Annotated in this window: 51 protein-coding genes (2 of these 51 cut by a window edge); 23 read left to right on the top strand and 28 right to left on the bottom strand. The window is 72.6% G+C overall.

The genetic code is table 11. The features are described 5' to 3' along the window. From AB0I15_RS41310 to AB0I15_RS41300, 3 genes are all read right to left on the bottom strand, one after another. Positions 1–202: the 5' portion of an STAS domain-containing protein gene (locus AB0I15_RS41310; RefSeq protein WP_358108678.1), read on the bottom strand. It extends 122 nt beyond the left edge of the window; 202 of the gene's 324 nt are visible here — the first part of the coding sequence; it begins with the start codon at positions 200–202; its stop codon lies off the left edge, out of view. Between the two features lie 418 nt (positions 203–620). Further along, on the bottom strand, positions 621–4,223 hold the full coding sequence (locus AB0I15_RS41305; RefSeq protein ID WP_358108674.1) for a BTAD domain-containing putative transcriptional regulator: 3,603 nt from the start codon (positions 4,221–4,223) through the stop codon (positions 621–623). Positions 4,224–4,315: 92 nt separating this feature from the next. Continuing rightward, complete coding sequence (locus AB0I15_RS41300; RefSeq protein WP_358108671.1) at positions 4,316–5,845, bottom strand: BTAD domain-containing putative transcriptional regulator; 1,530 nt, start codon at positions 5,843–5,845, stop codon at positions 4,316–4,318. Positions 5,846–6,095: 250 nt separating this feature from the next. Here AB0I15_RS41300 and AB0I15_RS41295 point away from each other — a divergent pair, with 250 nt between their 5' ends. The 3 genes from AB0I15_RS41295 to AB0I15_RS41285 are packed head-to-tail and all read left to right on the top strand — an operon-like array spanning position 6,096 to position 8,164. Continuing rightward, positions 6,096–6,512 (top strand): helix-turn-helix domain-containing protein, encoded by a 417-nt coding sequence (locus tag AB0I15_RS41295; protein ID WP_358108667.1) that lies wholly within the window; start codon positions 6,096–6,098, stop codon positions 6,510–6,512. An 11-nt stretch (positions 6,513–6,523) separates the two neighbouring features. Continuing rightward, entirely contained in the window at positions 6,524–7,015 is a 492-nt protein-coding gene (locus tag AB0I15_RS41290) for a hypothetical protein (protein ID WP_358108664.1), read from the top strand. Positions 7,016–7,033: 18 nt separating this feature from the next. Next, positions 7,034–8,164 carry an MAB_1171c family putative transporter gene (locus AB0I15_RS41285; RefSeq protein ID WP_358108661.1) on the top strand — a complete coding sequence of 377 codons (1,131 nt, stop codon included), beginning with the start codon at positions 7,034–7,036 and terminating at the stop codon, positions 8,162–8,164. 8 nt (positions 8,165–8,172) lie between these two features. Here the strand turns inward: AB0I15_RS41285 and AB0I15_RS41280 are convergent, their stop codons facing one another. The 3 genes from AB0I15_RS41280 to AB0I15_RS41270 all read right to left on the bottom strand — a co-directional run bounded on the left by AB0I15_RS41280 (position 8,173) and on the right by AB0I15_RS41270 (position 9,473). After that, entirely contained in the window at positions 8,173–8,610 is a 438-nt protein-coding gene (locus tag AB0I15_RS41280) for a S26 family signal peptidase (protein WP_358108658.1), read from the bottom strand. Positions 8,611–8,704: 94 nt separating this feature from the next. Continuing rightward, positions 8,705–9,265 carry a MauE/DoxX family redox-associated membrane protein gene (locus tag AB0I15_RS41275; RefSeq protein ID WP_358108656.1) on the bottom strand — a complete coding sequence of 187 codons (561 nt, stop codon included), beginning with the start codon at positions 9,263–9,265 and terminating at the stop codon, positions 8,705–8,707. A gap of 1 nt (position 9,266) precedes the next feature. Beyond that, on the bottom strand, positions 9,267–9,473 hold the full coding sequence (locus tag AB0I15_RS41270; protein WP_358108653.1) for a hypothetical protein: 207 nt from the start codon (positions 9,471–9,473) through the stop codon (positions 9,267–9,269). Between the two features lie 230 nt (positions 9,474–9,703). Between AB0I15_RS41270 and AB0I15_RS41265 the strand changes: the two genes are divergently transcribed. Genes AB0I15_RS41265 through AB0I15_RS41255 form a run of 3 tightly spaced genes read left to right on the top strand, consistent with a single transcriptional unit; the run spans position 9,704 to position 13,189 of the window. Continuing rightward, on the top strand, positions 9,704–10,249 hold the full coding sequence (locus AB0I15_RS41265) for a hypothetical protein (RefSeq protein ID WP_358108650.1): 546 nt from the start codon (positions 9,704–9,706) through the stop codon (positions 10,247–10,249). Next, positions 10,246–12,066, top strand: a complete 1,821-nt coding sequence (locus AB0I15_RS41260) for an ABC transporter ATP-binding protein (protein WP_358108647.1) — start codon at positions 10,246–10,248, stop codon at positions 12,064–12,066. Before AB0I15_RS41265 ends, AB0I15_RS41260 begins: the two co-directional genes overlap by 4 nt. A gap of 28 nt (positions 12,067–12,094) precedes the next feature. After that, positions 12,095–13,189 (top strand): hypothetical protein, encoded by a 1,095-nt coding sequence (locus AB0I15_RS41255; RefSeq protein WP_358108644.1) that lies wholly within the window; start codon positions 12,095–12,097, stop codon positions 13,187–13,189. A gap of 4 nt (positions 13,190–13,193) precedes the next feature. Here the strand turns inward: AB0I15_RS41255 and AB0I15_RS41250 are convergent, their stop codons facing one another. Continuing rightward, on the bottom strand, positions 13,194–14,096 hold the full coding sequence (locus AB0I15_RS41250) for a helix-turn-helix transcriptional regulator (protein WP_358108641.1): 903 nt from the start codon (positions 14,094–14,096) through the stop codon (positions 13,194–13,196). A gap of 112 nt (positions 14,097–14,208) precedes the next feature. Here AB0I15_RS41250 and AB0I15_RS41245 point away from each other — a divergent pair, with 112 nt between their 5' ends. From AB0I15_RS41245 to AB0I15_RS41235, 3 genes are all read left to right on the top strand, one after another. Further along, positions 14,209–14,862 (top strand): flavodoxin, encoded by a 654-nt coding sequence (locus AB0I15_RS41245; RefSeq protein WP_358108638.1) that lies wholly within the window; start codon positions 14,209–14,211, stop codon positions 14,860–14,862. Between the two features lie 339 nt (positions 14,863–15,201). Then, a complete protein-coding gene (locus AB0I15_RS41240) occupies positions 15,202–15,744 on the top strand; it encodes a hypothetical protein (protein WP_358108636.1) in 543 nt (180 codons plus the stop codon). Positions 15,745–15,909: 165 nt separating this feature from the next. Then, positions 15,910–16,692 (top strand): DUF4239 domain-containing protein, encoded by a 783-nt coding sequence (locus AB0I15_RS41235; RefSeq protein ID WP_358108633.1) that lies wholly within the window; start codon positions 15,910–15,912, stop codon positions 16,690–16,692. 53 nt (positions 16,693–16,745) lie between these two features. Here AB0I15_RS41235 and AB0I15_RS41230 read toward each other — a convergent pair whose 3' ends face one another. Further along, on the bottom strand, positions 16,746–17,666 hold the full coding sequence (locus tag AB0I15_RS41230) for a family 16 glycosylhydrolase (protein WP_358108630.1): 921 nt from the start codon (positions 17,664–17,666) through the stop codon (positions 16,746–16,748). A 164-nt stretch (positions 17,667–17,830) separates the two neighbouring features. Further along, the gene (locus tag AB0I15_RS41225) at positions 17,831–19,033 is read right to left on the bottom strand and encodes a cytochrome P450 (protein ID WP_358108627.1); all 1,203 of its coding nucleotides are present in this window, start codon (positions 19,031–19,033) and stop codon (positions 17,831–17,833) included. Positions 19,034–19,124: 91 nt separating this feature from the next. Here AB0I15_RS41225 and AB0I15_RS41220 point away from each other — a divergent pair, with 91 nt between their 5' ends. Beyond that, on the top strand, positions 19,125–19,748 hold the full coding sequence (locus AB0I15_RS41220) for a TetR/AcrR family transcriptional regulator (protein ID WP_358108624.1): 624 nt from the start codon (positions 19,125–19,127) through the stop codon (positions 19,746–19,748). Between the two features lie 65 nt (positions 19,749–19,813). Here the strand turns inward: AB0I15_RS41220 and AB0I15_RS41215 are convergent, their stop codons facing one another. Next, a complete protein-coding gene (locus AB0I15_RS41215; protein WP_358108621.1) occupies positions 19,814–20,200 on the bottom strand; it encodes a hypothetical protein in 387 nt (128 codons plus the stop codon). A 147-nt stretch (positions 20,201–20,347) separates the two neighbouring features. After that, positions 20,348–21,181 (bottom strand): SDR family NAD(P)-dependent oxidoreductase, encoded by an 834-nt coding sequence (locus tag AB0I15_RS41210; protein WP_358108619.1) that lies wholly within the window; start codon positions 21,179–21,181, stop codon positions 20,348–20,350. Between the two features lie 101 nt (positions 21,182–21,282). Between AB0I15_RS41210 and AB0I15_RS41205 the strand changes: the two genes are divergently transcribed. Then, positions 21,283–21,864 carry a helix-turn-helix domain-containing protein gene (locus AB0I15_RS41205; RefSeq protein ID WP_358108616.1) on the top strand — a complete coding sequence of 194 codons (582 nt, stop codon included), beginning with the start codon at positions 21,283–21,285 and terminating at the stop codon, positions 21,862–21,864. Positions 21,865–21,896: 32 nt separating this feature from the next. Here AB0I15_RS41205 and AB0I15_RS41200 read toward each other — a convergent pair whose 3' ends face one another. The 6 genes from AB0I15_RS41200 to AB0I15_RS41175 all read right to left on the bottom strand — a co-directional run bounded on the left by AB0I15_RS41200 (position 21,897) and on the right by AB0I15_RS41175 (position 27,934). Next, positions 21,897–22,655, bottom strand: a complete 759-nt coding sequence (locus AB0I15_RS41200; RefSeq protein ID WP_358108613.1) for a hypothetical protein — start codon at positions 22,653–22,655, stop codon at positions 21,897–21,899. Positions 22,656–22,979: 324 nt separating this feature from the next. Next, on the bottom strand, positions 22,980–23,759 hold the full coding sequence (locus AB0I15_RS41195; protein WP_358108610.1) for a methyltransferase domain-containing protein: 780 nt from the start codon (positions 23,757–23,759) through the stop codon (positions 22,980–22,982). Positions 23,760–23,942: 183 nt separating this feature from the next. Continuing rightward, on the bottom strand, positions 23,943–25,304 hold the full coding sequence (locus AB0I15_RS41190) for a cytochrome P450 (protein WP_358108607.1): 1,362 nt from the start codon (positions 25,302–25,304) through the stop codon (positions 23,943–23,945). 169 nt (positions 25,305–25,473) lie between these two features. Then, positions 25,474–26,817 (bottom strand): family 43 glycosylhydrolase, encoded by a 1,344-nt coding sequence (locus tag AB0I15_RS41185; protein ID WP_358108604.1) that lies wholly within the window; start codon positions 26,815–26,817, stop codon positions 25,474–25,476. Positions 26,818–27,068: 251 nt separating this feature from the next. Then, positions 27,069–27,527, bottom strand: a complete 459-nt coding sequence (locus AB0I15_RS41180) for an enolase C-terminal domain-like protein (RefSeq protein ID WP_358108601.1) — start codon at positions 27,525–27,527, stop codon at positions 27,069–27,071. Between the two features lie 110 nt (positions 27,528–27,637). After that, positions 27,638–27,934, bottom strand: coding sequence for a DUF3817 domain-containing protein (locus tag AB0I15_RS41175; protein WP_358108598.1), 297 nt, complete (start codon positions 27,932–27,934; stop codon positions 27,638–27,640). Between the two features lie 231 nt (positions 27,935–28,165). Between AB0I15_RS41175 and AB0I15_RS41170 the strand changes: the two genes are divergently transcribed. From AB0I15_RS41170 to AB0I15_RS41130, 9 genes are all read left to right on the top strand, one after another. Next, entirely contained in the window at positions 28,166–29,077 is a 912-nt protein-coding gene (locus AB0I15_RS41170) for an AAA family ATPase (RefSeq protein ID WP_358108596.1), read from the top strand. A gap of 121 nt (positions 29,078–29,198) precedes the next feature. Then, positions 29,199–30,086, top strand: coding sequence for a thiopeptide-type bacteriocin biosynthesis protein (locus AB0I15_RS41165; RefSeq protein ID WP_358108593.1), 888 nt, complete (start codon positions 29,199–29,201; stop codon positions 30,084–30,086). Further along, positions 30,083–32,551, top strand: coding sequence for a lantibiotic dehydratase (locus tag AB0I15_RS41160; protein ID WP_358108590.1), 2,469 nt, complete (start codon positions 30,083–30,085; stop codon positions 32,549–32,551). Before AB0I15_RS41165 ends, AB0I15_RS41160 begins: the two co-directional genes overlap by 4 nt. 76 nt (positions 32,552–32,627) lie before the next feature. Beyond that, the gene (locus AB0I15_RS41155) at positions 32,628–32,792 is read left to right on the top strand and encodes a hypothetical protein (RefSeq protein ID WP_358108587.1); all 165 of its coding nucleotides are present in this window, start codon (positions 32,628–32,630) and stop codon (positions 32,790–32,792) included. A 143-nt stretch (positions 32,793–32,935) separates the two neighbouring features. Then, a complete protein-coding gene (locus tag AB0I15_RS41150; RefSeq protein WP_358108584.1) occupies positions 32,936–33,100 on the top strand; it encodes a hypothetical protein in 165 nt (54 codons plus the stop codon). Between the two features lie 32 nt (positions 33,101–33,132). After that, positions 33,133–33,306, top strand: coding sequence for a hypothetical protein (locus AB0I15_RS41145; RefSeq protein ID WP_358108581.1), 174 nt, complete (start codon positions 33,133–33,135; stop codon positions 33,304–33,306). 86 nt (positions 33,307–33,392) lie between these two features. Further along, the gene (locus AB0I15_RS41140; protein WP_358108578.1) at positions 33,393–34,607 is read left to right on the top strand and encodes a lanthionine synthetase LanC family protein; all 1,215 of its coding nucleotides are present in this window, start codon (positions 33,393–33,395) and stop codon (positions 34,605–34,607) included. After that, the gene (locus AB0I15_RS41135; RefSeq protein ID WP_358108574.1) at positions 34,580–36,523 is read left to right on the top strand and encodes an ABC transporter ATP-binding protein; all 1,944 of its coding nucleotides are present in this window, start codon (positions 34,580–34,582) and stop codon (positions 36,521–36,523) included. The genes AB0I15_RS41140 and AB0I15_RS41135 overlap by 28 nt, the downstream gene beginning before the upstream one ends. Continuing rightward, complete coding sequence (locus tag AB0I15_RS41130; protein WP_358108571.1) at positions 36,516–38,372, top strand: ABC transporter ATP-binding protein; 1,857 nt, start codon at positions 36,516–36,518, stop codon at positions 38,370–38,372. Before AB0I15_RS41135 ends, AB0I15_RS41130 begins: the two co-directional genes overlap by 8 nt. A gap of 10 nt (positions 38,373–38,382) precedes the next feature. Here the strand turns inward: AB0I15_RS41130 and AB0I15_RS41125 are convergent, their stop codons facing one another. The 8 genes from AB0I15_RS41125 to AB0I15_RS41090 all read right to left on the bottom strand — a co-directional run bounded on the left by AB0I15_RS41125 (position 38,383) and on the right by AB0I15_RS41090 (position 48,669). Continuing rightward, positions 38,383–40,923 (bottom strand): AAA family ATPase, encoded by a 2,541-nt coding sequence (locus AB0I15_RS41125; protein WP_358108568.1) that lies wholly within the window; start codon positions 40,921–40,923, stop codon positions 38,383–38,385. 291 nt (positions 40,924–41,214) lie between these two features. Next, the gene (locus tag AB0I15_RS41120) at positions 41,215–44,226 is read right to left on the bottom strand and encodes an AAA family ATPase (protein WP_358108565.1); all 3,012 of its coding nucleotides are present in this window, start codon (positions 44,224–44,226) and stop codon (positions 41,215–41,217) included. 6 nt (positions 44,227–44,232) lie between these two features. Then, complete coding sequence (locus tag AB0I15_RS41115) at positions 44,233–44,418, bottom strand: aroma-sacti cluster domain-containing protein (protein WP_358108562.1); 186 nt, start codon at positions 44,416–44,418, stop codon at positions 44,233–44,235. Further along, a complete protein-coding gene (locus tag AB0I15_RS41110; RefSeq protein WP_358108559.1) occupies positions 44,376–45,074 on the bottom strand; it encodes an iron-containing redox enzyme family protein in 699 nt (232 codons plus the stop codon). The genes AB0I15_RS41115 and AB0I15_RS41110 overlap by 43 nt, the downstream gene beginning before the upstream one ends. A gap of 29 nt (positions 45,075–45,103) precedes the next feature. After that, positions 45,104–46,093: a radical SAM protein gene (locus AB0I15_RS41105; RefSeq protein ID WP_358108556.1), complete on the bottom strand. Its 990-nt coding sequence runs from the start codon at positions 46,091–46,093 to the stop codon at positions 45,104–45,106. After that, the gene (locus AB0I15_RS41100) at positions 46,081–47,175 is read right to left on the bottom strand and encodes a hypothetical protein (RefSeq protein WP_358108553.1); all 1,095 of its coding nucleotides are present in this window, start codon (positions 47,173–47,175) and stop codon (positions 46,081–46,083) included. Before AB0I15_RS41100 ends, AB0I15_RS41105 begins: the two co-directional genes overlap by 13 nt. Further along, a complete protein-coding gene (locus tag AB0I15_RS41095; RefSeq protein ID WP_358108550.1) occupies positions 47,175–47,828 on the bottom strand; it encodes a GAF domain-containing protein in 654 nt (217 codons plus the stop codon). Before AB0I15_RS41095 ends, AB0I15_RS41100 begins: the two co-directional genes overlap by 1 nt. Before the next feature lie 10 nt (positions 47,829–47,838). Then, positions 47,839–48,669 (bottom strand): S8 family serine peptidase, encoded by an 831-nt coding sequence (locus tag AB0I15_RS41090; RefSeq protein ID WP_358108547.1) that lies wholly within the window; start codon positions 48,667–48,669, stop codon positions 47,839–47,841. 167 nt (positions 48,670–48,836) lie between these two features. Here AB0I15_RS41090 and AB0I15_RS41085 point away from each other — a divergent pair, with 167 nt between their 5' ends. Beyond that, entirely contained in the window at positions 48,837–51,908 is a 3,072-nt protein-coding gene (locus AB0I15_RS41085) for a tetratricopeptide repeat protein (protein WP_358108544.1), read from the top strand. Positions 51,909–52,699: 791 nt separating this feature from the next. After that, a complete protein-coding gene (locus tag AB0I15_RS41080; protein WP_358108541.1) occupies positions 52,700–52,846 on the top strand; it encodes a hypothetical protein in 147 nt (48 codons plus the stop codon). 733 nt (positions 52,847–53,579) lie between these two features. On the opposite strand, the gene AB0I15_RS41075 is transcribed toward AB0I15_RS41080, so the two are convergent. Then, positions 53,580–53,795, bottom strand: a complete 216-nt coding sequence (locus AB0I15_RS41075) for a hypothetical protein (RefSeq protein ID WP_358108538.1) — start codon at positions 53,793–53,795, stop codon at positions 53,580–53,582. A gap of 594 nt (positions 53,796–54,389) precedes the next feature. Here AB0I15_RS41075 and AB0I15_RS41070 point away from each other — a divergent pair. Then, complete coding sequence (locus AB0I15_RS41070) at positions 54,390–54,647, top strand: hypothetical protein (protein WP_358108535.1); 258 nt, start codon at positions 54,390–54,392, stop codon at positions 54,645–54,647. A 37-nt stretch (positions 54,648–54,684) separates the two neighbouring features. On the opposite strand, the gene AB0I15_RS41065 is transcribed toward AB0I15_RS41070, so the two are convergent. Together AB0I15_RS41065 and AB0I15_RS41060 are read right to left on the bottom strand one after the other, a co-directional pair. Then, the gene (locus AB0I15_RS41065; protein ID WP_358108532.1) at positions 54,685–56,199 is read right to left on the bottom strand and encodes an alpha/beta fold hydrolase; all 1,515 of its coding nucleotides are present in this window, start codon (positions 56,197–56,199) and stop codon (positions 54,685–54,687) included. Between the two features lie 359 nt (positions 56,200–56,558). After that, positions 56,559–57,032, bottom strand: partial view of an FCD domain-containing protein gene (locus AB0I15_RS41060; RefSeq protein ID WP_358108529.1) — the 3' portion only. Its footprint extends 207 nt past the window's final position; only the last 474 of its 681 coding nucleotides appear in the window; its start codon lies beyond the right edge, outside the window — the gene reads right to left on this strand; it ends in the stop codon at positions 56,559–56,561.

The following is a 57,032-nucleotide window of genomic DNA, read 5'->3' as shown; positions in this document are numbered from 1 at the left end:
CCAGAACGCTCAGCCCGCCGGCGCCGCAGAAGGTGACCTGGGACAGGTCGAGGACGAGCAGGCTGGTACTGGAGGCGAGGGCGTTCAGCAGCCGCTGACGCAGGGGCGTCGTGGTGTGGATGTCGATGTCCCCGGACAGGTGCAGCAGAGTAGGTGCCGAGGCGGTCGTCCCGCCGGGCGGGGCCACGTCGATGACGGGCATGGAAGTCTCCTGTTCGGAGCGGTCGGATGAGAAGGGGACGCCTGCCGGCGGGAGATCGGTCGGCCGCCAGAGCGGGCGGTGCCAGAACCGCTCAATCCGGCCGGCAGGCGGCATGTGGGTCACCCCAGGGGCGACGGTGGTGCGACGGAGGACGGTGCCCGCTGACCGGCGACCGATGCGGCCTCGTTCTCTGGGCGGGACGAGCGGTCGGCGGCCGTGTCACGGGGGCTGAACGGTGTGCCTCGATGAGAAAGAACCGGGCTCATTGGTCGCTTGACCTGTCCAGGCCCCTCCGAACAGGGCCGATAGCGGTGGTTCGCCGCGGGCGACGCAGACCTGAATGCCAACGCTCGAAAAGTCCTCGGTGTCGTGAGCTTACCTCACGACCTCTGGAATCGGGCATCTCCGGCCCGCGTGCTCAAGGAGCGCCCATCTCGCCGGACAGCTCCACGGCCCGCCTCCGGTACGACTCCGCCGCCGCCGTGCCGCCCAGGGCGTCGGCGAACATGCGCAGCGTACGGGCCTCGCCTGGGCGATGACCGGTCTCGCGATGGATCTCCAGCGCCGCCTCGAACTCCCGCACCGCACGGCCGCGATCTCCGGCCATCCCCGCGATGCCGGCGCACGCGGTCAGCGCCAGCCCCTCCTGCAGGCGGAAGGACCGTTCGCGGGAGATCCGGAGCGCCTGCTCGGCGTACGTGCCCGCCTCGGCCAGCCCGAGCCCGGTGGCCGCGTACGCCAGCCGGACGAGACCGGAGACCTTCGTGTACGGATTGGCGTCGCCGACCCGCTCCACCGCTTCGTGAAAGCGTTCGATGGCCTGCTCGGGCCGCCCGGTCCCGTCGAGGACCAGGCCCAGCGAGAACAGCGCGCCCGCCTCGGCGAGGTGGTCCTCGAGGTCGCGGCTGCCGGCCAGGGCGCGGTTCGCGAGGTCGCGCGCCTCGTCGTACCGGCCGAGGTCGCACAGGATGTCGGCGAGCGCCGCGGCGCAGTAGGGCTCCAGCAGGTGGTCGGGAGCCCGTTCGAGATGGGCTCTCACCTGGGTGAGGAGCTGGTGCGCCTCGTCGTAGCGCCCCATCAGGTGACAGACGATGCCGAGGTTGGTACGCGCGTTGGCGTGGCGGCCCGTGGAGAACCGCAGGGCGCGGCTGAGATGGTCGTACGCGGGGCCGAGACGGCCGAGCTGGGCGTACACGACGCCGAGATTGCTGTGCTTGACCCCCAGCCCGGCCTCCCTGCCGAGGTGCCGGTCCAGCCGCATGCCCTCTTCGAAACAGCGGGCCGCCTCGGGCAGCCGCCCGTGACGCAGGTAGTTGCCGGCCAGGTTGCCCCGGATGGACGACTGGCCCTCGGCCCACCCGGCCGCGTCGGCGTGGGACAGGGCGCGGGCGTACAGGGACTCCGCGTCGAGTCGTTCGCCGAACGCGTGCGCGTCCGCGAGCACCAGCACGGCCGCGGCCAGACCCGAGACGTCGCCCTCCTCCTCCGCCACGGCCACCGCCACCCGCGCGCACGACAACCAGTCCCTCATGTGTCCGCTCGACCAGAAGTGGCTGCGCAGCGCGTCGGTGAGCAGCCACACCGAGGGCCGGGGGCCGGCCGAGACCGCCTGGTGGACGGCGTCGACGAGGTTGCCGTGCTCGGTGGTCAGCCAGGACAGGGCGGCCGTGGGGTCGTCGAAGACGGCGGGCGTCACGTCGGCGGGGGCGGGGGAGAGCGGCAGGCGGGCCCGGTTGGGGTGCAGGCATTCGACGGCGGCGCGGGCGCTGCGCAGGTACCAGTCGTAGAGCCGGTGCCTGGCCGCCTCCAGGCTCGGCGGGCCCTGCTCGGCGTGGACGCGTTCGGCGGCGTACAGGCGGAGCAGGTCGTGGAGGCGGTAGCGGCCGGGGGCGTAGTGGTGGATCAGGTGGGCGGTGGCCAGCCGGGTGAGCTGCCGACGGGCCTCCTCGGCGGTGGAGCCGCTCAGGGCGGCGGCGGCCTCGACGGTGAAGTCCGCGCCGGGCACCAGGCCGAGCAGCCGGAAGCTCGCCCGCGTCGGCTCGGGCAGGGCCGTGTAGGACAGGTCCAGCGTCCCCCGGACGGCGCTCCGCTCGTCGCCGTCGATGCGCAGCGCGGCGAGCCGGTTGCCCTCGCGCAGCTCGGCGACGTAGTCGGCGACGCTCTGGTACTGGTCGAGCGTCAGGTTCGCCACGGCGATCCGCAGCGCCAGCGGGAGGTGGGCGCACAGCCGGCCGAGCTCGGCGGTGGCCTCCGGCTCCGCCCGCGCGCGGTCGGAACCGAGGATCGAGGCGAGCAACTCGGCGGACTCCTGCGGGGAGAAGACGCCGAGCGTCACGTGGGAGGTGTCGCCGTGCACGGACAGGGCGCGGAGCTGGTCGCGGCTGGTGATCAGCACGACGCCGGCCGAGCCGGGCAGCAGCGGGCGCACCTGCGCCGCGTCGCGGGCGTTGTCCAGCACCATCAGCACGTGACGGGTGGCCAGCACGCTGCGCAGCAGCGCCGAGCGGGCGTCGAGGTCGGCTGGGATGCGCTGGGCGGGCACGTCGAGGCCCTGGAGCAGCACCTCCAGCGCGGTGGCCGGCTCCATCGGGCCGTCCGGGCCGAAACCGCGCAGATTCACGTAGAGCTGACCGTCGGGGAAGTGCCGGCGCGTCCGGTGGCCCCAGTGCACGGCCAGCGCGGTCTTGCCCACACCCGCCGTGCCGGTGATGACAGCGATCCGCACCGGCCGAGCCGACCCACCGGGCCCCGCCAGGCCCGTCCGATCACGGCCTGCCTGGTCCCGGTCCGGCTGGTCACGGTCCTGCTGGTCACGGACTGCCTGGTAGTGGACCGGCCGGTAGTGGGTCGGCTGGTCGCGGGCCGGTTCCAGCAGGCGGTCCAGCGCCATCAGGGCTTCGGCGCGGCCCGTGAACGCGGCGATGTCCGAGGGCAGTTGCCACGGCCGCACATCGGCGGGCACCTGCTGCTCGGCGACCGACCCCAAGACGGCCGCCCCTCCGCCCGCCACGGCGACTGCCTCTCCGGCCGCCGCTATGGCCGCCTCCGCGGCTGCCCTCGCAGGTCCTCCTGCGGGTGACACGACGGGCGGCCCACCAGGCGAAGCACGTGGCACGGTCGCGGGCGGCGTGATGGGCGGCGCTGCGGAGGCTCCTCCGGGTGGCGCGGGGGGCACCGCCGTGGGTGGTGCACCGGGTGTCGTTGTGGGTGGCACGAGGGAGGTCGGGGATGGGAGCAGGAGCCTGGGGTCTCCGGCGAGGATGGACTGGTGCAGGTCGCGGAGCTCGTCGCCCGGATCGATGCCCAGCTCCTCCCGCAGCAGCCCCGCCACCGACCGGTACGCGACCAGGGCCTCGGCCTGGCGGCCGCACCGGTACAGGGCCAGCATGAGCTGGGCCCAGAGCCGTTCCCGCAAGGGGTGCGCGGCGGTCGCCGCCTGCAGTTCGGCGACCACCTGCTCATGCCCGCCGCCCCGCAGACGGAGCTCCAGCCACCGCTCCAGTGTCCGCACCCGCTCTTCCTCCAGGCGGACGGCGTGGTCACGGCGCAGCGCGTCCGACGGCACGTCCGCCAGCGCGGGCCCGCGCCACAGGGCGAGCGCGTCGTGCAGCAGGGCGGCCTCGGCGTCAGGCTCCGCCGTCCGCTCGGCGCGGCGGACGAGCCGGTGGAACCGGGCGACGTCGAGCCCGGCGTCGCCGACCTGGATGAGGTAACCGAACTCCCTGGTGTGGATCAGCCGCCGCCCGTCCCCGCCGTCGTCGAGCGCCTGCCGCAACCGGGCGATGTGGGTGTAGACGGTGGCCCGCGCGTCGTTCGGGGTGTCGCGGTGCCACATGTACGCGATGAGCTGATCGACGGACACGTGCTGGTCGGCGTGCAGGAGCAGCGTGGCCAGCGCGATCCGCTGCTTGGCGGCGGGGATGAGGACGGGCCGGGACGCCCGCACCACGTCGAGGGCGCCCAGGAGGCGGAACCCGACGACGGGGCGCTGCTCGGTCTCTGGGTGCTCGCGGTGCGACAAGCCCGGCTCCTGTCGTAGACGACGTAAGGACTATTTCTCGACCGGCCGGGACGACCTTGTCAAGGAGCCCCGAGGCCGGTTCCGGAAGGCGGTCAGCGGGCCGCGGACGCGGTCAACCGGCCCTGCTCCATCGCCAGCCGCTCCCGCGTCACGCCGAAGGTCTCCGCCGGACGCGCGGCGAGGCGGGCGGCGACCACGGACAACCGCAGCGGCAGGCCGCCGCACAGCAGCAGCACGTCCCGTACGGCCTCCGGCTCGGCGTCGACGCGCTCCGGCCCCACCAGGCGCGACAGCAGCAGGCGCGCCTCGTCTTCCGGCAGCGCACCGAGCCGGCTCTGATGGGCGCCGGCCAGGGGGACGAGCGAGCGGCGGCACGTGACGATGACGCCGCAGCCGGTCCCGCCGGGGATGAGGGGCCGCACCTGGGCGGCGTCGGAGGCGTTGTCCAGGACGACGAGCATCCGGCTGTCGTAGGTGGCCGACCGGAAACGCGCCGCCGCCTCGTCGACCGAGGCGGGGACGGCCGTCGCGGCGAAGCCGCACGAGCGCAGGAAACGGCCGAGCACCTCCAGGGGGCTCAGCGGCCGGAGGCCGGGCGTGGCGCCGTAGAGGTCCACGTAGAGCTGCCCGTCGGGGAAGTGGCCGGCGACCTGGTGGGCGGCGTGGACGGCCAGCGCGGACTTGCCGACGCCGCCGGTACCGACGATCGCGGCGAACGGGCGGGGCCGGCCGGAGGTCAGGTGCGTGCGCAGGTGCGCCAGCTCGGCCGTGCGCCCGGTGAAGGCGCCGGTGCCGGCGGGCAGCTCGGCGGGTGTCGGGACGCCGCCGCCCGTCCGCGACGGCGCGGAGGGCACGTCCTTGCGCGGGATGCGCTGGCGGGCCTGCCGGAGCTCCGGTCCGGGATCGACGCCGAGCTCCGTGGACAGCGCCCGGCGGGCCGTCGCGTACGTCTCCAGCGCCTCGGCCGGACGTCCCGCCTGGGTGTGCGCGCGGACCAACTGGGCCCAGAAGCGCTCGTGCGTCGGGTGCGCCAGCACGGCCGTCTCGAGGTCGGTGATGACCTCGGCGGGCTCGCCCCGGCCGATCTCCACCTCGAACCAGCGCTCCTGCGTACGCATGCGCTCCCGCTCCAGGACCGGCGCCACGTCGCGCTGCAGGGACTCGGAGCCGACGTCGGCCAGCGCGGGCCCCCGCCACAGCGTCAGCGCCTCGCGCAGCAGCCGGGCCTCGCCCACGGCGTCACCCCGTGCCCGGGTCGCGGCGGCCAGCGTGGTGAGGTGGCGGAAGCGCAGGAGGTCGAGCGTCTCCTCGGTGGCCGGCACCGTGTAGCCGGAGTCGCGCCTGGTGATCATCCCGGCCTCGCCCCCGAGAGTCCGGCGGAGCCGGGACATGTGCGTGTGCAGGGAGGCGAGCACGTCCAGCGGGAGCTCGCTCTCCCAGATCCGGTCCATCAGCTCGTCCTTCGTCACGAGCTGGTTGGCCCGCAGCAGCAAGGTGGCCAGCGCGATGCGCTGCTTGCGCGACGCGATGGTGACCGGAGCGGCGTCCCTGGTGATCTCCAGGTGGCCGAGCACCCCGAAACGTAGGCCACGCCCGATGGTCATGCCGTCAATGCCCCCCATCTCGCTGAACTCCTCGTCGATCCCCCGTGATCGCGTCGGTCCCCGGCCGGGCGGCGGAGGGCGAGGCGCGCTTTCCCCCGTGCGTCGCCGTTCCGCGCATGAATCCCCAATCGCGTCAGGGCGGGTGGTACGCCCGCCGGCGCGTGCCTGTGGACGGCAGCAGGGGGAGCATAGACTTGCGTAGGCGGTATGTGTCAACCCATGTTTGAGAAGAAGGCGATCTACTCAAACAACAGTTGGGAGGTGTGGAGTGGCCGAAGAACGGTCCCGAACGCTGGCGGACAAGCTCAACCACCTGTTCGCGACGATCCATCCGGGCGGGCGCGGGCCGTATTCGAACACCGAGGTCGCGGCCGGGATCAGCGCGACGGGCGGCTCGATCACGGACGCCTACATCGGGCTCCTGCGCAGCGGCAAGCGCAGCAACCCGACCTACAACCACCTCAAAGGGCTGGCCGAGTTCTTCGGCGTCAGCGTCAACTACTTCTTCGACGACGAGGTCGCCGCGAAGATCGACTCAGAGCTCGAACTCGTGGTCGCGATGAGGGACAATGACGTGATGCAGATCGCCCTGCGCAGCAAGGACCTGACCCCGCAGAACCGCAGCGCGATCCTCACGATCATCGACCAGATCCGGCAGATGCAGGGCCTGCCTCCCGCGAAATAGAGGGTGAGCCGTTGGGGAGGAGCCTGCGCAGGGCCTGCTCGGCCCGGTTACGAAGCCTGGGTCTGCCGTCACCGCTGACCATGCCGGGCCTCCGCGCGCACCTGGAGGAGGTCAGGGGGCGGCCGATCACCCTGACGCCCCTGCGCGGGCTCGAACCGGGCGGCCCCTGCGGCCTCTGGATCGCGACCCCCGCCACCGACTTCATCCTCTACCGCGACAACACCTCGCCGCTGCACCAGTCCCACATCATCCTGCACGAGTTCTCGCATCTCATCTTCGAGCACGAGCACGGCCTCGAAGGCGACTACCTCCGCCTGCTGCTGCCGAACCTCGGCAGCACCGCCGTCCAGCGGATCCTGGGCCGCTCCGCCTACGCGGTACGCGAGGAGCGGGAAGCGGAGACGCTGGCCTCCCTGCTCGCCCAGCAGATCACCAGTACGCCACCGGACACCGACGACGACCGGTCCGCGCGCGATCGCCGGCTGCGGGAGCTCCTCGAGTGACCCGGACCGGGTGAGCCCATGCTCCTGCGTCTCCTGCACATCGGGATCGCGGCGCTGTGCTGGATCATCCTGGCCGTGAAGGCGGCCGACCTGGTCAGGCGGCCACGGAACCGGGGCCTGCGCAGCCTGGTCGTGATCTGCCTCGGCCTGAGCGTCGCGCTGACGGTGGGGATCCCGCCCGTCTACGCGGCGATCGACCGGCTGACCCACGTCCCCAACGTGGCCAAGCTGATCCAGCACCTGGCCACGCTCGGCGCCGCCGGAGCGATCAGCGTCATGCTCGTGGGCCTCGACCGCGAGCGCCCCGGGGGCGGCGGACGGGCCCGGCGGCGCATCGCCCTCGCCTGCGCCGCCGCGGGCGCGATGACGGTCCTGTTCGTGCTCGCGCCCGTCGACGTCTCCGAGCCGATCCTCTTCGCGGACCGCTATTCGACGGCCGCCCTCGTCCCCGAGTACATGCTGGTGTTCATCGCGATGACGGCCCTCGCCTGCGTGGACATCGCGATCTCCACCTGGCGCTACGGACGGCAGCGGCGGCACACCGCGAGCCGCGCCCTGCGCCTGAGCGTGCGGCTGGTCTCCGCCGCCGCGCTGTTCGGCCTGGCCTACTGCCTTTATAAGGCGCTCTACGTCGCGATCCGGCTCCTGGGTCTCTCGCCGCCGGGCGGGGAGAACGCCGTCTCCACGCCGCTGGCGCTGACCGCCGTCATCCTCGGCGCCACCGGCCTGGCGCTGCCCAAACTGGGCGCGGCGGCCGAGGCGCTCCACAGGCGGCTCGGCTGCCTGCGCGCCTACCGCCGCCTGCGTCCCCTGTGGGCCGACCTGCACGCCGCCATGCCCGAGATCGCCCTGCACCGGCCGCGAACGCGGGAACCCCTGGTCATCCTCGACATCGAATACCGGCTGTACCGCCGCGTCATCGAGATCAACGACGGCATGCTCGCCCTCGACGTCGCCGGGCTGGTCCCGCACGGCGAACCCGACCCTCGCGCGGCCGCCGCCGCTGCCTCGGCCCTGGCGCACGCGCTCCAAAAACGCGACGGACGGCCGGCGGCCGGCGACGCCGCCCAGCCGGCCGGGCAGCCGGAACGTTCCCTGGACGACGAGGTCAGATGGCTGGTCATGGTCGCCGACGCCTACCGTCCCTGAGAGCCCGCTCACGCCGGACGCGGGCGGCGGGGCAGCCGCCGTACGACGACGCCGACGAATCGCCCCGCCGGGACGTATCCGTGGTGCCGCGAGTCATAGGAGAGCGGGAGGTTGTCGCCCACGACCACCAGCTTCGCGGGCGGGACCGCCGTCCCCGCCAGCAGGGGGAAGCCGACCCGCGGCACCGGATCGCCGGGCACCGCCACGGCCCGCTTGATGACGAGGTCCGGGTCCTCCGGCAGGCCGTGGACGGGGTCCCGCCTGATCAGCACCACCTGGCCCGGCCGTACGCGGGCGATCGGGACCCGCCGCACCAGCACCTGGTCGCCGGGCGCGTACGCCGGCTCCATGCTCGGCCCCGCCACCGTCACGAGCAGGTGCCGCCCGCGCGCCCACAGCAGGCAAACGCCCCCGGACAGGGCGAGCACGACGATCACGACGACCACGGGCGGAGTCCCTTCCCTGTCACAGGCCCGTCCGGCCCTCGCTCCCGAAAAACCTGGAAAACCTGACAAGTCTGGCAAGTCCGGCTCACTTGGCTCACCCGGCGAAGACCTCGACGAGGTCGTCGAGCCGGATGACGAGAACCGCGATCACCACGGCCACCGTCGCGGCGATCGCCACTCCGGCGGCATGAAGCGGCCCGGCGTTCCCCGGCCCGGCGAGCAGACCGGTGATCGCCGCCCCCAGCAGCACCGCGTTCCGGACGAGATGCGGCCTGCCGACCGGCGCGGAGGAGGAGCCGAAACACCGGCACGGGGTCCGCACTCCGGCGCGGAGCACCATCGCGATGCCCGCCGAGAAGGCGATCAACAGCCCGGCCGCCACGACCAGCCCCGCCCCGGCGGCCTCCGGCACGACCGTCGACGGCACGACCAGCGACACCGCCACGAAAGCCTCGGCGCCGGCGACCACATAGGCGACGCGCGCCGCCGTGGCGTGACTCACCGCCCGCCACGGCGGCACCGCCGACAGCATCCGCCGCGTCGCCCGCCCGAACTCCGCGAACGCCGCCCGGCCCCGCAGCTTGCCGATCAGGGAGACGCCGAAGACCACGGCGATGAGGCACCGGCAGGCGACGGCCAGATAGTCGGCGATCACGTTACGGGCAGTCCGTCCAGTAGGTCGCGCACCCGCACAGATGCCCGCTGATGCAGTCGTAACAGAGCTTGCCCCGGTAGTTGTGGCCGTTGATCCAGATGCAGCAGGGAATGCATTGGCAGTTGCACCGGTCGATCGCGGACGCCGTGGTGTTCGGCACGAAGGTCTCGAGCAGCCGATCGCTCCACTGTTCCAGCAGTGCTTTCACGGTCACCTCCACAGTAAGGGGAATCGCTGCGCGTATTGTCGCGGCCTCGCCTTTCCCGAAGCTGTCACCTGCCTGTCGCCGCGCATCCGGAGGTCGTGAACCGTCCTGGCCGGCATCGGCGACAGGTTCATGACAGGCCGCGGAAAGCGCCGGACGCCATCGTCGTGTCGTACGCGACCGCTGCTCTGCTCACGGCGATACGGGCAGGCGAACGAAGGGAAGAGGCGCCCATGGTGTTCATCTCGGTGGCAGTGATCCTCGTCGGGGTGCTGTGCCTGCTGGACCTGGTGCTGACGTTCGGCGTCATCCGCCGCCTCCGCGCGCACACCGCCCAGTTGGAGAGCCTGGGCCAGGGCGGCTCCTGGACGAGTGACCTCATCCCCTCCCCGGGATTCGAGGTCGGCGAGGTCACCGCGGCGACGGTCGACGGGGAGACGGTCTCCGCCGAGACGTTCGCCGAGCGGACGCTCGTGGCCTTCTTCGCCCAAGGGTGCACGGCGTGCGAGGAGAAGCTCCCCGAGTTCGTGAGCCACGCCGGCGCCGTGCCCGGCGGCCGGGACCGGGTGCTCGCCGTCGTCTCGGGAGAGCCCGGCCCCATGGCCGAGACGATCGCCGCCCTGGCCTCCGTGGCGCGCGTGGTCACCGGTACGCAGGCCGACCCCGTCGTCGCGGCCTTCGCGGTACGGGCGTTCCCCACGTTCGGCGTGGTCGAGGGCGGTACGGTGCGCGCCATGGACAACGACCTGGCCCGTCTTCCGGCGCCGGTCAGGGCATGAGCGAGGGCACACCCCCCGCTCGCCGTACCGCCCTCGCCCATGTGCTGTCCCTGGCCTGGCGCTCGGCGCCCTGGCACCTGCTGGGTCATCTCCTGCTGACGGCCGCCGGCGTCGCGGTCCCGATCGTGACCGTGTGGCTGACCAAGCTGACCGTGGACGGGCTGGCGTCGCGGGCGTCCTGGGACCTCCTGTGGCCGCCGGCCGCGGGACTGGCCGGGGCCGGGCTGCTGGGCGCGGCCCTTCCGCAGGCCGGCCGGTACCTCATGGCCGAGGCCGGCCGCCGGACGGCGCTGCGGGCCCAGGACCGGCTCTTCGCCGCGCTCGAACGCCTCACCGGGCTGACGCGGTTCGAGGACCCGCCCTTCCTGGACCGGCTGCGGCTCGCCCAGCAGAGCGCCGGCTCGCCCGTACAGATCGTGGAGTCCGGGCTGGGCCTGGGCCGCAACGTCCTGACGGGCCTCGGCATGCTCGGCTCGGTGACCGTGATCAGCCCGCTCGTCACGGTCGTCGTCCTGGTGTCCGGCCTGCCCATGCTCCTCGTGGAGCTGCGCCTGGCGCGGCGGCGGGCGCGGATGATGCGGGACATCACCCCGGCCCAGCGGCGCGAGATGTTCTACGGAGAGCTGCTGGGCAGCGGGCACGCCGCCAAGGAGATCCGCCTGCTCGGGCTCGGCGGATTCCTGCGCGGACGGATGCGCGCCGAGCTGGCGTTGTCCCACACCGCCCAGCGCGCCATGGACCGGCGCGAGCTCACCATGCAGGGCGCCCTGGTGCTGCTGGCGGCCCTGGTCTCCGGGTTCGGCCTGATGTGGGTGATCGCCATGGTGGCGGGCGGCCGGGGCACGGCCGGGGACGTGGCCCTGCTCATCGGGGCGCTCGGCGGCGTACAGGGGGCCCTCGCGGGCGCGGTGGCCGCCACCGCCGACACGCACTACGGGCTCCTGACGTTCGGTCACTACCTGGCCGTGGTCCACGCCGGGCCGGACCTGCCCGCGCCCGCCGCCCCGCGGACCCTGACCCGGCTGCGCCGCGGCATCGAGCTGCGCGACGTGTGGTTCCGCTACAGCGACGAGCACCCGTGGATCCTGCGCGGTGTGAACCTGACCATCCCGCACGGCAGGTCCGTGGCCCTCGTCGGGCTCAACGGATCGGGCAAGAGCACCCTGGTCAAGCTGCTGTGCCGGTTCTACGACCCCGTACGCGGAACGATCTCGTGGGACGGGACCGACCTGCGCGACGTGCCGCCCGACCGGCTCAGGGCCAGGATCGGCGCGGTGTTCCAGGACTTCATGACCTACGACTTCAGCGCAGCCGACAACATCGCCGTCGGCGACCTCACCGCGCGTGGCGACACGCACCGCGTCGAGGCCGCCGGCCGTCAGGCCGGTGTCCACGACACGCTACGGAGCCTGCCCCTCGGCTACGACACGCCGCTGACCAGGATCTACCTGGGCCTGGCCGACCGCGACGACCACAGCACCGGCGTCGTGCCGTCCGGCGGCCAGTGGCAGCGGATCGCGCTGGCCCGGGCCTTCCTGCGGGCCGACCGCGACCTGATGATCCTCGACGAGCCGAGCGCCGGGCTGGACGCCGAGGCCGAGCACGACGTGCACGCGCGGCTGCGGAAGATCCGGGCCGGGCGGACGAGCCTGCTCATTTCCCACCGGCTCGGCGCCGTACGCGACGCGGACCTCATCGCGGTGCTGTCCGGCGGCGTGATCGCCGAATGCGGACGGCACGCGGACCTGATCGCGGCCGGCGGCGCCTACGACCGCCTGTTCACCCTCCAGGCGTCCGGCTACACGCCGGTGCCGTGACACCGGCCGGCGACGGAAGGAGACCCCCTTGCCCACACCGCCCGAGACCGATTCGCCCTTGCGCGCCCCGCACGTCCTGCACCACGCCGTCGACCGGATGGGACGGGCCCGCGCCTACCTGACGGAACCCGTCGGCCTCGACGAGTACCTCCGGATCTGCCGGGCCCTGGAGACGTACGCGTGCGGCGCCGGCGGCAGCAGATGGTCGGTCCGCGGCCTCGTCACCGGCGGCCCGGTCTCACCGCGCGACGTGGCCGCGACGCTCGCCCGCGACACGGCGATCGAGGTCAGCCAGGCCCCCTCCGTCGCCGGCGGCCGGCGCCTCACCTGCCTGTGGACCGCCCGCAACCTCCAGGACCGCCTGCCTCCCCGCCCCGTCCGCGACGCGGTCTTCCGGGAGATCCAGGACGTACGGGCCCGGCAGCGCGAACTCGGCCCCGTCTTCCACGAGCGGGCCCTGCCGATGTTGTCCCGGGCCCGGGACCACGGCCTGAGCCTGGTGTGCAACGACCCGTTCGGCGACTGGGGGTCCGGGGCCGTCGACACCGAGATGTTCGTCCGGCTGGTGACCCACTTCTTCTACGTGGAGCCGGAGACCGCCCACCGCATGGCCCACGGCCACGGCTACTCGACCGGCGGCAACTACGTCTTCGGCATGAACGGCCCCGACGGGCGGCTGATGTGCGTGTTCGTGATGGCCGCCTGGCCGTGGGGGCTCGAACCCACCTACACCATCATCGACCGCGCCCAGCTCAAGGACATCATCGACCTGAGCGTGGCCTCCGTCCTGATGCTCCTGGCCAACGCGCTGATCGTCGATCGCCACGGACCGGACACGCTGGTCATCGGCGAGGCCAACTCGCTCAACGCCCGCCCCTGCCTCCAGGCCGGCTTCGAACCCCTCGAACCGGTCTTCTTCGACGAGGACGCTCACCCGGTGCACACCAACGTCGTGTGGGCCGACAACCCGCTCGGCGACTTCGGCGTCCCGTACGGCTCCGCCCCCCGCGTCCCCGGATACCGGGAGGCGCCGTACGTCAACTACGCCGTCGGCGTCCTCGCGCCGCACAAGGCCGAGCCGTACCGCGACGCCGCGCTGGAGTTCCTGGGCCGGGGGAGATGAGCCCTCAGGGCCGCCCCCGGCCCTGGCCCTCCTCGACCACGGTGGACCGGGGCGCGGTCAGGTCGAGCAGCAGCATCGCGTCATGGTCGGGCGTGCCCGGCTCGGCGACGTAGACGGCGAGCCGCTGGCCGGGGGTGCCCTCCAGGTCCATCGACTGGGCCATGAGGTCGATGGTCCCCACGGCCGGGTGGTGGAAGGTCTTGTGGGTGCGCCTGCGGCCGGTCACGTCGTAGCGCTCCCAGAGCCTGGCGAAGTCGGGGCTCTTCAGCAGCAGCTCGCCGACGAGGCCGGCCAGGTCGGGGGCGTCCGGCGCGGTGCCGGCCTGGGCGCGCAGGCGGGCCGCACAGCCGCGGACCTGGTTGTCCCAGTCGGGGAACAGCTCGCGGGAGGCGGGGTGCAGGAACAGGTAGCGGGCCAGGTTGCGCTGCTTGACCGGCCAGTCGTCCAGGCCCGCGTACAGGGCGAGCCCGCCGGGGTTCCAGGCGAGCAGGTCCATGCTGCGGCTGATGACGTAGGCCGGGCTGGGGCGCATCGTCTCCAGCAGCAGCCTCAGGTGGGGGCGTACGGCGCGGGTGGGCGGCGGCGGGGGCTCGGGAGCGTACCGGGCGGCGCGGGCGGCCAGCTCGCGCAGGTGCTGGTGCTCCTGGTCGTCGAGCTGGAGGGCGCGGGCGAGGGCGTCGATCACCGAGGGGCTCGGACGGGTCTCCTTGCCGCGTTCGAGACGCACGTAGTAGTCGATGCTGATCCCGGAGAGCGTGGCCAGCTCTTCCCGGCGCAGCCCCGGCGTCCGGCGCAGGCCGGGACCGACGGACAGCCCCACCTGCTCGGGCCCGGTCTGGGTACGGCGGGCGCGCAGGAACCGGCCCAGCTCCGTGTCGCTGCCGCCGGTGCTCTGCTGGTTGGCCATGTCTCCAGTGTCACACCGCGCTGACCTGCGCGGCGGCCAGGTGGGGGGCCGTGTCACTACCCCGAACAGGCCTCCCTGGCACCGCGTCCGTACCGGGGCGAGGCTGGATCCCATGACGAAGCGGCGCTCGTTCCTCCGTGGCGTGTTCCTGGCGGGCGCGGCCATGACGGCCGGTGCCCCGCTGAGCGGCTGCGCCACCGCCCCGCCCCGCGCGACCGCCCCCGGGCCCGTGGATCGGCCCGCGGGGTCCGTCCTGCTGGTCTACTTCTCCCGTGCCGGTGAGAACTACCACTACGGAGGCCGCCGCCACCTCAAGGTGGGCAACACCGAGGTCCTGGCCCGGCTGATCGCCGGCCGCCTCGGCTGCGACGTCTACCGTGTCCGGCCGGCCGACCCCTACCCCGGCGACTACTCCGAGACCGTCGAGCGCAACGTTCGCGAACAGGACGCCGGCGCGCGCCCGGCGATCGCCGGCCGGCTGCCCTCGCTCGACCACTACGGCACGGTGCTGCTGGCCGGCCCCATCTGGAACGTCCGGGCACCCATGATCATGACGACCTTCACCGAGAGCCTCGACTTCCGCGGCAAGACCGTCATCCCCATCACGACCCACGCCATGAGCGGGCTGGGGACCACCGAGCGCGACTACGCCGCCTCATGCCCGGGCGCGACCATCGGGCACGGCCTCGCCGTGCGCGGCGAGGAGGCCGCCGCCGCCCGGCCGGAGGTGGACGCATGGCTGCGCCGCATCGGCCGCCTCGCCTAGGATCTGCCCGCTTTCGGTCCTTCTGGCCTGCCGCGCCTTTCTCTTGACACGTGATCATCAGGCGTTCCATACTCCTCTCGAAGCGCCTCAAATAGCCTTCCAGGCCTCTCTCGAACACCCGACTTCGCGCGTCGTCGCGTTTTTCCGGCCCTTTCCGTGAGTCATTCACGACACCCCCCCTCATGGCGCAAGGAGTGACCTCTCCACATGCATTCGGGAGTGCTGATAAGTAACGCTCGACGGGGATTCCTGGCGGCCCTCGGCTAAAGGAGGCCGTCCTGTGCTACGGCGACTTGGCGCTCTCATTCTCACCGTGGTCTTCTTCTCACCGTGGTCTTCGTGACCGGGTGCTCGGCCCATGAGGAGCCCGTTCTCTACCGGGCCGACTATCCCCAGTACGAAACCGCCGACGCGCTCTTCGACCGGACGAACCTGGTGGTCGAGGCCCGCATCATCGGCGAGCCGCGCTATCTCCAGGAAGTGGCGCAGGCACCGGATCCGGCCGAGACGGATCCCGCGCTCAACCCCCAGGCGGGCGCCCCCGCCGCAGTGGCCGCCCAGCCCGAGGCCCCGCCGGTGGTCATCACCGTCTACACCGCCCAGATCCTGAAGGTCTTCAAGGGCCAGGCCCAGGTGGGGCAGTCGGTCGAGGTCAAGGAACTCGGGGGTGTCTTCGACGGGGTGACCTACCAGGAGGAGCACACCACCCCGCTGAACCAGGACAGGGGATACGTCCTGTTCCTGGAGGCCTATCCCGACTCGCCGGCCGCGCTGCTCAACCCGGTCCAGGCCAAGTATCCGCTGGACGCCGCGAGCAACCCCGCGCCGCTGCCGGAGAACTCCATCAAGCTGACGCGCGCCGAACTGGAGACGATGTCCTAGGGCGTCCTGAGGCGTCCTGAGCGACGCCGCCCGAAGACGAAAGGCCCGCCTGGTGCGGGCCTTTCGCATGCCGGGCCCACCGGCGGATGTCGCGGAGCACGTGGTGACGCCCCGCCCAGGTGTCACTACTCTTTGTATGTCATCCGTCACAGAAAGAGAGACCTCATGTTCGTAGCCTTGGTGGGCGTCGCCGTGGCGCTGGCCGCGGCCGCCGTCGTGGGCCTGGCCGCCCACCTCGCCGGCCGGGCCATCTCCGAGCAGGTCCGGCAGGACTTCCGCGAGGGCAGCGGCCTGGTGACCGGCATCGTCGGCACGCTGTTCGCGATCAGCGTCGGCCTCGTGGTCGTGGCCGCCTGGAACCAGGTCAACTCGGCCACCCAGACCACCTCCACCGAGGCCAGCAACCTGGTCGACGTCTACTGGTACTCCCGCAGCCTGCCCGAGCCGCAGCGTGAGACGCTGCGACGCCTGGCCGACGAGTACGCCACCACGGTGATCCGCGAGGAATGGCCGCTCATGGCCGAGCAGCGAACCCTGTCACCGGCGGCCTGGCGCTCGGTCGAGCAGTTGCGCGCCTTCTTCCAGACCATCGAGCCGAGCACCGGCGCCGCCTCCACCCGCTACGGGCAGGCCATGAACCGCATTCAGGCCGTGCTCGACGCCCGCAGGGCCCGAGCGCAGATGGCCGACACCGGAGTGCCGCCGCTGCTGTGGATCGCCCTGGCCGGCTGCGGGCTCATCGCCGTGCTGCCGGCGGTCGTGTGCGGCGGCCCGGTCCGCAAGGTGCACGTCACCATGGCGGCCGTGGTCGGAGGGCTCGTGGGCATGGTGCTGTTCCTGGTCTACCAGCTCGACTTCCCGTTCAGCGGCGGCGTGACGATCTCGCCCGAGGCCTTCGAACAGGCCCTCGACCGCTTCGCGAGCATCCGCTCCCTCGGCGCCGGTTAGCCCCATCGGGGACGGGAGGTCCCCGGCCTGATCGCGGCCGGGAACCCTCCTGTTCACCAGGCGCGCGTGCGGCCGACCCACACGTTGCGGGCGCGGAAGTGCGTGTCGCCGGTCGGTCCCGGCAGTTGCGTGGCCCAGCCGGCGTCGCCGGGGCCGTCGAGACCGGACGCGTAGGAGCCCATCTGCAGGTTGAGGATGAGCCGCTGCGGGACGCCCGCCCAGTTCTTCCCGCGGTGGGTCGCCACCCACTCGCCGTCGAAGTAGTAGTCGAGCATGACGTCGTCGCCCTCTTTGTACATCCAGACCCGGTACTTGTGCCAGGCGGTGGACGTGGCGACGGCGACCTGCGCCCGCGTGACGAAGTAGTCCTCCCCCTCCTCTTCGCCCTCATCGCCGCTGGAGGTCTTGTTCCAGGTGTTGAAGAGGTTGGTGGAATCGCCGACGAATTCCAGGATGTCGCTCTCCGGCGGCCAGGCCGGCCAGGTCCCGGTCGTCCAGAATGCCGGCCAGATGCCCGGCCCGGTCTGCGTGCTGAACTCGCCCTCGATGTCGTACTCGGGGAACTGGTCGTTGACGATGATCTGGTCCTTGGCGTGGACGGCGCCGGAGCGGTACCACAGCGGAGCGAACGGCTGGTGCGGGCTGGTCCCGTCCGCCGAGGAGAGCCGGGTCGCCGTCAGCGTCAGCACACCCTGGGAGAGCGAGACCTGGCCGGCGTGCATCCGGGCCGCGCCGTTGTGGGTGTCGGCGTCGCCGTCCCAGGGGTAGAGGTGGTTCCACTCCTGGTCGAAGGCCGTCCAGCTACTGAAGGACGTCTTCTCGATGATGTTCTCCCACGTCGCCGCGGCGCGGCGGGTGCGGGCCGAGGACGCGGCCCGCGCGCCGGCGGGGACCGCCGTCAGTCCCAGGGACAGGCCGCCGACGGCCGCGGCCGAGGCCAGGAGCCGACGGCGGTTGAGGCCTTGCTCGGACATGAGTTCCTCTCTTCCCGTGCGTGCCGGGTTCGCCACAACATCCTCATCCGGGTCGATGATCATGATTGGGCGGCAACAGTATGCCGCACAGAACGATCTTCCGCGAGGGTGTCGTGCCGAGCGCCTCCGTACGGGCCGGGCCTGGCATGTCCGTTTGGCGTCGGTCACCAGGTGACGGGCAGCTCCGGCATGCCGTACACGGTGGCCTCGTCCTTGAAGGTGAGCTGGTCGGCGGGGACGGCCAGGCGCAGGCCGGGGACGCGCCGGAACAGGGTGTTGAAGACGATCTCCAGCTCCACCCGGGCCAGGTTCTGGCCGAGGCACTGGTGGGCGCCGTAGCCGAAGGCCAGATGGTTGCGCGCGCCGCGGTCGATGTCGAAGCGCTGCGGGTCCTCGAACACCTCCGGGTCGCGGTTGCCGGCGTTGGCCAGCATGAGCACGCCGGACCCGGCCGGGATCACCGTGCCGCCGAGCTCCACGTCCTCCAGGGTGACCCGGGCCATGGCGAACTCGGCGATGGTGAAGTACCGCAGCAGCTCCTCGACGGCGTTCGCCGTCTTCTCCGGGTCCTCGCGCATCGCCGCCAGCGCCTCGGGCTCCTGCAGCAGCAGGTACGTCCCGAGCGAGATCATGTTCGCGGTGGTCTCGTGTCCGGCGATCAGCAGCAGGAACGCGAGACTGAGCAGCGCCGGATGGTCCACCTCGCCGCTCTCGCGCTGCTTGGCGATCTGTCGGCCGAGCAGGTCGTCGGTCGGCTCCTGCTCCTTGGTCTTGATCAGCTTGTCCAGGTAGACGGCCAGCTCCAGGACCGCGTGGTGGCGCTCCTGGTCGGTGGCGCGGCGGTTGAGCAACTGCGCCGAGTGCACCTGGAAGAAGTCGTGGTCGTCGTACGGCACGCCGAGCAGCTCGCAGATCACCAGGGAGGGCACCGGCAGGGCCAGCGCGCTCACCAGGTCGGCCGGGCGAGGCCCTTCGAGCATGGCGTCGAGGTGCTCGTCCACGATCTCCTGCATGCGCGGGCGCAGCGCCGCGATCCGCCGGACGGTGAACTCGCCGATCACCGCGCGCCGGGCCGGGCCGTGCTCCGGCGGGTCCATCTCCAGCATCATCTTCGGCAGCGGCGACGCGGCCATCCCGCCCTGCCCGGACAGCCGCGGCATGTTGGGGTTGCGGCGGTCGGCGCTGAAGCGCGGATCGGTGAGGACCGTGCGGATGTCCTCATAGCGGGCGGTCACCCAGGCGTCGCTCCCGGTCGGCAGCGTGACCTTGGCGACCGGCTGCTCGCGCAGGAGGCGCAGGTGCTGCTCGGGCGGGGCGTAAGGGCAGCTACGGGTGGTCTCGAGCGTCGCAGCGGGGTCAATCGTCAAAGCTCTCCCCATTCGGTATGGTGTCCAACCGCGCAGATAAGCTACATGTGTACGGTAACAGACTAGTGTCCGGGTCGGTACACTGAGGCCCGTGGCGACCATCAGAGACCGCGCCATCAGGGACGGCGCAGGAGAGCAGGGCGACCGCCGGATGCGACGCACCCAGGCGGCCCTGCGGGGCGCGCTGATCGAGCTCGTCCAGCAGCAGAACCTGTCGCGGGTCAGCGTGGCCGACGTCGCCGAGCGGGCCGGCGTGGGCCGCTCCACCTTCTACGACCACTACCGTGACGTGCACGAGCTGGCCGAGGCCGCCTGCACGGCGATGATCGACGAGCTCATCGACGCCATCCCGGGCCACGTCCTGGCGACGGGCGGGCCGCCCGACACCCTGCTGATCTTTTTCACCCACCTGGCCGAGCACGCCGGCCTCTACCGCAGCGTGCTGGGGCCGCAGGGCAGCGCCCGCCTCATCGACCACGTACGCCGGCGCGCCACCGTGGCCACCTACGTGAGCGCCGCCGGCGGAGACGGGCCGCTCGACTGCACGGCCGACACGCCCCACGACGTGCCGGCCGCCTTCACCGCGGGCGCGCTGCTCGGCGTGGCCACCGACTGGCTCCAGCGCGGCTGCCCGCGTACCGCGGCGGAGATGGCGGCCCGGACCCGGCCCCTCCTCATGACCCTCTACCAGGGCGGCGACCGCACGGCGGGCTGAGGTGACGGCACGGCCGCCCCCGCGAGGGTGACGCGCGCATCACCCTCGCGGCGTGCATCAACGCGTCACGGGTTGCCGGAGCGGCAGATCGAGGTGGTGTTGAACTCCACGGACGCCCCGGTGGCGTCGGAGATCACCGCGCGGATGGCGTAGCTGAAGGTGGGCTGGCAGCCGATCCCCACGAAGCTGCGGTTGTCGAACGCGGGGACGTTGGCGCCGTTGACGAACCAGCGGATGGCGACCGGCGCGACGCCACCGCTGAACGAGACCGAGCAGAGGAACCGCCGTGCGAGCCCCTCGCAGCTCCCGCTGTTCAGGGTGAGGGCCATCATGGCGGCCGAACCGCTGGACGCCGTTGTGGAGGCCGACGCCGAGGACGTGAGCGCGCCCGGCGCCATCAGCAGTCCGGCCGCCAGCACGGCGGGCAAAGCGATCTTGTACGACTTGCGCATTCCTGTCTCCTTTTGGGTGATGACGGAATCGGTTGCCGTGTTCCGACGGGATCACCGCGGCAGGCCCGTCTAACCCCGTGATTCGCCGGTGCGGCGGTCATGGATGAACCCGCGCGCCACCCACCGCCGCCGGGGCCGCCGTCGCCTTCACCCGAAGGCGATCAGCTCGCGCGTCAGCTCGTGGAGCCGCAGCGCGTCGTCCTTGTCGAACGCGCGGCCCTCCAGCGGCAGGCGGCGCCGGAGCCAGTGCGCCGTGAAGGGCTCGCCCGGCGGGTCGTCCAGGAGCGCGGTCATGGGCCGGATCGCCTTGGTCACCGAGGTGGCGAACAGGGCGAAGGACGCCTTCGTCACCGGGCGCAGCGGTCGCGGGAGGCTCGACGGCATCCCGGTGGAGACCATGCCGGGGTTGTAGCCGGTGTACCTGATGCCGCTGCCGGCGTGCAGCAGGCCGAAGGCGGTCCCGAGCAGGTCGTTGGCCCGGAAGGACTGCAGGGTGGCCCGCGTCCCGCTGTAGGCGCGCGCCAGTTGCAGGTCGTCCCAGTGGATGCGGCCCAGAGGCACGCCGGGGGTGCCCACGTTCATGATGACCGGGCGGCGGGCGGCTCCCAGGACGCCTCGGAGCCCGTGGCTCAGGACGAAACGGCTCAGGTAGGCGAGGGCGAAGCTGTGCTCGTACCCCTCGCCGGTGGTCGAGCGCTCGCCGAAGAGCCGGTACCGCTGCGCGCAGAGGATCAGTTTGTCCACCACCGGATGCCGCTCGGCCAGCCGCGTCACGAGGTCTTTCGCGGCGGCCACGGAGGTGAGGTCGGCGCGCAGGAAGTCGGCCCGCCCGGCCGGCAGCGCGGCGGCCTCGGCGAGCAGGGTCTCGCCCTTCTCCGGGGTGCTGCCGATCGCGATGACGTGAGCGCCTTGCCGAAGGTAGTGGAGGGCGAGGCCCCTTCCGAGCCCGTCGGTCCCCCCGGTGATCACCACGGTCTGCATGATGTCCCTGCTCTCACTAAGTGGATATGACATATCCGCTTGTTCGGGAGCCTAACACGAACCGGATATGCTCTATCCGGTTAGCGAGGGACGGGATGCGCATGAGCGATGAGACACGGGTGTTGCGCCGCGACGCCGAGCACAACCGGCGGCGCACGCTGGCGGCGGCGCGCGAGGTGTTCGCCGCCCGGGGGTTGCAGGCCACGCTCAACGACGTCGCCCACCACGCGGGGCTGGGGGTCGGCACCGTCTACCGGCGCTTTCCCAACAAGGAGGCGCTCGCCGAGGTCGTCTACGCCGCCGCCCTCGACGAGCTCCGCGACCTGGCGCGGGCCGCCCTCGCGGAGCCGGACGCCTACATGGCGCTGCGGGCCTTCCTCGAACGCGCCTTGGAGCGTGCCGCGACCGACCGGGGGCTGCGCGAGCTCATGCGGCAGGGGACGGACGCCGGCGAGCAGATCACCCGCGCCCGGGAAGGCATCATGGAGCGCTGCGGCCGTCTCATCACCCGGGCCAAGCACCAGGGCGCCCTGCGCGGTGACGTCACCGTGGCCGACTTCGCGCCCATCGTCGCGATGATCGACGCGGTGATGGACCTGCCGCCGGCGGGGGGCGCGGACCCGCCGTGGCGACGCTACCTCGCCGTCATCCTCGACGGCCTGCGGGAGCGTCCGGGCCCGTAGGCCCGCTCACCCGGCCGGCCCCGGAGGCGCGCCTACTCCTGTGCGGGGGGCGGCTCCGGGAAAGGGGCGTCCTCGTCCTCTGGTGGTGGCTCCTCGGAGGTCGCCTGGGCCGACGGCGTGGTCGCCGGCGGCTCGGTCGTGGCCGGAGGGCTCGGTGGGGGCGCGGGCGTGCCGGACGCCCTGACGCTCGGGACCGCGGTCGCGGTGGGCCGCCTGCCGGCCGGGGACGGCGTGAGCGAGGCGGCCGGCGCGAGATCGCGGGGGGCGTCCGAGCGGGGCCGCCACTGACGGCGAACGGGCTCCGTACGCCGCTCCTTGACGCCCTGCCGCCGGCCCGGCCCGTCCTTCTTCCCCGTCCGGCCGGCCACCTGGTCGGCGACCGTCTGCCCGGAGAGGACCTGGACGATCAGAACGCCCCCGAAGCTGACCGTGAACACCAGCGCGGCGGCGACCCCGAAGCGGAGCCAGCGCAGCCTGCGCGGCGAGGCCGGGAGGCTCGCCGCCGTCTCGGAGCGGGCCGTGCGCTGCTGCCGTCCCGTCGTGGCGTGCTGCTTGACCCTGACGCTCGTGCGGCGCAGGTAATGGGCGTAGATGTCGGTGCCCACGGTGGTGATCACGCTCATCACCGCCGCGCCGAGCACCGTGCCCGCGACCCCCAGATAGGAGGCCGCGATCGCGGCGGTGAGTCCGGCCAGGGCCGCGCCGGCCATGTGCGCGATGCTCAGCCGCACCCGGCGGCGCCTTCCGTTGACGTTCCTGTTCGTGGCGGGAGTGTGTTGCCTGCCGGTCATGCTCGCGCTGGCCAGCCTTCCTCATGATCGGACGCGCGGGCGCCCTGGCGTGGTCGTGGTGTTCGCGCCCGTCCATGGGTGATCCGCCCGGGTGAACGGGGGCCGGATCACGCCCGCACAGCAAACGCGAGGGGTGGCGACAAGCGGATTGCGTCCTCGGGGGCGCTGCTGCGACCAGCCACGATGGCATACCCGGGCAAAGCCGTCAGCCTCGACACGCGGTGCTTTCCCTCCTCCTGGGGAGGGCGTTGCCATCTTCGGGATATCCCCGCTCACCACGCGGCGGCTCCTCGCGGACGGCCCGACGAGCCGCCGGTGGGGCGGTCAGCCGGAGCGGCGTGCGACGTACAGGATCCGGTCGTGGCCGTCCTCGTCGGCCGGCTCCTGGGCCGAGGTCCCCACCAGGCCGTGGGCGGCCACGATGCGCAGCCCGGCCCGCTCGGCCTCCCGGCGCACCGTACGGTCCGAATGGTGGCGCTGCACGTGCCGCATCGAGACCCGCTCCCAGCTCGTCCCGGACCGTTCGAACAGGTCGAACTGGGTGACCACGACGGCGTCGGCCTCGATCCGCGGCGTCTCCGCGAACCACGCCACGTACCGGTCACCGCGGTCGGCGACCGTGGGGACGCCGAACGTGCGCCGGTAGTAGCCGATGGTGTTGAGGTCGAAGACCAGCACCCCGTCCTCGGCGAGCTGGTCGCGCGCGGCCGCCAGCGCCCGCCGTAGGAGGTCGTCGGCGGTCAGGTACGCCATGGGCAGATCCACGCACGCGACCACGTCGAAGCCGGCCAGGCCGGGCGGCGGCGCCTCCAGCCGGCCCACCAGGAACCGGATGCCCTCGGCCTCGCGCCGCCGCCGGGCCTCGGCCACCATCGCGGGGGACAGGTCGTAGCCGGTCACCTCGAAGCCCCGCGCGCGGAAGGCCGCGCTGCTGCGGCCGGTCCCGCAGCCGGCGTCGAGCAGCCGCCGCCCGCCCGGCCCGTGCCGGTCCGCCGCCTCCACGAAGCGGTCCACCAGCCCGGCGGTGTCCATCCGCGAGTTCAGGTCGTCGTAGCGGGCCGCGATGCTCTCGTACGACGCCAGCGTCTCGTCCACGTGCGCCATGCGCGCCTCCTGGGTGCGGGGGTCCCGCCGGCCGCGCGCCAGGTACCGGCGCGGCCGACGGGAGGGGTGTGCCTACCAGATGAACCAAGCCTGCCGGTTGACCCGGCGGCGGGTGACCCGGCGCAGCAGCTTCCTCACGGCGCTCACCTCCTTTCCTGGGCTTGTCCTGGGGGCCAGGGGTGGTCAGGCCTGGTGGCGGGTCCGGCGCAGCTCGAACGGGGGAGGCGTGATGATGCCCGCGACATGCGGGCGTCCGTGGCCGCCGCGCACCTCCAGGCGGGCGCCGTCGGTCACGGCCGAGAGCAGGCCGGTGGCCAGGGCGTGGGCGACGGCGGCGCCGGCGCAGGTGTACGGGCCGCCGCCGAAGGGCAGGTAGGGCCCGCGGGGGCCGGCGCCGTCCCACCGGCCGGGCCGGAACCTTGCGGCCTGGGGCCAGTGCCGCTCGTCGCGGTGCAGCAGGTAGGAGCAGACCGACACGCTCTCGCCCGGCTCCAGCCGCACGCCGCCGACCTGGTGCGCGCGGCGTACCGGGCGGCCCAGCAGCCAGGCCACCGGCCACAGGCGCAGCGACTCCCGTACGGCCGACTCGGCGGGCACGGCCGCCAGGTCGACGCCGTGGGTCGCGGCGGCCAGCAGCGCCCAGGCGACCACATGGCCCACCGGCGCCACCGAGGTCCGGAACAGCAGCAGGTAGACCTGGGCGACCTGGGCGGCGGGCGTGTCGTCCGGAACGGCCCCGATCACGGCATCCAGCAGGTCCCCGGCCGGACCGTCCCGCCGGGACGGCGGCTCATCGGACCGGCCCGCCGGGCGGTCGCCGGATCGGGCGGGTCGCGGGCCGGTGTGCGGGGTGGGCGGGTGATCAGGGAGAGCGGGTCGCACGCCGGTCTGCCAGGTGGGCGGGCGATCGGGCCGGGCGGCGTGTGGGCCGGCGCGGCGGGTGAGTACTTCGGCGGCCAGGGTGCGTACCACGTGTGCCCACAGCACGCGGCGTCGGGCGCGCGTCAGCGGGCCGCCCGAACGGATCAGGACGTCGTGCCGCACCACCTTCGCCATCAGCTCCCGCAGGCCCGGCGGGCTGTCCGGGCGCAGCAGCATCCCGGTCAGGAACCGGTACGTGGCGGCGCGCCCGGCCGCCGGCCACGCACTGACCTCGCCCAGCTCCGCCACGATCGCGGGCAGCCGATCCCGGTGCGCGGCCAGGTGGGCGCGCACCGTCGCGCGGGCCGCCCGCCCGATCGCGACCTGCGTCGACCGTGGCCCCAGCACGCCACCGGGTACGTGGAAGAAGCCGGACACCTCGTCGTAGTGGCCCTCGTCGTCGTGCAGCACCCGCAGGGCCGTCTCCGGGTCGGCCACGCACAGCGACCCGTCGTCGGGCAACCGGAACACCGGGCCCCGTTCGCGGGCCGCCCGCTCGACGAACCCCAGCGGGTCCCGGCGGTACCACCGCGCCGCCCCGCCGCCGCCCGCGTCCGACCCGTCATCCGTCCGCGGCCGTCCGGCGCCGGGAGCGGCCCGGTCCGGTTCTCCCACCGTCGTCATCCCCACCTGCCCCGTCAGGAGAGCGGTGTCGCGCGCCACCGCACCGGGCGGGCGGCTGGGTTTCCCGTGCCTGCCGGTACGCGGTAACGGTGGCGAGGACGACACCTAAACCAGGAATGACAGTAGTTTATAGCTATAGAAGTGAATAATGGGAAGTGGCGCCATTTAATTACCGAATTGGTGGGGGCGCCGTGTGTCCGTTATTGCGGCGCTGGACGTACAGGCGGTGCCGCTGCGGGCCGGTCCATTCCAGTCGCACGACACCCGCCACGGCGGAGTCGGCGATGCGCGACGGGTCGGACCAGTGACCGAAGTTCGGATTGCGGAAGAACGTCGCCCAGAGCCCGCCGGTGTGGTCGGTGAAGATGTTGTTGTGACCGGCTCCCACGCCCAGGGTCCACCGCTCGGAATATGGCCCCTCGAAACGGTCCGAAACGGCGACGACCGCGTCGTACTGGTACTGTACGCGGCCGGGACCCGCCGGGTCGTAGGCGTAACGGGTGCTGCCGTCGGGATTGGCCGACGTACGGTCCCACGCGGCGTGCAGGAGATAATACTTGCCCCCGTGCTTGAAGACGTACGCGCCTTCGAGATAGGGCTCCGGCGAATAGGGCGTCTGCTGGAATTTCGGTAGGCCGGTCGCCGGGATAATGTCTTCCATATCGTCGCGGAACTTTGCGTATACGTGATTGTGCAGCACCAGCCACGCGTCGTGACCTTCGCTGTAGAGGCTGCCGTCAATGTGGTGGTACGCGCCCGGCTCGATGAAGTTCGGCCCCCCGATGAAAGGGTCACCGAAGGGTTTGTCATGGTTGCCCTCGACGAGCCGGTACGGCCCCTCGACCCCGCCCTCGCTCACGAGCATGAACGAGCCGACCTTCCGTGAATGGTCGCCCATGCACGCGACGATGTACCACTTGCCACGGAAATAATGCACCTCCGGAGCCCACGCCTGGCCCCGCTTGCCGAACCGGTCGTCCTGCCAGTACTCCTGCCACGGGGCGACGACCACGCGCCCGGGCCGGTTCTCCGCGGCGAACTCGGGCGACCACACCTTGCCCTTCTCGGCGCCGGGCCGGATGCCGGTGGTGTCGGCCAGCCGCCACGGCCCCCGCAGGGAGCGGGCCACCCAGACGAAGATGCCGTCGTTCCACGGCCCGGCACCCTCGAGGCCGGGCACGCGCGTGGTGCCGGTGGCGACGTAGAGCGGCCGGCCGCCGACGGTGAAGCAGTTGACGTAGGTGTCCCGCATCCAGACCCGGCCGAGCTCCTTGTCGCGGGGGCGCGGTTCGAGCGGGAGGACGAAGGAGTTGTCCTCACGCGGCCACAGGTCCGGCCGGGTGTCCGCGAGGCCGTAGGGCTCGGGGTCGGGCCAGTTCGACGGGTAGCGCCCCAGCGACCCGGCCTCCGCCCGCGCGGCGGTCGTGGGCAGGGCCGCCGCTCCTAAGAGCCCGGCGGCCCCGGTCAGCAGGGACCGCCGGCCGACGTTCAGCCCGTTCTCGGAACCAGTCATCAGTCACGCACTCCTACCTCGGCTTCCGCCGAGCGGCTCGATCTCGCGCAGCGGCCGGGGACGAGCCGCTTGCGGAGAGTCTGCCGAAGTCGCGCAAATTTCGTCAATAACCCGGAAGAAATCAACGCCCCACCCCATGAAGCGGGCGCAGAGGGAGAAATCGCAGGTCAGGGCGTCACCGGCGGGAAAGCGGCCGCGAGGCACGTTCGTAACAGTCCGGTATCACAGCCCCTCGGCCGCCCGCCCCAGGGTCATTCCGGGCCGAGGAGCGCCTCCGGGTCGGTGTAGCGGGACAGGGCGTCCCGGTCGAGGTCGATGCCGAGACCGGGCGTGTCGGGGATGGGCAGCATGCCGTCGCCGTCCAGGGTCCAGGGGCGGGCGGAGAGCTCGTCCACGTACGGCGAGCCGCTGATGTACTCCACCAGGTCCGTCCCCGGCAGCGCGGAGGCGAGCTGCAGGTCGGCGGCCAGCCCGACGGCGGTGTTCCAGCCGTGCGGGATCAGCCGGATGCCGTGGTCCTCGGCGGCCCAGCCGATGCGCCGCTGCTCGCTCAGGCCGCCGACCTTGGTGACGTCCGGCTGCACGATGTCGAACGCCCCGGCGCTCAGCCACGGCAGGAACGCCTGGCGGCGGGTGAGCACCTCGCCTCCCGAGATCGCCACATGGGCCTCGCGGCGCAGGGCGACGTAGTCGTCGAGGGCGTCGACCATGAGCATCGCCTCCGGCCCGACGGCTTCCCGCGCGGCCGACCCGGCGGCCGTCGAGCGGGCGATCTCCGAACACGTGGAGACCTACCTAGGGGGTCGACGGCCCGCCGGGGTCAGGCGGGCTGACCGGCCTGCGCGCGGGCCGCCATCCGCCGCTCGAACCACACCGAGGTGAACGGCGGCACCGCGCACAGCAGGCCGAGCAGCACGGTGCCCCGGCTCCAGCCGGCCTCCCGCGCCGAGAGGACGACGCCGGCCGCGTACACCACGAACAGCGCCCCGTGGATCGGGCCGAACACCTTCACGCCCAGTTCACCGGTCGCGGCGATGTACTTGAAGAACATCCCGACCAGCAGCCCCGCCCATGAGCACGCCTCGGCCACCGCCACGACCCGAAACCAGCGCAGCACGTTTCACCCTTTCGCCCGATATTTCGGGATACTCTACAGGTTGTAGAGCGCAAGCCGGGCCGTCCCTCCCCGCCACGGCCTGGATGCTCAGTCCTGGGAGGTTTCGCGAACCCCGTCACCCAATGAGTCGGGGCCGTTAGATTAACCGGCCTGTTCTAGCCCGGCGCGTGATCTCCATTCATCATGTGCCGTGACGAATCACCCGAGGTCGTGAGCCGCTGAGGAGCACGGATGACGAGGGCGGAATCGCAGGTGGGGTCGGACTGGCCGCTGCTGGGCCGGGATCGGGAGATGGAACTGCTGACCTCCGCGCTGGCCACGGGGGCGTCGGGAGGCGGTGTGCTGATCGGCGCCGCCGGGATGGGCCGCACCCGCCTCGCCCGGGAGATCACCGCGACCGCGATCCGGTCGGGCCGGGCCACACAATGGCTGGTGGCGACGCGGGCCGCCGCGTCCCTGCCGTTCGGCGCCACGCTGAGCCTGCTGCCGCTGGACGAGCCGGCCACCGAGCCGTTCGCGTTCATCCGGGGCGTCATCCGGCACATGGAGGCGCTGGCGCGGCCGTACCCGCCGGTGGTGTGCATCGACGACGCGCACCTGCTGGACGACGCCTCCGCCGCCCTCATCCACCAGCTCGCCCTGCGCAGGATCGGCTTCCTCGTGCTCACCGTGCGGCGGGAGGAGCCGGTCCCGGACGCCGTCGTCGCGCTGTGGAAGGACGGCCATCTCGAACCGATCGAGCTGAAGCCGCTGCCGCCGGAGGCCGTCGACACGCTGATCGCCCGTACGCTGGGCCGCCAGGTCGACGCCCTGACCAGGGCCGAGCTGCAGGTGACGGCGGCGGGGAACCCTCTCGCGCTCGGGCAGGCGCTGGTCAAGGGGCTGCGCGACAGCACCCTCGTACGGCGCGGGCAGGTCTGGTCCAGCAGGGCTTCGCTGCTCACCGGCCGGGAACGCCAGGTGTGCCTGCTCGCCGCCTCCGGGCTGCCCAGCCAGGTGATCGCCGACCGGCTGGTCCTGTCCGTGCGCACGGTGAACAACCACCTGAGCCGCGCCTACGGAAAGCTCGGCGTCTCCCGGAGGGCGGACCTGATGAAGGCGCTCAACGGCTCATTCCCCGTCATGGACCCCACGGGCAGATAGAGGCCCTTCCCCGCCGCTGATGCCGCGCCTCCGCCGGCGCACCTCCTATGAGCGAACTATGAACCCGCTCTGAAGACCGTCCCAGACGATCGTGGAGACGCACACAGCGGAGGTTGCGAGCATGTGGGCCACCAAGATCACCGAATCAGAAGTGCTGCCGCCCGGCGCCATGGCGGCCCCGGCCGAACCGTGGGTGCAGTTCGGGATCCAGGCGCCTCCCGAGCGGCGCGGCGACCTCTACCGGAACCTCGACACGCTCGCCCGGCAGGCCATCGGCACCGGGCTGGCGCACGACTTCTTCTACATGCACAAGCACCCCGGCCTGCGCATCCGGTTCCGGGCCGACGAGGGCGGCGTGGGCCGGCTCAATCTGCTGCTGCGCGAGCACCTGCACGACTGGCAGCGGGAGGGGCTGGTCGGCGAGTGGCGGCCCGGCATGTACGAGCCGGAGACGTACCTGTTCGGCGGCCCGGCGTCGATGCGCAGCGTGCACCGTGTCTTCACCGCCGACTCCCTGGCCTGGCTGGGCTTCCACCACCGCAACCTGGCCACCGGGAACGGACGGGAGGGCCGGCCCGGCCCCGCGTGGGCGATGTCGCTGCTGATGCTGCAGACGCTGTTCGAGGCGCTGCGGATCGTGGACTGGGAGGACCTCGACGTCTGGGACCGCGTCCGGCGGTTCCGCTCGCTCGCCCCGGCGGCCGTCGAGGACCCCCGCCTCGCCCAGCTCGGGACGGTGCTGCGCGGGGCCTGGCCGTCGCGCTCCGCGCTGGCCGCCAAGGTGTCGCCGGAGGCGGCCGAGCTGGCCGAGGAGTACCGGGCGGCCGTGCTCGACGAGGGCAAGCGCTGGATCCGCGAGTACTTCGAGAGCGGGTCGGCCGGCATGGGGCCCCGTGCGGTGGCGTCGTACATGGTCATCTTCCACTGGAACCGGGCGGGCCTGCCGGCGGTGCGACAGGCCCTGATCACCCACGCGCTCCTCGTGCGGGCGGCGGGTGACGCCCGGTGACCCTCCTCCGTGTGGCGGGCCTGCCCATCAGCATGTGGCTGGCGGCCTCCAACCCCGACCTGTTCGCCCTGGTACGCGCCCTTGACGAGGCCGACGAGGAGTACCGCAAGCACGCCACCGCCCTGGCCGAGCGGCTCGGGGCCACGCTGGTGCCCCGGCCGGAGCTGCCGGCCCGGGACCGCCGCCTCGTGCTGTCCGTACGGCGCCGCCTGCACCAGGGACACCCCCTCGACACCGGCCACGGCGACCGGCTCCGTGCGATCGTGCACGCCTTCGCCCCACCTGGCGAGCCGGCCGATGAGCTGGCCGATGAGCTGGATCGGGTGGCCCGGCTGTCCGCCGAGTGCCGCCGCCTGGAGCGGCTGGCCGAGACCCGCGTGCAGGGCGAGCACGAGCGGCTGCTGACGGCGCCGTGGGACCTGCTCGGCTCCCGGCCCGGCGGCCCGTCCTGCGCGGCGCCCGAGGTGGCCGAGGACATCGAGCGGCGCCTGGCCAAGGGCGAGCCGTGGAGCACCAAGCGGATGCGCAGGCGCAGCGACTACCTCTGGCGGATGATCGCGCGGGGCGCGACCAAGACGACCCCGCGGGCCTGGCTGGGCCACGTGGCGCTGGCCCCCGCGGAGCATGGCCCGGACAACTCCGTCTCCGGAGGTTCCGTCTCGGTCAACGGGCAGGTGGCCGTCGACTGGGTGGAGAACGTGCACACCCGGCGCATCATCCTCGTCCGCGAGGGCCTGGAGTTCCGTCCCGATCACTGGCTGTCGCTGACGCCGCTGCACCGGATCGACGGCGACGAGCTGTCCGTCTGGTGTGTGGAGCTGGGTGAGAAGGCCAACCGCATGGTGACGCACCAGTTGCGGGTGACCTCCGCGCTGCGGGCGGTCCTCGACGCCCTCGGATCCGGCGCACGCCCGGTGCCCGACCTGCGGGCGCGGCTGCCGGAAACGGTGCCGCCCGGCTTCCTCCGCAAGCTCGTGCAACTCGGCCTGCTGGACGTGACCGCCCCGCCGCGGCGGCTGCGCGGCGGATGGAGAGCGGCCGACGCCCAGGAGCCCTCCCCCACGGGTACGGGGTTCGTCGACGTGTACCGGCGGGCCGAGGGCACGGCCGACACCGACGTGGCCGCCTTGCAGCGCGCGTTCGAGCAGTACCGCCGCCTCAGCGCGCTGATCAAGGAGGGCCGGCCGCGGCACCGTACCGGTCTCGACGACCTGATCGGCGCCCGGCCCCGTCCCGTCATGGAGGTCTACGCCGAGCAGGCGCAGGCGCTGAAGGACTCGGGCGACCTGAGCCGGCGCTTCTTCCAGCGGGGGAGCTGGCCGGAGGCCGTCGGCGAGGACACCGGGTACGCGCGGCTGCTCGGCCTGATCTCCGCGTCCCTGGACCGGGCCGGGGATCCCCCGCCCGTCGTCGACATCACGCCCGCGATGCTCGACGCCGTGGGCGCCGGGCAGGCCCCGATCACCTGGCCGACCGACTGCACCGTCCGGCCGCTCGGCGGGAACCGGTGGGTGCTCGACAACAGCGCGCCGGCCGCGATCCTGGACGCCCGGTTCGCGGAGACCGTGCGGTGGCTGCACGGAGCCCGGCCCGAGGAGGACGCCCACCGCGAGTTCCTCGCCGAACTCGACCGGATCACCGGCGTGCCGAGCGTCGAGCTGCTGGTCCCGCCACTGGTGGAACAGGCCGCCAACGCGGTCAGGCGGCCCCGGTACACCTCGATGTGGACCGGCGACCCCGACCCGCGCGCCTACGGCTCGGACTGGGAGGCCGAAGGAGCCCGCCATCTCCCGCTGAGCGAGCTCACCGTGCACCGCGAGGAGAACCGCACGGTCGTGGCGCACCTCGGCCGGCCCCTGCGCATCTGCCAGCACGCCACGCGCAACGCCCTGGTGCCGTGGAACGTCCTGACCTCGATCCTCTGCGCCGACTCCCAGCAGTACGACGCCCACTGCCTGCGGCTGCGCTGTTCCCTGCGCGCCTTCCCCCAGCGGTCCTTCATGCCCAGGATCACCGTCGGCGGGTCGCTGACGCTGTCGGCCGCCCAGTGGCGGATCGGCGTGGACCGGCTCGACGGCGTGGGCGGCGGCGACCTGGCCGAGCTGCGTGCCCTCACCCGGCTGCGCGACCACCTCGGCCTGCCTCGATGGATCTTCGTCTCCGGCCCTCATGGTGATCGGCCCCTCCCGTGCGACCTGGAGAGCGTGCGCGCGGGCCGGGTGTTCCAGCACGCCTTGGAACGGCTCGCGGAGCGCGACGGCGACGAGCCGCCGGTTCTGACGGTCGCCGAGATGCTGCCGGCGCCCGACCGGCTCACCGTGACCGACCGCGGCCCCTCGGGCACCGGCCAGGTGGCGGCCGAGATCCTCATCCGCCTGCCGCACGCGGTCCCGCCCAAGCGGCTGGCCGCCGTCGCGGCCCTCAATTCGTACCGACCTGTTGCCGCATCGGACGCCTGCGGGTGAGCGAAAGGAGCGACAAGGAACGTCAGGCGCCCCGGCCACACCCCCCCGCAATGAAGCAACGAAAAAGGAGATCGAAATGTCGGAGAACATCGTTCCGCAGCCCGAAGAGAACACCCCCGACGAGGTAGAGGAACTGGTCGACGAGCTGGAGATCCACTCCGCGATCGATGCGCCCGACGACCCTGGCGCGGACACCAACGGCTGCACCGGCACCTGCGCGGCCTGCTCGGCGACCTGCTAGAGGCCTTCCGCCGGCGAAGAACGCTCCCCGGAGAGGCGCGCCTCGCGCGGACACGGCCCCGCCAACCCCTGAAGGCGCTGTTCAGCGTGTGTCCGGCGAGGTGCGTCTCACTCAACTAGGCGGTGCTCTACATGGCATCCGATGTGACACCACAGGAACAAGGGAACGACCCCGACCCGGTGGCCGAGCTGGTCGAGGAGCTGGAGCTGCACTCGGCCGGCATCGGTCTCGACGATGTCGACGCCCCCACGGGCGCTTGCACCGTCGCCGGATGCACGAACAACTGCAGCCGCGCGTGCAATTACTAGCCGCCGCGGGAAACAGGAAAGGAAGTGACCCGATGGTTGCGAAGAACCCGGAGAACCTGCCGGCCGGACCCGAGGGGAACCCCGCGGACGAGGTCGAGTCGCTGGTCGACGAGCTGGAGCTGCACTCGGCGGACCTGAGCTTCGACGAGCCCGGGGCCGACAGCTCCACGTGCACGTGCCAGACCTGCTCCTGCACGACCAGCTGAGCGAGCACTTTACCTACGCGTAGGCGCACGGACCAGGTCCTGCGCCTATGCGGGTATCGCGTAGGACGTCAACGAAAAGAGTGATCGTGGCATCTACCTCTGCAATCACGCATGTTCCCGTACGTGCGGCGGCCGAGCGGCTGCTGGAGACGTACACCGCGGCCGCCGATCCCGCACGAAGCCTGCCCGACCAGGACCAGATCGCTCGCGAGGCGCGAGCCTTATCCGACTCCGGGCCCGCGATCCTCGCCACGTTGCTCGCCGGCCCGGAGCGTCCCGCGAGCGACAGCGCCGCCGGGCGCGCTCTCGCGGCGTGGCTGCGCGGCTTCCGGCGTCCCGCCCCGCATGTGGGTCTGCACGGGTGTGGCGCGACCGCCCGGATGTTCTCCCTGCGCATCGCCTCGGCGACGTGGCCGCGGCTGGCCCAGCCCCTGGCCAGGCAGCGGGACATGCTCAGCGGCCACATCGCCGGCGGGCCGTGGCGCACCGAGCAGGTCGGCTGGTCCGACTACGACCTGATCACCGGCGCGGCGGGGGTCCTGGTGGCGTTCGCCGCCGATCCCGACGCCGACGCTGCGGCGCGGGCCCCCTTGGTGGCGCACTTGACGCGGTTGTGCGAGGGAGCGGAGCTGGGACGGCTGCGGGTGGGCCAGTACCTGGACGATCACCTTCGCGGCTGGAACTACGGCAGGATCAACCTCGGCCTGGCCCATGGACTGCCGGGGATCCTGGCCGCGCTGACCGCCACCGCCGATGTGGACGGGCTGGGCGGTGAGGCGCGGGACGTGGTGCGGCGGCTGGCGGACCGGCTGGTCGCTGAGTCGTACACCGACGGCCGGGGGGTGATCACCTGGCCGTTCGGCACGCGGCGGCTGGACGGCCATCGGGCCTCGCGTGGCAACGGCCGCCGCCAGGCCTGGTGTTATGGAGGGCCGGGCAACGCGTGGGTCCTGTGGGAGGCCGCCCGGGTGCTCGAGGACGACGAACTGGGCGCCTTCGCGGTGGAGTCGGCCCGTTCGTTCCTGAACGCGTACGACGACGCCTTCTATCTGGACAGTTTGGGCATCTGCCACGGCGCCGCCGGACTGATGCTGGTGTACGACGCCTTCGCCCGGCACACGCCGCTGACGGAGGCCGCCAAGCTCGCCGACCACCTGGCGGGCCACCTGCGGGACAGCCTGGACGCCGTCGCCGATCTCGGCGACATGTGGCTCCAGGGCGGATCGACGGGCGTCCTGGCCGCGCTCCTGACCGTCGAGGGAGGTGACCGGCGATGGCTGGCGGCCCTGGCCCTGAGATGAACGCCACCCCGGCGAACGGCACGGCGAACGGCACAGCGAACGGCACGACGAACGGCACGACGAACGGCACGACGAACGGCACGGCTAACGACACGGCTAACGACACGGCGCAGGACACGGGCGAGGGCCGGACCAGGAAAGGGGCCGGCGTGCTCGCGCTGATCCGGCTCCTGCCGCGCGTCTCACCCGGTCTCACGCTCTCCCTGGCCGTCCTCGTGCTCACGCAGACCCTGCTGGCCACCGGCTTCATGCTGGCCACCGCGGCCGTCGTCGGCGACGTGACGCGCCAGGACAGCGCCTCTGGCCTGCTGCACCTGAGCGCCCTTATCGCGATCTTCGTGCTGCGGCTGGCCCTGCAGCCCGTGGCGTCGTCGGTCGCGTGGCTGCTGGCGCAGCGCGTGGACGCCGTGCTCACCCAGACCACCCTCGAAGGGGCGCTGCGCCCGATCGGCATCGAGCACCTCACCGACTCCGCCATCGCCGACCGCATCCAGATGGCGCAGGGGATCGGGGTGGCCGGATACGCGCCCGGCCAGGCCGTGACGGCGCTGGTCCGGCTGGTGTCCAGCCGCCTGACGGGCGTCGCGGCCGCGATCCTGCTCGCCACCGTCGAATGGTGGCTGCCGCTGCCGATCGCGGCGGTCTGGATCGCCATCGCCAGGTGGCGGCTGCGTGACGTCAAGAAGGCGGTGGACGCGGAGGAGAGCGCGGCGCCCGCGCTGCGCCACGCCACCTACGCCCGGGAGATGGCCACCGACGGCGTGGCGGCCAAGGAGATCCGCGTCTTCGGCATGCAGGACTGGCTGCTCGACCGGTTCACCCGCTCCTGGCTGGAGGGGATGGCCGCGCTGACCGGATCGGGGCGGCCGGTCACGCGGACCGTCGCTCCCTTGCTGCTCGGCTCCGCCCACGCCGTCGCGTTCGCCTACATCGCCTACGGGACGGCGTCCGGGCGGCTCGACGTACAGGCTCTCACCGTGGCGCTGCAGGCCATCACCGGCATGAGCGCCCTGGGCTGGATCGGGGACGTGCAGTGGCTGCTGACCCACGCCAGCGCCGCGGTCCCGCACGCCCAGGCGATCGGGCGGCTCGGCCTGGGGGCCGTGCGCGAGCTCGGCTCGCCCCTGCCGGACGCGCGGATGCCCGTGGCGGGGATCCGGTTCGAGGGCGTCGGTTTCGGCTATCCGGAGCGTCCGGTGCTGAACGGCCTGGACCTGTCGATCCCCGCCGGCTCCTCGCTCGCTATCGTCGGGGCCAACGGCGCCGGCAAGAGCACCCTGATCAAGCTGCTCGCCCGCCTGTACGAGCCCGGCGCCGGCCGGATCACGGTCGACGGCGTGGACCTGCGCAGCCTCGACCCCGACGCGTGGCGCCGCCAGCTCGCCATCGTCTTCCAGGACTTCGTCCGCTACGAGCTGCCGCTGCGCGAGAACGTCGGGTTCGGGCGGGTCGACGCCGACCGGACCAACGGCGCGTTCGACCGGATCGCCAAGCTCTCGGGCCTGAACGACGTCCTGCCCAGGCTCTCGGCCGGTTGGGACACCCCGCTCAGCCGCAGGTTCGACGGCGGCACGGACCTGTCCGGCGGCCAGTGGCAGCGCGTCGCGCTCGCCCGCGCCCTCTTCGCGGTGGAGAACGGCGCCCGGGTGCTCGTCCTGGACGAGCCGACGGCCAACCTCGACGTACGCGCGGAGGCCGAGATCTACCAGCACTTCCTGGAGATCACCCGCGGGCTGACCACGATCCTGGTCTCGCACAGGTTCGCCACCGTCCGCCTGGCGGACCGGATCTGCGTGATCGACGACGGCCGGATCATCGAGTACGGCCCGCACGAGGAACTCATGGCCCAGGAAGGCCGCTACGCCCGCCTCTTCACGCTCCAGAGCGCTCCCTTCCAGGAGGCCCGCTATGCCTGAGCGCACCCCCGCCCGCGTGTGGATCCGCACGATCCCGCTGCTCATCGGCACCGCCTTCAAGGCGGACGCGATCGGGACGGTCCTCGTCCTGCTGCTCGCGCCGGTGGCGGGCGCCATCGCCGCGGTGACGGCGATCGGCCTGCAGCAGATCGTGAACGCCGCCGCGGCGGCCGACCTCACCGGCATGCTGGCCGCCGCCGCGCTTCTGGCGGGGACCGTCGTCGTCGGCAACTTCACCGGCACGATCACGGCGGACCTGCGGATCCGGCTGCAACAGCGGGTCGGGATGCTGCTGGACCAGCGGATCGTGACCATGTGCGCCGGCCTGCCCCATCTGGACCACCACGAGCATCCGCCGTACCAGGACAAGCTCGAACTGCTGCGCACCCATCGCAACTGGCTGGGCTCCGCCTTCGGCGCCCTGGTCGAGAACGTGCGCGCGATCGTCGCCTTCAGCGCCACGCTCGCGCTGCTCATGAGCCTGCGCCCCCAGTTTCTCCTGCTGCTGTTCCTGGCCCTTCCCATGGTGGTGGCGGCCCGGCGCAGCGAGAAGATCATCGCGCAGACCGAGGAGATGACGGCGGCCCCGACCCGGCTCAGGCGCGGCCTGTTCGGCCTGGCCGTCGGGTTGGACGCGGCCAAGGAGCTGCGCGTCTACGGCCTGCGGCAGGAGATCGCGGCCCGCCACCGGGAGCTGCGCGAGGAGATCGACGGGCACCGGCGGTGGATGGAGATCCGCACCGCCATCTGGACCGCGTCCGGCTGGCTGATCTTCGGCTGCGGGGTCGCGGCCGCCCTGTACGTCATCGGGACCGCCGCGCTGCGCGGCCAGGCCACCCCCGGCGACGTCATCCTCACCCTCGCGATGTGCGGCCAGCTCACCGGCAGCGTCTCCGGCCTGATCCAGATGTTCACCTGGATGCAGCAGGCGGTGCGCGCGGTCGGGCACTACCTGTGGCTGGCCGACCACGCCACGACGCGCATGAGCGGTGAGCCCGCCGAGGCCGTCCCGCCCGTGGCCGGCGGCGACGTCGTCCTGGACCAGGTCTCCTTCGGCTACCCGGACGCCGCGCGCCCCGTCCTCCAGAACGTGTCGCTCCGCCTTCCCGCCGGCAAGACGGTGGCGATCGTGGGCGAGAACGGCGCCGGGAAGACGACACTGGTCAAGCTGCTGTGCCGCATGTACGACCCCACCGAGGGACGGATCACCTACGGCGGAGCCGACCTGGGCTCCTTCGGCGTCGAGGCGTGGCGTACCAAGGTGACCGCGTGCTTCCAGGACTACTGCCGCCTGGAGTTCCTGCTGGTGGAGGCGGTCGGCGTCGGCGACCTGTCCCGCATCGACGACGAGGAGGCCGTCCGCTTCGCGCTGGATCAGGCGGGCGGGGGCGGTCTGCCCGACCTGCTTCCCCGAGGGCTGCGGACCCAGCTCGGCGCCACCTTCCCCGACGGCACCGATCTGTCGGGCGGGCAGTGGCAGAAACTGGCCCTGGGCCGGGCGAGCATGCGAGGCGCGCCGGTCCTGCGGGTGCTCGACGAGCCCGCCGCCAACCTCGACCCGGCCGCGGAGTTCGAGATCTTCAGCCGCTTCCAGGCCGCCGCCCGCGAGACCGGGGACGGCGCCATCACGGTCTTCGTCTCGCACCGGTTCGCGACCGTGCGGACGGCCGACCTGATCGTCGTCCTGGACGAGGGCACCGTGAAGGAGCTGGGCAGCCATGACGAGCTCATGGCGCAGGACGGGCTCTACGCCACGCTCTACCGCCTGCACGCCAAGGGATACCAGGACGCCAAGCCCACGTGGGGAGAGATCCTCGACGAGAGCGCGTACGAGTCGGCCCGCCCTTGACCGGCCTTTCTCACGTGTCCAGCAGGGAACGCAGATCGCTTCGCCCGGCGATGCCGAGCTTGGTGTAGGCGCGGGCGAGGTTGTTGTTCACGGTCGGCACCGCGAGCCCGAGCCGGGCGGCGATCTCGGCGCTGGTGTGGTGCGCGGCCAGCAGGAGCACCTCGCGCTCGCGCGGGCTCAGCAGGGTGATGAGGCTGTCCGGTTGCAGCAGGGGAGTCCGGACGCCGGGGAAGAGCCGCCGTAACTGCGCAGCCCGGGCCAGCGCCAGCTCGGCCCGGGCGGCCAGGCCCTGGCGCTGGTACCGATGCGCCGCGACGGTGTACGCCTCGGCGGCGTGCAGGTCGTAGCCGCGCGCCCGGAACTCCTGCGCCGCGATCTCCAGGACCTGAGCGCCGTCCTGCGCGGCCACCGCGCGGGCGGCGCGGCCGGCGAGCCCGGCCAGATCGTGCTCGATCTCGTCCAGCCGCCGCAGATCGGGCTTGCGGCCCAGCCGCGCCATGTCGTAGAGCGCCAGGGCCTCGACCGCAGGGAGACCCGCCTGGCGGGCCAGCGTGGCGGCGGTCGTCGCGGCGGTGAGCGCCTGCGGCAGGTCACCGCGGCCGAAATGCGTCCAGGCCCGCCAGCTCTCGACCCAGGGCGCGAAGATCCGGTTCGAGGCGTGCGCCCGGGAGTCGGCGTCGGCCATGAACAGGTCCCGGTCGGAGTCGCCGCGTAAGGACGCGACGGACGCCCGCGCGGCCTGGCAGCAACGCGCCAGCCGGAGGGTGTCGTTGACGGCGAAGCCCGCGTGGCCCTCGGCGAGCAGGCGGTGCGCCTGCTCGACGTGCCCGCGGGCGGCGGCGGCCAGCCCCCCGAACAGCGCCCATCCGGACAGCATCATGGCGGCGCCGCCCTGGGTCGCGTGCTGGTACTCGGCCGTGGCGATGGCCTGCGCCGCCCCGGGGCGACCGCCCGCGAGCTGGGCCAGGCAGGCCCCGGTGTTCACCTGGAACCGGCCCCACGGCACGATGTCCTCGTGCGCGGCGGCGACCGCCAGCCCGCGGTCCTGAATGGACGGCGCCTCGTCCGCGCGCCCGAGGAACCCGATGGCCGCGGCGGCCCCGGCGGCGGCCCACACGACGGCCTTGGGCTCGGCCCCCGGCTCCTCGAACACGCTGCGGGCGACCCCGACGGCGTCAGTGCAGCGGCTGTCGAAGAAGGTGAGCCAGGACTTGGAGGCCCGCGCGAGGGCGTGATCGCGCCACTCGTCCAGGATCGACACGGCGGCCTCGATGTCGCCGGCGCCCCAGTACAGGGTCTCGGCCCTGGTGACCGCCCAGGCCAGCCGGTCGGCGGGCTGCGGCGGGGGCGCGGCGGGCAGGATGCGCGCGGCCTCCTCGGTGCGGCCCTGGTAGGCGAGGATCTCGGCCAGCAGCCGATCGGTCTCGTCGCCCGGTTGAGCCGAGCGGGCCGAGCGGGCCAGGCGCTCGGCCAGTTGCAGGTCGGCGTGCCCGATCGCGAGCGACGCACCGGCGGGCAGCAGCTCCGGCCGCCGCACGATCCCGCCCTCGACCTGCCAGACGGCGGCCAGGAGCCGGTCGTGACGGCGGCGCAGCGGGGTCGCCAGCAGGGCTTCGGCGAGCTCACGGTGGACGAGCACCGCCCGTAAGATCGTCAGGCGGGCCCGCAGCACCTCGCCGTACAACGGATGCTCCAGGCGGGCGTGCCGGCGTTCCCCCGAACGCTCCACCACGATCAGGCCGGAGTCCTCCGCCTGGGCGACGGCCGGGAGCCCGGTCACCCGCTCCAGGATGTCCAGGGGCAGCGGCTCGCCGCAGGCGACCAGTTCGACGACGTGGCGGCTGGCCTGGTCGAGCTGGGCCAGCCGGGCGCTGATCAGGTCGGTCAGCCCGGCCGGCTGGCCGCCGTACAGGAGCTCGCGCAGGGCCAGCGGGTTGCCCTGGGCCAGCCGGTGCAGCCGCTGCCGCGTCCGGGTGTCGAACTCCGCCGCGTTGACGTGGTCGATCAGCTCGTCGATGGCGTCCTCGGGCAGGCCGGGGACCTCTAGGCGCAGGCAGCGGGCGTCGGCGCCCAGCTTGGCCACCGCGTCGGCGGTCTGCTCGCCCGCTCGTACGGTCATCACCAGGAAGAGGAGCCGGCGGGCGGCCAGATGCGCGATGAGCGCGGCCGAGGCGTCGTCCAGCAGATGGGCGTCGTCCACGACCGCGGCCACCCGGTGCCGGCCGCCCCAGCGGCCGACGTCGCGGACGGTGGCCTGGATGAGCTCCACGGACGCCCCCGTCGCCGCGCCGTCCGGCACCAGGGCCGCCACCGCCCCGAACGGGATCGCCGCGGCGGCGCGGGTGGCCCCGACCCAGTAGGTGTGCACGCAGTCCAGACCCGCCGCGGCCTCCCTCGCCAGGCGGGTCTTGCCGATGCCGGCGGGCCCGCTCACCCACACGACGTCCACCTCATCCCCGGTGAACGCGGACCGGATCGCCGACGTCTCCGCCTGTCGTCCCAGGAACGGCCACACGGATACCACCTCCCACATCGCCGCCTTGTCGTCCACGGCATCGGCATCCCGAAGGTGTCCATTTCGGAATTTGAGGCCAGGGTTTTCCTGCCCAATCCACGCGCATCCCTCACGGGCCGCGGGCCTCCGAACGATCGCCGACCGCGATGAACCGGGCCGACGAACCGGCCGCGACGAACCGGCCGCGACGAACCCGGCCGGCGGCATGCCCGGGGCGGCACGACGGCACGGTCACGGTGCCACCTCGTCCTGGAGGCGTGCGGCAGCGGCGGTCATGGGCGCCGGCCCGTGAAAGACGGGCGGGCCGGGGGTGTCGTCAGGGCCGGATCAGGCGAGTTCGTCGATCGTCCGCAGGGCCCTGATGTCGCGCTTGACCTCGGCGGCGGCCCGGGCGAGGCCCGCGATGCGCTCGACGAGGGCGCGGTCCGGGCAGTGGACCGCCAGCCGCAGCGACACCAGCAGCGGCGTGATCCTGGCCCCGGCGCCCTGCACCCCGCCGAGCCGCGCCCCGGCGCGGACCACGTGCTCAACGGCCGCGTCCGGGCGCTCCTCGCGCAGCGCGGCCGCCGCGGCGGCCTGCTCGGTGAGCACCTCGACATCCCAGCTACCGGCGTTGCGCAGGCCGGGCGGGCGGGTCGGGCGGGGCCCGCCGAGCGTGGCGTGCCAGAGCCCGGCCGACTGCGCGGCCGCGCTGAACCCGATCGCGTCGTACCGCCGTACGGCCCGGTCCAGCGCCTGCGCGGCGCCGGTGTGGTCGCCGTGCCGCTCCGCGAGCGTCGCGCGGAACATGTCGAGTCCCGCCAGGCCCGGCTGGTGCCCGATTCCGGCCAGGATCGACAGGCCCTCGTCGAGCAGCTCGGTCGCGGCGGCCGAGTCGCACGTCATGTCCGCGAGCAGGGCCGCCGGGCAGCCGACGGCCGCCCGTACCGTGTGGGCGTCCTTGAGCTCGGCCTGCAACTGCGTGCAGATGGCCGTGGCCGCCGGGGCGGGGGTGTTGCCGTAGGCCAGGCAGAGCGCCAGGTTCCCGTAGATCTCGGTGGCGCCGAAGCACCAGCGCGCCCGCCGCGCGTGGCCGAACGCCTCGCGCAGCACGGACTCGGCCGTCACGTAGTCGCCGACCTCCATGTGCCCGATGCCCTCCAGAAGCAGCACCCTGGCGTACGCCGCCGGATCATCGGCCCGGTACGCCAGCTCCCGCGCCTGCCCGATCAGGGAGGTGTGCCATCGCCCGGTCATCATGGAGCGGGCCACCGCCTCGTTGAGCGTGAGCTGCACCGCCGCCGCCAGGTTGCCGCCGGTGTCCCAGCGCTTCCTGGCCTCCGCGATCCGCGCCAGCGTCTCGTCGGCCCGGCCGGCCGCCGCCGTGGCGTACGTCTCGATGGCCGCGATCTCCAGCTCCAGTCCGGGCAGGCCGGAGTCGAGCCCGGCGACCTGGCCCGCGGTCTGCGACGCCATGGCGAGGTCGCCGCGCGAGACCGCGAACTGGGCGGCGGCGCACAGGGCGCGCGCCGCGCGTACGGCGGCGTGCCGCTCTTCCGGCCCGCCCGGGCGCAGCTCGAGCCAGGCCGCGTGGGCGCGCCCGGCGTGCAGGGCGCACAGCTCGATCTCCGAGGGGTGCCGGTCGGCCCAGGCCTCGGCCAGGTCGGCGACCTGCGCGTGCACCTGGGCGCGGTCGGCCAGCGGCAGCCTGCCGTACGCGACCTCGGCCACGACCGGCGACTCGACCTCGAGCTCGTCGGCCGAGCGCGCCCGCGTGACGAGCAGCCGGTGGTCGAGCAACTGGGCGAGCGTCTCGTCGAAGCTCTGGTCCAGCGGCGGGTCCAGGGCCTCGGAGACCGTCTCCAGGTCCCCGGGGACGCAACTGCCGCCGAGCGCGTTGGCGATGGCGAGCAGCCGTTGCGCGTCGGCGCCCAGATGGTCGAGGCGCGCGCCCACCGCCGCCTCCGCACTCGGGGCGATGAGATCGGTCCGGCCCTCGGCGTCCACCTGGAGATGGGAGAGCTGCTCCAGGTAGAGCGGGTTGCCGGCGCTGCGCCGGGCGAGGTCCTCCAGCGGCCCGCCGGACCCGAGCCGGGCGGCCACCTTCGCCGCCAGCTCCAGCGTGTCCTCCTGGCCGAGCGGCGGGACGCGCAGCTCGGTCATCGACCCCCGCGTCAGCGGCGGCTCGTCCAGCCGGCCGCTGAGCATCATCACCGCCCGTACGCGCAGCTCCGGGTCGTCGAGCCCCTCGGCGAACTCGCGCACCGCCGGGGACATCCACTGGCAGTCGTCGAGGACGAGGACGAGCGGCTGCCGCGCCGCCGCCTCCCGCAGCAGCTCGCGCAGCGTCCAGAAGATCTCCTCCTTGCCCTGCGGCCCCTGACCCCGGGGCCGGCCCGCACCGAGGGCGGCCAGCTTGTCGGCGAGCTGGTAGAGGGGCCAGTAGCCCAGCCGCTGCCCGTCGCGCCGGCAGCGCAGGGTCAGGAACCGCGCGTCCGCCCCCATCCGCCCCGCCACCTCGGCCACCAGCCGCGACTTCCCGACGCCCGGCTCGCCGGCCAGCACCACGACGGGGACGCCCGGCTCCTCCAGACCGGACCGCAGCGCGGCCAGGACGTCGTCGAGCTCGGTACGGCGGTCCACCAAGGGCGTACGCGCCGCGTCGGCGTCCCGGCCGGCCTCGCCCGCCGCGCCGTCGGCGACCTGCCACGCCCGCAGCGGCCGGCTGAAGCCCTTGGCCGTGATCGGCTCGATGGCCTGGGTCGGCACGGCGCCCCGGACGAGCAGCCACGTGCGCACGTCGATGACGATGCCGTCGACGGGCGCCGCCGCCTGGAGCCGGGCGGCCCGGTTCATGACCTCGCCGATCGCGAACGAGGAGTCCCGCTCGGACAGCGCGACCTGGCCCGAGGCGATCCCGAAGCGGACCGAGAAGTCCACCCCGCGTGTACGGCGCAGGTCGGCGGCCTGGCGCGCGATCCTCTCGAGGGAGACGCGGGCGCAGCCGACCGCGCGGATCGCGTCGTCCTCGTGGGTGGCCTCCACGCCGAAGACCGCGACCACGGCGTCCCCGATGAACTTCTCCACCCGGCCGCCGTGCTCGGTCGCGGCCCGGCTGACGTCGGAGAAGTAGGTGGCCAGCGTGCTCTGCCAGACCTCGGGGCTGAGGCTGCCCGCGAGCTGGGTCGAGCCCGCCACGTCCCCGAAGAGGCAGGTGACGAACCGCAGGGTCGTGCGGCTCTTCGACTCGGGCGAAACGGCGCCGGGGGACAGCGCTTCGGGTGTCAGGGCCGTGCCGCACGTCATGCAGAAGCGGGCGGCGGCGGGGTTCTCACCGCCGCAGCGAGCGCAGGGTCGCATCACCGATCACCAGCACCAGCCGCCGCTCGCGTACGCATGTCCTTCGACGTCCACGGCCTCCTCCATGCGTTCCTTGATGGAGACGAGCACGTGGAGCTCCTCGTCGCTGAGGGATTCCAGCACCGCGATCTGCTCCTCTGACGCGGTCGTCAGGTCGAAGCCGGCGGCTTCCAGTTGGTCGATGGTCGCCATGACCTCTCCTTTCCTGCGGCGTTCGCGCGCAGTTGGACGGCGTCGACGAGCTGCGTCAGGCCGTGTGCCGTGTTGAGCGCGCTCAGCCCGATCAGCGTCTCGGCCTCGGGAGTAAGCGGAAGCTTGTCCATCGCGCGCCACAGTTCCTCCCGGTGCTCGCCGTCCAGGACGGCGTGGGTCACCAGGGTGCGGAACGCGTCCATCGGCAGGCCCGTGCGCCGGGAGAGGATCGGCGCCAGCTCGGGCGGGGGAGGGTGGCCCTCGAGGACGGCGATGTGCCCGAGCAGCGCCACCGGGTGCGCGTGCTTGATCCAGTAGTACTGGCTGCCGACCACCGCGGCGACGCAGGGCGGCGGCGGGTCCGTGAACAGGGCGGCGGGGTCGCCTCCGGCGCGGGCGTAGTCGTCCACCACGTCCCGGTCGTGGCCGTACTCCTCGGGCACGTGGTGGGCCAGATACGCGGCGACGCCCCGTGAGAGCTCGTCGTCGCGGGCCACGCAGGCCGATGTGGCGTCGAGGATGAGCGGCACGGTGGCGCGCACCATGCCGTGCAGGGCCCTGAGCCATTCCCGGTAGAGCTCGCGCGGCGCCGGATGCCGCCACATCCGCTCCGTTCCGGCCCGCAGCGCCGGCATGACGAGGTCGAGCTTGGCCATCAGCCGGAGGCTGGGCGTCGGCGCGGCGATCATGTCCGGCCCGCCTGGCTCATGAGGGCGCTCAGCAACCGGGCTCCGTCGCCGTCGTCCTCGACGGCCTCGTGCATGCGCCAGCACAGGCCGCAGATGTCCGGGTAGCGGGAGCGGGCGAGCCCGGCGAACACCGGAAGCCGCACCAGGCTGTCCGGCGGGACCGAGCCGACGGCGCGGAGCAGCGGGTCGTCGCGGAAGCGGGCCAGCGCGGCGCGCACGTCGGCGGCGCCGGCCACCCGCCGGCGCAGTCCCCGGGGCCCGCCGCCCGTGATGACGCTCTCGTTGCAGCAGCCGGTGACCACCCCGTCGTAGCGGATGGTCGGCGACGCGGTCAGCGGGCAGGTGCCCAGCTCGGCGACGTCGTGGTGGCGGCCGATCGCGAAGACGCCGCTTCCCCGGCCGGCCCGCAGCGGGGTGATCAGCGTGAACTCCGCGCGCCGGGCCCAGTCGTCGCCCAGCACGTCACGCAGGACGCCACGGGCGAACTCGGGCGCGCCGGGCTCGTCCAGGAGCTGCAGGATGACGTGGCAGCGCGCCCGCGCCGCGTGCGCGACCGCGCGGCTGAACCTCCGCCGGTCGATCGCGGCCCGGTGGAAGCCGTCCGTGCTGAGGATCACGGTCGAGGACCGTTCCAGCACCCGCGTGACCCAGCCGGGGCATCGGGTCCCGGACGCCCAGTACCCGCTGGAGAACAGGACGACGTCCTTGCCCGCCTCCGCGAGCGCGTCCACGGCCAGGACCAGCCCGCGGCGCTCGGCGAACGGCTCGCCGCCCGAGATCGCGACGGCCTCGATGCCGGGCTCGGCGCCGATGGCCGCCACGATCTCGGCGAGCAGGCCGTGGTCGGTGACCCGCGGGCCGTCGGGGAGCGCGGCGACCGAGCAGTGCGCGCAGCCGACCGGGCAGCGGTCGGTCAGGTAGAGCAGCACGGTACGGCCGCGCGTGCGGCGCAGCCGTTCGATGTCGGCGAGCCTCAGCCGGCGCATGACCGTTCCCGACCCTGCCAGCCGAGCGTCACCAGCTCGCTGTAGCGCGCGATGCCGTGGCGGCGGGCGAAGACGTGCGGCCCGTGGCCCTCCACGAGGCCGCGTACGGCGCTCTCCATCGCCGGACCGGCCGGCGAGTCCAGATACCCGGCGACCCTGTCGCCCAGGCCGGGGTCGCGATGCAGGTTCACGCAGACCTCGCAGTAGCCGGGCGCGGGCGGCCCGGCGTCCGACCCGAAACGGTCCTTCGTGTAGCGCGGCCCGAACATCCGGATCGCCCGCGTCAGCGGCCGGTCCAGATGGCGCCGCCGCAGCACCGACCACGGATCGTGGTCGGCGTGCCCGAGAACCAGGTGCGGCGGCCGGGTGGCGGCGACGAGATTGTCGTTGCAGCACGTGAGCACCGTCCCGTCGTAGGTGACCAGCGGCCAGGCCGCCATCTCGCACGGCGCGGGCGCGGCCTGCCGCACGTGAGGGCCGTCCGGGCCGCCCAGGGACCGGGCCCGGCCGACGGGCCGGAGCGGCACCACGAGCATCGGCACCTGGTCGGCGAACTCCCGCCGCACCTCGTCCACCAGCTCGGCGACGTAGGGGTCGGCGTCGCCGTCGCCGGTGATCTGCACGCTCACCTGCGGCCCCCACGAGCGGACCTCGCGCAGCACGCGGAAGGCCGCGTGCCTGCTGACCTCCCGCTCGTGGAAACGGTCGAGGCTGACCGCGAAGTGGTCGACCGCCGAGATGGCCGCCCGCAGGGCGGGCGGCACCGCGTGCCCGTCCCTCGCGAAGTACAACCCGGACAGCAGGTACGACTTCGCCCCCGAAAGCCGCGCCGAGTCGGCGAGGTCGCGCACCAGCCGCGGCCTCAGCAGCGCCTCACCCCCGGACATCGCGATGAACTCCGGCCGCTCCGCGCCGGTGAACGACGCGACCAGCCGCCGGAAGGGCCGATCGGCGTGCTCCGCGCTGTCCATGGCCGACTCCGTGGAGCAGTGCGCGCACGACAGCGGGCAGCGGCGGGTGAGGGCGAGGAAGACGCCCGCGGCGGGCACCGCTCGCAGCACCGCCATCTCGGCCAGATGCATCAGGCCACCCCCGGGGCGGTGGCGGCGGTGACGAACCGGCTCAGCGCGTTGAGCAGCTCGTCCACCGCGGCGTCGGAGGCCTCGGACCGGCTGAGCGCGATCTCCAGGCGGCTCCAGGGGGTCAGGCCCTCTCGGGCGCTCCGGGTCAGCGAGCGGGCCGCGGCCATGAGCGTGAGCGTGATCGCCGACTGGGCGGCCAGCTCGGTGAACAGGTCGATGGCCGCCATCTCCCCGAACCTCTGCAGGGCGGGGTCGAGCACCTCCATCACGCCGATGGTGCGGTCCTCGAGCTCCAGCGGGGCGGCCATCAGGATCGACGGCACGTATCCGGTGCTCTGCGCGAACTCCCGGTCGAAGCGCGGATCCTCCTGGACGTCGCTGAGGAGCACCGTCTCGCCGGTCTGGAACACCCATCCGGCGACGCCGCGCCCGGTCGGGATGGCGACTCCCACCAGGCGGTCCTCTCCCTCTCCCGACGACGCCTCGAACACCAGCCGGTCGCGCTCCTCGTCGTAGAGGAACACCGACGCGGCCGACGCCGAGAACGTCAGCCGGGCGAGCCGTACGGCCGACCTCAGCAGCTCGTCGTGCTCGGTGGGACGCAGCAGCCGCCCCAGCGAGGAGGTCAAGGAGTCGGGGATGCGCACGCCCATGGTGGCCTCCTCATGTCCTGTTGTTGGCGATGGCGGACAGCACGTGCTTGAGCTGGCCGGTGGCGAAGCCCGGGTGGCGCTGCAGGACGCGTGCGCACAGCCCGGTGATGTGCGGGGTGGCGAAGCTGTTGCCGCTCTGGCGGGAGGTCCCGCCGCCCGGCAGCGGCACCTCGACCCCGATGCCCCGCGCGAAGAACTCGGCCGGGGGCGCCGGGTTGCATTCGATGTGCTCGGCGAGCGCCATGGTGTGCGAACCCACCGAGATCACGCTCGGGAAGTGCCAGGGATAGCTGCGCACCGGCCGGTTGTGGGCGGAGGCCACGATGGTGACCCCGGCGAAGTACGCCCTATCGACCAGATCATGCAGGGCCTCCTTGTGCTCGGCGCGACGTGTCGACAGGCTCAGGTTGATCAGGGGGAAGCGGTGCTCGATGGCCCATTCCAGCGCCGCCAGCAGCACCTCGCCCCGGCCCTGCAGGCCGCTGCCGAGCACGCGTACGCTGGTCAGCTCGCAGTCCGGGGCCATGGCCCGGATGACGCCGGCGCAGGCGGTCCCGTGGCCCGCCTGGTCGCCGATCTCGTCCGGGATGACCGTCAGGTCGTCGCCCGCCATGGTGAGCGTGGTGACGGACCTGGTGAAGGTGGAGTGCCCGGCGTCGACCCCGCTGTCGATCAGGCAGACCCGTACGCCGGATCCGGTGGCCGATCCCCAGGCCCATTCACGGGTGACCGCGCAGGGGAGTGGCAGGCGGGCCGAGTCGATGGCCGCGCCGCGCGAGGCGTGCGCCAGCCGAAACGTCCGGGGAGGCGGCGCCTCCGCGACAGCCTGAAAATCCGCCATTGCCCACCCTCAGCGTTATTGTTCCTAACTCCGAGTAAATAGTGCGAGAGGGTGTTCATAGTTACTTCATAGTCCGATCAAAGCGCCGCGAAAGAGTGATTTCGAGGGCTTGAGAAACCCCAGGGAGTGACAGACCATGAGAGCGAAATCAAAGCGGAGTGTGACTCATGTTAGAGTTTCGCTTGCTCGGCGCCGTCGAAGCCTACTCGAACGGGCAGCGCGTCGGGCTGGGCCCACGTAAACAGAGACTGACATTCGCCGTCCTGGCCCTGGAGGCCAACCATCCGGTCACGGTGGAACGGTTGGTCGAGCTGAACTGGCCGGGGTCTCGCCCGCGTACGGCACAGCACGCGATCCGGGTCTCCGTATCCCAGTTGCGCTCGATTCTGAACGGCGTCGACCCCACCCGGTCGGAGATCGCGCTGACGGCTCAGGGGGCGGGCTACATCCTGCGTACCGACCCGCAGCGGATCGACGCCCACCGGTTCCGCGGCCTGGTGCAGCGGGCCCGGACGGAGCCCGATGACGAGCGCCGGGTCGCGCTGCTCGATCAGGGCCTCAGCCTGTGGCGCGGCCCCGTGCTGGCCGGTACGGCCCCGCCGGAGACCCAGGAACGCCTGGGCAGCGGCCTGGAGGAGTCGCGGCTGGTGGCGCTGGAAGACAAGATAGACGCCGGGTTACGGCTGGGCCGCCATCGCCAGCTTCTCGACGAGCTGACCGAGCTGACGCGATGTCATCCCTTCCGCGAGCGACTGACCTGCCAATTGATGATCGCCCTCTACCGCAGCGGGCAGACGCACACGGCCCTGGAACAGGCCAGGAAGGCGCGCCGCCGGCTGGCCGACGAGCTCGGCATCGACCCCAGCCTCGAACTCCAGCGGCTCGAGGTGGCCATCCTGCGCAACGACCCGGTCCTGCTGCCCCAGCCCGATCGCGTCCTGGTCGCCGGCCCGGCGCCGCCGGCCGTGCCGGCCCAGCTACCGCGCTCCGTCTCCGATTTCACCGGCCGCGCCGGGCAGCTCCGATGGCTGGACGAGCACATCAAGGACCACACGAGCACGCCGGTCACGATCGCGATCACCGGCGCCGCCGGGGTCGGCAAGACCGCTCTGGCCCTGTACTGGGCGCACCGGGTTCGTGAACGCTTCCCCGACGGCCAGCTCTACGTCAACCTGCGCGGCTTCGCCACCGGCCCGCCGATGCGCCCGGAGCAGGTCCTGGGCCGCCTGCTGCGCTCCCTCGGGGTCGCCCCCGAGCAGGTGCCACCGGACGCGGACGAGGCGGCCGCCCTCTACCGGACCATGCTGGCCAGCAAACGCGTCCTCGTGCTGCTCGACAACGCGGCGACGCCGGAGCAGGTCCGCCCGCTGCTCCCCGGCGCCACCGACTGCCTGGCCCTGGTGACCAGCCGCGACCGGCTCAGCGGCCTCGTCGCCCTCGACGGCGCCCGGCAGCTTCCGCTGGCCGTTCTGGACCCCGTCGAGGCGCGAACCCTTCTGGCCCGCATTCTCGGCGCCGACCGCGTACGCCAGGAGGCGGACGCCGCCGCCCGGCTGGCGCAACTGTGCGACTACCTGCCGCTGGCGCTGCGGATCGCGGCGATCAACCTGTCCCGGCACCCGACGCGCACCATCATCGACGCCGTCACGGAGCTGGCCGGCAGCGACCGCCTGAACGCCCTGCAGGTCGACGGGGACGGCCAGGCCGCCGTGCGCGCCGCGTTCGACCTGTCGTACGCCGCCCTCGACGAGCCCGACCAGCGCCTCTTCCGGCTGCTGGGCCTGAGCCCGTGCCCTGACGTGAGCCCCCTGGCCGCCGCCGCGCTGGCCGCCATCCCCGTCGACCAGGTCCAGCGGGCCCTGGACCGCCTCGAACGCACGCACCTGATCCTGCAGACCGCCCCGGGCCGCTACGGGTTCCACGACCTGATCAGGCTCTACGCCCGCGACGGCGCGAGCGAGGCGGAACGGGAGGGCTCGCCGGCGCGCCTGTTCGACTTCTATCTCAAGGTCGCCGACGAGGCCAAACGCCTGCTCTACCCCCAGGCCCTGCAACTGGCCGGACCGCCACGACAGTGCTCCCCGCTCACGTTCGAGGAGCCTGCGGCGGCGCTGGCCTGGCTGGACGCCGAACGATCCGGCCTCATCGCGGCCGTCACCCACGCGGCCGCCCACGGCCCTCCCGACGTGGCCTGGCGGCTGGCCGACACGCTGCGCGGCTACCTGTCGCTGCGGCGCGACCCCAACGACTGGCAGGCCGTCGCCGAGGCCGCGCACACGGCCGCCAGCCTCAACGGCGACCTCACCGCCCAGGCCGCCACCGAGCTCAACATGGCCCAGGTCTACCAGAGCCGGGGCATGCACCCCCAGTCGCTGCACCACTACGCGCAGGCCCTGCGGCTCGCCCAGCGCGCCGGGTGGCGCCAGTGCGAAAGCGCGGTGCTCAACAACCTCGGCAACGTGCACTGGAAACTCGGCTCGCTGCAGGAGGCCGCCGACCACTACAGCCAGGCCATCGTCATCTCGAGACAGACGGGCCAGCGCACCATCCACGCCACCAGCCTGGCCAACCTCAGCATGGTCTACCGCAGTCAGGGGCAGCTCGCGCGCGCGGCCGAGCTCCAGCACGACGCCCTGACGCGCTATCAGCAGGCCGCCTACCGCAACGGCGAGGCGATCGCGCTGGAGAACATGGGGGAGATCTACCACGACCTCGGCGAGCTCGACCGCGCCCTGGACTACCTCGACCGTGCCCTGCCCATCTTCCGCCAGTCGGGCAACCGCTATGGCGAGGTCCTCGTCCTGAACGCGCTGGCCGCGGTGCATCGTGACGCCGGTCGCCATGACACCGCGCTCGACCTGGCCGACCGCGCGGTGGAGCTGTCCGTCGCGATCGGCGACCGCCGGGCCGAGGCCGACACCCTGAACACCCGCGCCACCGTACGCACCCGCCTCGGGAGCCCCGAGCAGGCCGCCGAGGAGCACGGCCGGGCGCTGGCCATCGCCCGGGAGGTCGGCAACCCGCAGCCGCGCCTGGAGTCCCTCATCGGGCTGGCGAGCGCCCACTGCCATCTGGGGAACCTGGAGCAGGCCTCCGCCCACGGCCACGAGGCGCTCAATGACGCGCGCCGCTGGGGATTCCGTCAACTCGAGGATCAGGCGCTCGCTGTTTTAGCCGCCATACCTATCCGCACGGATGACCGGGAAATCAGCGCGGCATTGTCGGTGGATTCAGAATGAGTAATTCACGACACCGGTAGAGAGATATTTGAGCAAGTCTTCTTATTGCTCGCGGAGTGACCGGGATTTATCTTGGATATATGAGGAAAGCAGCCTTTTCATCGCCCGGTGTACATGACGACACCAACAAATCCAAGAGCCCTTCCGGGCTCCCCTCGACGAAGAATTCGGACTTCGGGTAAGCGCGCTCTTAAATGGTTGTCCGCCGTACTGACGAAAAGTAAACTCAGGCCGATGATATTTCGGCCGGAAAGGCCGGCCGCGGCGAGGGCACCCGCTTCACGCTGCCGGTGAGCGAGCACCGATTTCCTCAGAGTCAACATCCGCTCGCGCCGCACAAGCGAGATCTCCTGATGTGAGGTGGTCCGTGACCCCCGCGGCGCGAGCGGGTCCGATCGCCGCCGGTGTGCCGCTGATCAGGATGGACGGACGGACGCGCCCGGCAGGCATCGCCGGCTCCACCCCGCTTCTCCGCGCCCCGGTGGCGCCGCCGCCGGTCCCGGCCGCGCGCCGGGCGACGACCGGCCCCGCGGAGCGAGACGCCGGCGCATGATCCGCGAGCGATCCTGACAGCCTTCCTGACTCGGGCTCCTTCCCGGCCGGTCGGCGACGTCCCGCGTGATCATCCGAGCGCCGCCCGGCTCTCGTCGACAACATGCCCTGACTTCGGTAAAGCCGAGCGCGGGGAAAGATGTCCCATCCGCGGGGATGGAGATGTATCCCTTCGCGGCGAGTTCGGCGGGCATCCCTTCGCGGAACATACGCGACATGACGCCAAACAAAGCGAAATCATGCTCCTGCGGACACGGCTCGTCCTGCTCATGTGCCAGCAGTTGCGGCTGCGGCTGCAACTCCTGATCGACGGCCCCCTCGCCGCCCTCCCCACCCCAGTCCCCGAGGAAAGAGAACCAGGACGGCCTGACGGCCCACCCGCGTGAACCAGCCGCGGGCACGGGCTCCGGCGAGGGTCCACCTGGAGCAGGGTCTCGACGCGACGAGGCTCGTGACGGAGCGGTTCACGCCGCTCGTCCTGCCCAGGTTGCTCAATGCGGCCCGCGTTCGCGTCCACAGGACGCTCGGCCCCACGAGTCCCCCACGAGTCCCCCACGAGTCCCCACGTGGGGCCGGCGCAGGCCGCCGCGGGCGGCGCTCCGCCCGGTGAGCCGCCGGGCGGAGGGCACCCCCGGGCATCCCGCGTCGCGGCGGATCGCCCGGGAAAAGAACGCTCGCGCATAATGCTCCTGAGAAGCGGACTTCTTCGCAGGTTCGGGGCCGCCGTGCGCACCGTCGTCATTCAGCCCGGTGCCGGGACCCGGCTGCAGTTCGAAATGCTGGAGCTGGAGCCCGGCGCGGATATCGCCGTCGGCCGGCGCCGACATGAATCGCCGATAGATCTCGTTCTCGACGACCCCGGAGTATCGCGGCTCGCCGGTCGGATCAGGGCCGTGGCGGATTTCTGGACGATCAGTAATTTGACCAGGAACAAGACGTGCGCGGTGGAAAATCCGGAAAGCGGCGAAGAGTTCGTCAAAGTGCCGCCCGGGCGATTGGGCGCGCCTATCCCATATGCATTCTCCCGCGTGATCCTGCCCGCCGGGCACGATTCCCTGTCGTTTCTGGTCTTCGCCTCTCAGCACGCCCGCGCCGGCCCTGACCCCCGGCGCCGCCAGGTCAGAGGCCGCCCGGCGTGTACATCCGCAGGTAGTGTGCGACCTTGTCGGCATACCAGCGCGCCTTCGGCGGGACGCCGCGCGTGGCGCGCATCGTGTTGGTGTTCGACTGGAAGATCGTCGCGCCCGGCAGCCGGCGTTCGACGGGGTCACGGGAGAAGCCGACGACCTCCGGCGCCAGACGGCACAGGTAGGCGCCCATGTGCCGGATCGACACGTACGGATCGAAGACCAGCCGTCTGGCCTGCGGCTTCTGATCGATCGGCAGGTAGGACTCGGAGGACGTGCGGGATCCACCGGGCGATGCCGTACTCGTCCTTGCCCGGGTCGGCCGGATCGTCGATCACGAGCGTCTGGTGGAAGCGCGCGGGCCGCCGATGGCTGAGCGAACGGTAGAGCCTGAGCTCGCGATGGGTCATCTCGGCGAGATGGTTGAGCTGCCTGGTGGTCAGCTCGCCCAGCTCCCCGTGGCGATCGGGCGGACCACCTCCCACCCGGCCACCCGATAACCGATCGGAACCGATCTCGCCCACCCGTCCGCCTTCATTTCGCCGCCCCCGAAGCGACCCGGAATTCGCGGTTTCCGGCGGGCTGGGAAGGGCCGATGTAGAACGCCGGAAAACCGCGAGATTCACCTCCGGGCTTCTGGATGTCATGACCCGAACAATTCGTCAAGCCCGACCGCCTCCATAAGTTTATAGCTGTGGCCGCGCGGATCGGGCGGCAGGCTGTCGAATTGTTCATCCGAAAAGAGCGGCCGGCGGGCGTGACAATTCCCAAATGCCGAGAATGGAGCGAAAAAGGTATGGCGGTGAGAACTCGTAAGCCGGGTTGTCCGGCGGGTGTCGCGGCGGCGGCTCTGGGCGTCTCCCTCGCCGCGACGCCGGCGCAGGCCGCACCGCCCTGGCTGAGCGATCCGGGCTCCTGCACCGGCGTGCAGACCGCGCGGACCCGCGACTGCACGGCGGGATACCCGACGAGTTCGAGCTCCGCCCGCGCCTTCCGCTCCTGCTACGTGACCAGCGGCAGCGCGACCTGCTCCAGCGGCAACTCCACCGCCTGGTGGTAGACGGAACGGCGGACCGACGGGGGAGGGCGCCGGCGCGCTACCGTGACCAGCCGGGCGGGGCCGGGACGGTCAGCGGGCGGGCCCGCGACGCGTTCAGCTCCTCCGGCGGCACGGCCGGGCAGCGCGCGCCCCTGTCCGGCACCGTGAGCGTGGTCAGGTAGCGGTCGATCACGGCCGCCGGGCACGGCCCGCGGAAGTAGACGCCGTGCCCCGAGCCCTCATAGGCGAGCAGCCGGGCCTCACGGCCGATCTGCCGCGCCACGCTCACCGCCCCCGGGTAGCCGGTGACCGGGTCGTGCAGTGCGCCGGTCAGCAGCAGCGGGGGCGTGCCGGTCACGCGCAGGCGGTGCTGCGGGTTGGGGGTCGCCGAGCCGAGGCAGTAGGCCGCGACCGGCTGCGCGAACCCGCTGATCCGCATGTCCGGCGCGATCTTCGCCGAGCGGCGCAGGTAGCGGGCCCAGTCCCGGTAGTCGCGCACCGGCAGCCGGAAGTCCTGGCAGAGAATGGGCAGGCCGTCGTTGACCACCTCTTCGGCCTCGTCGGCGGGAGCCGCCGCCGGCGCCAGAACGGACGCCACCGTCCGCCCGGCGCTGTCGGGCTCGGCCATGAACGCGGCCAGCTCCCTGAAGTACGGCCCGTAGAACGCGCGGAACCCCAGGAAGATGAGGTTGAGCGGGCTCAGCGGCTCGTCCGGCTCACCAGGCCAGTGCAGCTCGCCGCGCTCCGCCCGGGCCAGCAGGTCCTTCCACACCGCGCGCACGTCCCTGCCGTGCAGGGCGCACGAGGCGGTCCGGTCGCACCAGGCGACGAACTCGTCGAAGGCGTCCTGCGCGCTCCACGACCCGGCGTCGAAGAACGCGGCCGTGCCGAGACTGTGGTCCACGACGCTGTCGAGCGCCAGCGCCCGCACCCGCCCCGGGTAGCGCTCGGCGTAGAGCTGGCCGATGACGGTGCCGTACGAGATGCCGTAGTAGGTGAGCCTCCTCTCGCCGAGCGCGGAGCGCAGGGCTTCGAGGTCGCGCACCACCTGGCCGGTGTGCACGTGGTCGTAGAGCGGCCCGGTGCGGGCCCGGCAGTCCTGGCGGTATCGCTCGTTGAAGGCGAGCATGGCCTCGAAGCCGGCCTGGCTCCTCACCTCCAGCGGGTCGGGGAAGGTCTCGTACAGCTCCTGCGAGCACAGGATCGGGTTGCTGCGTGCCACGCCGCGCGGGTCGAACCCGACGATGTCGAAGCGGCTGGTGAGCTCGGGGGTGAAGCCGAACGGGTCGGTCAGGACCGCGTCCACGCCCGACCCGCCGGGGCCGCCCGGGTTGATCACCAGGGAGCCGATCCGGGCCGCCGGATCGGTGGCCCTGCGCCGGGCCAGCGCCAGCTCGAACGTGGGGCCGCCCGGGTCTTCCCAGTCCACGGGCACGGTCAGCGTGCCGCACTCGGCGGAGGCGTCCTCCGGGCACGGCGCCCAGGAGACGCCGCTCGCCACCGCCGGCGCCACGGGCAGCAGCGGAACGACCAGTACGAGTAAGAACGTCAGAACGAGAGCGGGTCTTCGCACGGCGTGTCCTCTCATCGGAGAACTTGATCCTGAACCGGACCACCCGGTCAGGCCAACCGGCTGAAGGAGGAAAGACGCCTCGTACCCGGGTACCACCGTCTCATCGATCCGGCCTGACCCGTGTCATACGAAGCCGGTGACACACGAAACTGACCCCCGAAGAGCGGGCGGCTCATGCTGACGGCATGACCACCCATCGACTCAGGACTTCTCGCCTCGCGGCTGGGCGCCGCGATCATCGCGTGCGCCTTGTCCGTCGCGGGGCCCGGGACCGGCCCGGCCACGGCGGCGTGCGGGTCGAGCGCCGGAGCCGCGGCGCGGCGGTTCTCGCAACTCCTGCCGGCCGGGACGTGACCGGCTCAGCCGCTCAGCCGGGCCCGGGACGCGTCGAGGTGGGTACGCATGGCCGCGGCCGCGCCCAGGGCGTCGCCCGCCGCGATCGCGTCCCGGACCCGTTCGTGCTCGGTGAGCACGTGACCCAGGTGGCCGGGATCGCGTTCGGCCCCGGCGTACGGCCGGGTGATCGCCCCGGCGCCCAGCGTGTCGAGCAGGTCGAGGTAGAAGCGGTTGCCGGTGGCGACGGCGACGGCGCGGTGGAAGGCGAAGTCGGCCTCCACCGCGTCGCTCGCGCTGCCCCGGACCCTGGCCATCCGTCGCAGCGCGGCGTCGATGGCGGCCAGGGCGGCGGGCGTGCGGCGGGCGGCGGCGAGCGCCGCGGCCTCCACCTCGACCCCACGGCGCAGTTCGAGCAGGTGCAGCCGGTCGCTCAGGCTGCGCACCGTGCCGAGGGAGTGCGTGAGGTCCTGCGCCGCCGGCCGCGCCAGGACGAACGA

This window comes from Nonomuraea sp. NPDC050643 (assembly GCF_040654715.1).
Classification (GTDB): domain Bacteria; phylum Actinomycetota; class Actinomycetes; order Streptosporangiales; family Streptosporangiaceae; genus Nonomuraea.
This window is presented reverse-complemented; position numbering and strand designations above follow the sequence as displayed.

What these genes read in the sequence shown, in the direction of transcription:
- AB0I15_RS41300 (WP_358108671.1), bottom strand. Translation starts at nt 5,845, where the DNA reads ATGGGGGGCATTGACGGCATGACCATCGGGCGTGGCCTACGTTTCGGG.
- AB0I15_RS41285 (WP_358108661.1), top strand. Translation starts at nt 7,034, where the DNA reads ATGCTCCTGCGTCTCCTGCACATCGGGATCGCGGCGCTGTGCTGGATC.
- AB0I15_RS41265 (WP_358108650.1), top strand. Translation starts at nt 9,704, where the DNA reads ATGGTGTTCATCTCGGTGGCAGTGATCCTCGTCGGGGTGCTGTGCCTG.
- AB0I15_RS41260 (WP_358108647.1), top strand. Translation starts at nt 10,246, where the DNA reads ATGAGCGAGGGCACACCCCCCGCTCGCCGTACCGCCCTCGCCCATGTG.
- AB0I15_RS41250 (WP_358108641.1), bottom strand. Translation starts at nt 14,096, where the DNA reads ATGGCCAACCAGCAGAGCACCGGCGGCAGCGACACGGAGCTGGGCCGG.
- AB0I15_RS41245 (WP_358108638.1), top strand. Translation starts at nt 14,209, where the DNA reads ATGACGAAGCGGCGCTCGTTCCTCCGTGGCGTGTTCCTGGCGGGCGCG.
- AB0I15_RS41235 (WP_358108633.1), top strand. Translation starts at nt 15,910, where the DNA reads ATGTTCGTAGCCTTGGTGGGCGTCGCCGTGGCGCTGGCCGCGGCCGCC.
- AB0I15_RS41230 (WP_358108630.1), bottom strand. Translation starts at nt 17,666, where the DNA reads ATGTCCGAGCAAGGCCTCAACCGCCGTCGGCTCCTGGCCTCGGCCGCG.
- AB0I15_RS41215 (WP_358108621.1), bottom strand. Translation starts at nt 20,200, where the DNA reads ATGCGCAAGTCGTACAAGATCGCTTTGCCCGCCGTGCTGGCGGCCGGA.
- AB0I15_RS41210 (WP_358108619.1), bottom strand. Translation starts at nt 21,181, where the DNA reads ATGCAGACCGTGGTGATCACCGGGGGGACCGACGGGCTCGGAAGGGGC.
- AB0I15_RS41205 (WP_358108616.1), top strand. Translation starts at nt 21,283, where the DNA reads ATGAGCGATGAGACACGGGTGTTGCGCCGCGACGCCGAGCACAACCGG.
- AB0I15_RS41200 (WP_358108613.1), bottom strand. Translation starts at nt 22,655, where the DNA reads ATGACCGGCAGGCAACACACTCCCGCCACGAACAGGAACGTCAACGGA.
- AB0I15_RS41195 (WP_358108610.1), bottom strand. Translation starts at nt 23,759, where the DNA reads ATGGCGCACGTGGACGAGACGCTGGCGTCGTACGAGAGCATCGCGGCC.
- AB0I15_RS41190 (WP_358108607.1), bottom strand. Translation starts at nt 25,304, where the DNA reads ATGACGACGGTGGGAGAACCGGACCGGGCCGCTCCCGGCGCCGGACGG.
- AB0I15_RS41185 (WP_358108604.1), bottom strand. Translation starts at nt 26,817, where the DNA reads ATGACTGGTTCCGAGAACGGGCTGAACGTCGGCCGGCGGTCCCTGCTG.
- AB0I15_RS41180 (WP_358108601.1), bottom strand. Translation starts at nt 27,527, where the DNA reads ATGGTCGACGCCCTCGACGACTACGTCGCCCTGCGCCGCGAGGCCCAT.
- AB0I15_RS41170 (WP_358108596.1), top strand. Translation starts at nt 28,166, where the DNA reads ATGACGAGGGCGGAATCGCAGGTGGGGTCGGACTGGCCGCTGCTGGGC.
- AB0I15_RS41165 (WP_358108593.1), top strand. Translation starts at nt 29,199, where the DNA reads ATGTGGGCCACCAAGATCACCGAATCAGAAGTGCTGCCGCCCGGCGCC.
- AB0I15_RS41155 (WP_358108587.1), top strand. Translation starts at nt 32,628, where the DNA reads ATGTCGGAGAACATCGTTCCGCAGCCCGAAGAGAACACCCCCGACGAG.
- AB0I15_RS41145 (WP_358108581.1), top strand. Translation starts at nt 33,133, where the DNA reads ATGGTTGCGAAGAACCCGGAGAACCTGCCGGCCGGACCCGAGGGGAAC.
- AB0I15_RS41135 (WP_358108574.1), top strand. Translation starts at nt 34,580, where the DNA reads ATGGCTGGCGGCCCTGGCCCTGAGATGAACGCCACCCCGGCGAACGGC.
- AB0I15_RS41130 (WP_358108571.1), top strand. Translation starts at nt 36,516, where the DNA reads ATGCCTGAGCGCACCCCCGCCCGCGTGTGGATCCGCACGATCCCGCTG.
- AB0I15_RS41120 (WP_358108565.1), bottom strand. Translation starts at nt 44,226, where the DNA reads ATGCGACCCTGCGCTCGCTGCGGCGGTGAGAACCCCGCCGCCGCCCGC.
- AB0I15_RS41115 (WP_358108562.1), bottom strand. Translation starts at nt 44,418, where the DNA reads ATGGCGACCATCGACCAACTGGAAGCCGCCGGCTTCGACCTGACGACC.
- AB0I15_RS41110 (WP_358108559.1), bottom strand. Translation starts at nt 45,074, where the DNA reads ATGGCCAAGCTCGACCTCGTCATGCCGGCGCTGCGGGCCGGAACGGAG.
- AB0I15_RS41105 (WP_358108556.1), bottom strand. Translation starts at nt 46,093, where the DNA reads ATGCGCCGGCTGAGGCTCGCCGACATCGAACGGCTGCGCCGCACGCGC.
- AB0I15_RS41100 (WP_358108553.1), bottom strand. Translation starts at nt 47,175, where the DNA reads ATGCATCTGGCCGAGATGGCGGTGCTGCGAGCGGTGCCCGCCGCGGGC.
- AB0I15_RS41095 (WP_358108550.1), bottom strand. Translation starts at nt 47,828, where the DNA reads ATGGGCGTGCGCATCCCCGACTCCTTGACCTCCTCGCTGGGGCGGCTG.
- AB0I15_RS41090 (WP_358108547.1), bottom strand. Translation starts at nt 48,669, where the DNA reads ATGGCGGATTTTCAGGCTGTCGCGGAGGCGCCGCCTCCCCGGACGTTT.
- AB0I15_RS41085 (WP_358108544.1), top strand. Translation starts at nt 48,837, where the DNA reads ATGTTAGAGTTTCGCTTGCTCGGCGCCGTCGAAGCCTACTCGAACGGG.
- AB0I15_RS41080 (WP_358108541.1), top strand. Translation starts at nt 52,700, where the DNA reads ATGCTCCTGCGGACACGGCTCGTCCTGCTCATGTGCCAGCAGTTGCGG.